Genomic DNA, 57,671 nt, shown 5'->3' with positions numbered 1-57,671 from the left:
CAATGTCAAAATTATCACCTGCAGGGATACCGTCTACTGGTGATGTGTAGGCACTTCCTTTTGAGCTATCTGTGCTACAGACACAGCCGAGACAGCCCGCATCTCCTCCTCCTCCTGACGCTCCGAAAAAATGACCTATATCATAATTAGCTACTCCTAATACTGAGGAGAGTGTAGATGCAAGTTCACTATTCCAATTGTCTTTATTGGCAGCGCTGGAATAGGGGTCTGTGGATGCATTAGTGTAAATAACAGCATCATTATTGGCAATAAGAACCATTCTGATTGCAAAATCTTTTTCAAAAATACCATTTACCCGGGTCATCGTGTTGTTCATACCTGCTAAAGCCTGAGCTTTTGTGCCTCCAAAATAGGCTGTATATTCTCCAGGGCAGGATAATGCTAATTTGAAAGTTCTCAGTTTGGCATCATCAGCATTAGGCCTTGCAGTGACATTCGGAGCAGCTTTTTGTACTTCATCTACAACGGTGCATTCAAATTTACTAAGGCTTTCTTTTTTATCCGATTTTTTGTAAACCACATACGTTGAAAGATCTTTTGTGTAGGGCTCAATGAAAATGGCAGATTTGTCTCCATAAATTTCCATAGAGGATAGTCCTAACGGAGAAAGACTGAAATAGACTGTGGAACCTGAATCTTTTACATTTTGTCCTACATAAGATTTGATATCTGGATATTTTGCGGCAAGCTCAGGCGCAAAATTTGAATTTTCTGTCACTTTGAAATCTTCCATCTTTCCTTCGGAATTGGGAAAAGAAATGATAGTCTCTGTTTTTCCTTCTTCAGCTAATCTTTTTGGAGCTTTGGAAAGTGCATTTTTTAATCCTTCAATGTCAAGGCTCAAGATCTTTGGTGAATCAATCCCTGTTTTGTTTTCAAATACTTCAGCTGATTTTTTAAGAGAAGTAGCAGACCATAATTGATCTGTCTGTCCGAAGGTGATGCCTGTAATCATAAGCATCCCGATCATCAATAATTGTTTTTTCATATGATGTTTTTAAAATTGGTTTACTCCAAATCTAGTGAATAATTGGCCTCAAAAATCGCTCATTATTAATATTTTAGCCGTGCGTTAATGAAGTTTTTATTTTTAACATTAAATAATAATTCAATTTTTATTATGTTATAAAAAAATACAATTGAAAGGGAAATAGAGCGTAAAAAAAATACTGCCTCTTTTGAGGCAGCATTGAATAAATAGGTCTAGGGTTATTAGTTTTTAATAAATCTCTTGGCATGGTCTCCAATCTGGATCATATAAGCTCCTTTGATAAGTCCGCTTACATTCACACTGCCTCTTTCTAGTTTTCCTGAATTGATTAGTTTTCCACCCATATCGAAGATCTTATAATCTTCAGATTCCGTGTTTGAAATGTATAATATATCTTTTACAGGGTTTGGATAAACTCTGAATCCAGCGATTAAATCTTTGGTGTCAGAAAGTTCTCCTCTGCCTGAAGAAACGATATTAAGGGTATAATCTTCAACCTGGCCATAAGTATATGAACCACATGAAGATGTCGGAACGGAGTTGTACTGCATCATTACTCTCATTCTTGTAGAGCCAACGGTTGCAGTAGCAGGGATAGTAATACTTCCCGTTACCGGAGTTGTAGTAGAGCCTGCTTTAGTCCAGGCTAATTCTCCACTGTCTATAAAGTCGCCGTCGCCGTTATAATCGATATATACTGCGTAAGCCTCGCTGTAAACCGTTGAAGTCCAAGTTGGAGTTATTGAGATGGTGTATGCGCTTCCTCTTGTTACGTTGGTAGAAACTGAAGTGAAGTTTTCGTATCCTGCAGTACCCGTTGAAGTATTGTTGATGGTTCCGAATTTCACGTTTCCGATTCTTTCGTCTGCGGTATTGTTTGCAGAAGATGAACAGTACGTTACAGTTCCTCCGGTAAGTGTTGTAACGTTTACCGTATTGCTGGAAGGAGATACATTTCCTGCCGCATCTTTAGATTTAACGGTGAAGCTGTAAGTAGTTGCAGGTGTTAAACTTGTTACCGTATAAGTAGTAGAAGCTGTATTGCCGATCACAGATCCGTTCATATAGACATCATATCCTGTAACGCCTACATTGTCGGTAGCACCACTCCAGGAAAGGTTGGTAGTAGTAGCTGTTGTTCCGGAAGCAGTAAGGGTAGGAGCTGTAGGAGCCACGGTATCTGTACCTGAACCTGCATTAACGGTAATATTGGCATTGTTCACATCAAAGAAGATATGATTGGAGCCTTTTACCATAATTCTTCCTGTTGTAGTGGATGAATTCGGAATGGTTACCGCCTGGGATCCGTCATTAGGAGTTCCGGCAAGAAGGGTAGTCCATGTATTTCCGCTGTCTGTGGACCAAAGGATGTCTACATTGGCAGCATTGACGTTATTAGCTGTTGTTCCTGCTACGTTCCAGGTAACCGTCTGTGAACTTCCCCCCACATAAGCTATTGCTGAGTTTTGAGAAGATACACTGAATGGTCCTGCCGTTGCGTTTACCGTCACCAGTGCATCGTCAGAATTGTTTCCTGAACCTCCGGCTCTGTTGTCACGAACGGTAAATCTGAAGTTTAATGATCTGGCTACGTTGGATAAAGCTTCCACTGTGATCTCAGATCCTGCAGTAGTGGTTCCTCCCGTTAAAATGGAAGCCATTCTAGGAAAATATCTTACAGGGGACGTTGTCGGAGTCCATGATCTGAAAGTAGGACCTGTTGCTTTTGTGGCACTCGCTGCAGAGCTGGCTCCCGTCTGTGACGAGGAAGCATTATCCATCTGTTCCCAGATATAGGTTAATGAATCTCCGTTCGCATCGGTTCCTGTTCCTGTCAGCATAAATGGTGTTCCTTTCGGAATGGTATAATCAAGGCCGGCGCTAGCGGTAGGAATTGCATTTCCTGTAGAAGTGCTTACCGGACATGTTTTAGCTTTAATATTATTGGTAATCTGCTGGATACTTACCGCATGGAAGAAAGCATCTGAATGAGGCTGAACATCCTGGCCGGTAATTCCTGCATATCCCATGATAGTTGATCCTGAACCCGGTTCCATATTGACACCAGTACCTTCATTTCCATGAGAGAAGGTGTGATTTCCACCAAATTGATGTCCCATTTCGTGGGCTACATAATCAATATCGAAATTGTCTCCTGAAGGAATGGCATCTGCCGGAGAGGTGTATCCGCTTCCTTTTGAGCCGTTTGTGCATACACATCCTATACATCCTGCATTTCCGCCACCTCCGGAAGCTCCGAATAAGTGTCCGATGTCATAGTTGGCTTCACCAATTACTGAAGTCAGAGTGCTTTGAAGCTGGGAATTCCAGCTGCTCATTCCTGAAGAGGCAGAATAAGGGTCTGTGGAAGCATTCGTGTAGATTACGGCATCGTTATTAGCGATCAGTACCATTCTTGCGGCAAAGTCTTTTTCGAACACACCGTTTACACGTGTCATGGTGTTGTTGATAGCTGCCAGTGCATTGGCTTTGGTTCCTCCAAAATATACCGTGTATTCCCCGGTAGTGGAAAGCGCCAGTCTGAATGTTCTCAGCTTGGCATCATCTGCGTTAGGTCTTGCCGCGATATTGGTGTTGGATACTCCTTTTTGAGCGACATCAATAACGGTACATTCGAATTTGTTGAGGTTGTCTTTTTTGTCTGATTTTCTATACACTACATAAGAAGAAAGATCTTTAGCGTAGGGTTCAATGAAAACAGCAGATTTGTCACCATAAATCTCCATGGAAGAAAGTCCGAGTGAAGAAATACTGAAATAAACTGTTGAGTTAGGATCGTTGAGGCCTTCGCCTACATAAGATTTGATATCCGGATATTTCGCGGCAAGCTGAGGGTCGAAGTTTGAATTTTCCCTTACTTTAAAATTTTCCATCTTCCCTTCGGAATTGGGAAAAGAAATGATGGTTTCTGATTTTTCTCCCGCAGCCAATCTTTTGGGAGCTTTGGCCAGTGCATTCTTTAATCCGGCGAAATCCAAGCTGTAAATCTTCGGATTAATGATTTGGGTTTTGTTTTCAAAGATGTCTGAAGGTGCTTTTTTTGAACCTTCACTCCAGAGACGGTCAGTCTGCGCGAAAGAAATGCCTGTAATCAGAAGCATTCCAATCATGGATAATTGTTTTTTCATATTAATTATTTGTTTTGGTTGTGGAATATCAAAGCTAATAATTTTTATGTTACGAAAAACAAAATTATTTAAGAAAAATTTAGAGTATTCATTTAAAATATTATGTAATACATTGAATATTGTGAAAAATATATTATCTCATAAAAAGAAAATAGCATACGCAAAATACGTATGCTATTGGTTTATGAATGAAATAATTCTCAATCTGATTTTGAAGTCAGAATTTGAAAAATGGTCACTTATTTTGTAATATCTCTTCCGATTACCATTCTCTGGATTTCTGAAGTTCCTTCACCGATGGTACATAATTTAGAATCTCTGTAGAATTTCTCAGCAGGGAAGTCCTTTGTATATCCGTAACCTCCGAAGATCTGAACGGCATTGTTGGAAATTCTTACACAAGCCTCAGAAGCATACAATTTAGCCATTGCTCCTTCTTTGGTCATTTTTTGCTTGGCATTTTTCAATGTTGATGCTCTTTGGATCAGAAGTTCAGCAGCATCAATTTCTGTGGCCATATCAGCAAGCATAAAGTTGATAGCTTGGAATTCAGCGATAGCTTTTCCAAACTGATGTCTTTCTTTAGCATATTTTAAAGCGGCTTTGTAAGCACCTCTTGCTGTTCCTAAACTTAAAGCAGCGATAGAAATTCTACCACCATCCAGGATTTTCATAGCCTGCTTGAAACCTTCACCTACTTCTCCTAAACGGTGTGAATCCGGTACACGAACGCTGTCAAAAATAAGTTCAGCTGTTTCGGAAGCACGCATTCCCAGTTTATTTTCTTTCTTTCCTGAAGTGAAACCCGGCATTCCTTTTTCCAAAACAAAAGCGGTAGAGTTGTTTTTAGCTCCTATTTCACCTGTTCTTGTCATTACTACGGCAATATCTCCTGAAATGGCGTGAGTGATGAAGTTTTTAGCTCCGTTGATGATCCAGTCATCACCGTCTTTTACAGCAGTTGTAGACATACCTCCTGAATCAGAACCTGTATTGTGCTCTGTAAGTCCCCATGCGCCAATTACTTTTCCTGAAGCAAGCTGTGGAAGCCATCTGTGTCTCTGCTCCTCATTTCCGAATTCATAGATATGATTGGTACAAAGTGAATTGTGTGCCGCTACAGAAAGACCGATAGATGGGTCTACCTGAGAGATTTCATCCAGAATGGTAACATATTCATGATAACCCAGACCGGAACCTCCGTACTGCTCAGGAACTACGATCCCCATAAATCCCATTTCTCCTAACTGGTGAAATAAGTCTTTTGGAAATGTTTGGCTCTCGTCCCACTCCATAATATTCGGTCTGATATTTTTCTCAGCAAATTCTCTTGCTGTTTCCGCTATCATTTTAATGTTGTCAATAGTCTCTGTGTTCATATAGATAAAATAGTTAGTTCCCAAAGATAATTAAATTGACGGAAAGCCAAAAATAATTATTTAGCTCATAGCATTGTATACGCAATATTTTAATAATCAATTTTTTATATTTTCATAATTAATGATTTTTTAATAAATTTTTCAGAACTTTAAGTGTTTTAATTTACTATTTTAGCCACCCAATTTTTAAGGAATGAAAAAACTTCTACTACCTATTATTTTAATCTCCTCATTGGTTTCCGCCCAGATTCCGGCGGGCTATTATGACGGAGCAGTGGGACTTACAGGCTATGCACTGAAGTCTAAGTTGCATGATATTATTGCTGAAAAGAATGTCAACTGGCACTATGGTGACTTGCAGGAATATTATAAACAGACAGATTTAGATGTTTATTACGATCATAATAACACGAATAATCCTTCCAATGGAAACTATATATTATTAGATATTTACTCAGAAATCCCAGGTGGAGCAGATGCATATGAGTACAACTCCACACAATTGCAAGGATCAGGTTCTATTACAGGAGAAGGAATTGCGTGGAACCGTGAGCATATGATTCCGCAAAGTACATTCAGTACGGGGGATATCGGTAATTATCCTATGTATTCCGATTTGTTTTACATTGTACCAGTTGATGCCTGGATCAATCAGAGAAGATCCAATTATCCTTATGGTGTAGTGGGATCGACAATTTATCATAGTTTTACTAATGGTTCAAAAATTGGAAACGATGCAACTCCGGGTTTAGCTTATACAGGACGTGTTTATGAACCAATCAATGAATTTAAAGGAGATGTTGCCAGAGCATTGCTGTATTTTGCCGTAAGATATGAAGGAAAACTGAACGGCTTCAATCATAATGCAGGAACCACTCCGGCCAATGACGAATCCCAGTTGGATGGAACGGAAGAACGTGCTTTTGAGCCTGCTTATATTACGATGTTAAAGCAGTGGAATGCTTTGGACCCTGTTTCACAAAGAGAAATAGACAGAAATAATACGGTATATAGTATTCAGAAAAATAGAAATCCATTTATTGATAATCCGGGTTGGGTTGATTTAATCTGGTCTGAAACTCCTGATACAACGGCACCTTCTGCTCCAACAAATCTGTCAGTAGTTCAACAAAATGCCAATTTTGTCAATTTAAGCTGGACGCCAAGTACAGATACGGATGTTTTAGGATACAAAATTTATATGAATGGTGCTGCAACGCCTATTGCTACTACTAAAAGTACCAGTATCTCCATTGATAGGCTGACTCCATCAACAACGTATACTTTTACGGTAAAATCTTATGATAAAGGATATTTGGAATCTCCAATGAGTAACGTCGCAACCTCGGCCACGATTGCTTCAGATGGTTTTGCTAAAGATTTAATGATTACCAAATATATTGAAGGAAGTGGCAATAATAAAGCGATAGAAATTACCAATAAAACCGGACATGAAGTTAATCTGAATAATTACAATTTAAATATTCAGTTTTACAGTGGAACCAGTTATTATTTCTCAAATAGTTTTCAGCTTGAAGGTAAAATTGCCAATAATGAAACATTTGTAGTTTTAAACCCCAATGCCGCATTCACGTGTTATACCAATTCACAGGCTAAATTTGTTACGGCTTCTACTCCCATGACGTATACAGGGAGTCAATATGTGGAATTGGCCTATAAGGGTTTTGGTACTGTAGATGGAATCGGTGTGAAAAGTACAGCAAATGCGAACGGTAATGTTTCTCTTTACAGAAAAATTACAGTCAACCAACCGACAAGCACATTTACTTTAAGTGAATGGGATTCTTATGCTATCAACTACTGCCAGAATCTTGGAGGAACTTTATCTACGACTGATCTTATCACTTCAAATAAAGAGTTTAAAATATATCCGAACCCGGTTCATGACGATCTTTTTGTAAGCGGAGAAACTCAGGATATTATGATGGCTCAGGTACTGGACGTTTCAGGAAAAGTGATTTATACTGAAAAAGATCCGTTCAGAAACAAGAAGAATATTTCTCTTCAGAATCTTTCTGCAGGTTTTTATTTCTTAAAACTTGATGAAAAAGTGTATCAGTTTATCAAAAAATAAAAAAAACACCCAATAGTCATTGCGAGCGAAGCGAAGCAATATCATCAATATTCGCTAAAAAGCTTATAAACAATACATAATTGATATAAGCAGATTCACTAATAATCAATATCTATAAGTGTTTCTGCTTATATTTTTTATTTATAAGTAATTATGCTTATATTTGCACAATGATAGCGGTCATAACCGGTGATATTATAAATTCACAGCATGCAGACACGGAAGTTTGGATCACCAGACTCAAGAATCTCCTGGAAAACTGGGGAAGTTCACCGCTCGCATGGGAAATCTACAGAGGAGACGAGTTCCAGTTCAAGTGTAGCATTGATGAAGTGTTCTGGCGTTTTCTAGCCATAAAGTCCCTCATAAGAAGTCAGGAAAATTTAGATGTAAGAATTGCTATAGGCATTGGTGAAGAGAATTTTTCCTCTGAAAAGATCACTGAATCCAATGGAACAGCTTATGTACATTCCGGACGGCTGCTCAACGATCTTAAAAGTGACGGACACACCGTTTCTATAAAAACCTCCAATGAAGCCGTAGACAGGGATTTAAATATCCTCCTGAAATGGTCTTCCAAAGATTTCGACAGCTGGACGGTAGCCACGGCAGAGATCATTCACGAAATGATCATGAACAAGGATATCACACAGGAAGATCTCGCTAAGAAATTTGCCATCTCACAGTCCTCCGTAAGCCAGAGGCTGAAACGCGCCAACTACGAACTTATCGTAGAAACGAATCAATATTTTAGAAAGAAAATCTCAGAACTGTAAGCATGATCTTTACTAAACTCATATTGGCACATCTATTCGGAGATTTTATTCTTCAGCCAGATTCGTGGGTTGCAGATAAAGAACGCCGTAAGCTGAAAAGCCCGTATTTGTACCTGCATGTTCTGATCCATACTGTTTTAAGTTTTGTTTTTCTCTGGAACACAGATCTGTGGTGGGTAGCCATTCTGGTTGGAATCACGCATTTTATTATTGATGCCTCAAAACTCATCTTTCAAAACGTAAAGAATAAGAAGAGATGGTTTTTTATTGATCAGATGCTGCATATTTTTGTGATTGCAGGAATCTCATTTTATTTCAAAGAATTCAGTTTCGATTTTCTGGGTCATCAGAATGTTTTAAAAATAGTGATGGCAGCATTGTTTCTATCAACACCAGCTTCCATTTTCATTAAAATATTATTGTCTTCATGGACGCCGGTTCCTGAAACGCAAAGCAGTTTGCAGACCGAATCGCTGTCGAGTGCAGGAAAATATATCGGAATCTTGGAACGTCTTCTGGTTTTCACGTTTATTATGGTGAATCATTGGGAAGGTGTAGGTTTTATGGTAGCGGCCAAATCTGTTTTCAGATTCAGTGATCTGGCACAGGCTAAACAGAGAAAACTCACTGAATATGTACTGATCGGAACGTTGTTGAGTTTCGGATTGGCTGTTTTAACAGGAATTTTAATTAAGTAATATAAAATAAATCTAACTAATAAGAATTTAGAAATGGAAAAGAAAGAAATGTTGTACGAAGGTAAAGCAAAACAGGTATTTGCTACCGATAATCCTAATGAAGTAGTGGTACGTTTTAAAGACGACGCTACAGCATTTAACGCTCAAAAAAGAGGGTCTGTTGATTTGAAAGGCGAAATGAACAACGCGATCACTACTCTTATTTTTGAATACTTAAATGAAAAAGGGATTAAAACTCATTTCATCAAACAATTAGACGAGAGAGAGCAGCTGGTAAAAAAAGTATCCATCATTCCATTGGAAATGGTGGTAAGAAATTACTCTGCGGGAAGCATGGCTCAGAGATTAGGAGTGGAAGAAGGAATTAAATCTCCGGTGACCATCTTCGATATCTGCTATAAAAAAGACGAGTTGGGAGATCCGCTTATCAACGATCACCACGCCGTTTTCTTAGGAGCAGCCACCTATGAAGAGCTTGATGAAATGTACGAGCTTACTTCTGATATCAACGAAATCCTGATCGATCTTTTTGATAAAATGAACATCATCCTGGTTGATTTCAAAATTGAATTAGGAAAAACAGCAGACGGGGAAATCATCCTTGCTGACGAAATTTCTCCTGATACATGCAGACTTTGGGACAAAGATACCATGAAAAAACTGGATAAAGACAGATTCAGAAGAGATCTTGGAGAAGTGACTGAAGCTTACGTAGAGATCTACAACCGACTGAAAAATTTACTTGGTAAGTAGATTTCAGATGTCAGACACCAGATGCTAGACTGTTAAGCGCTGGAAAATGATTTGTTAGTAAACAAAATTAAAATTTGAAGTCGGTTTTTAGTCTGAAATCTGAAATCTGACTTCTTAGATCTAGAATAGAAAAAATAGAAATGAAAAGTTTAGACATTCATAAAAGTGAATATTTAAAACAGTTTAAAGGCCAGACCTACGGAAGGAATCTTTTCAGAACGCAGGAAGAAGAAAGACTGGATGCTCCCAACGAGGAGTGCGGGATCTTCGGACTGTATTCTGACAATGATCTGGATACGTTTTCCCTTTCACAGTTCGGACTTTTTGCCCTGCAGCACAGAGGACAGGAAGCCTGCGGTATTTCCGTTTTAAAAGACGGAAAAATCACGAACATGAAAGATGAAGGACTGGTTTTAGACGTTTATAAAGAAATTCAGGAACCTGAGGCTTTTATGGGAAATTCTGCAATTGGCCATACCCGTTATACCACTGCAGGAGACAAAAAGAAGTATAATTTTCAGCCGTTCTTCGCGAAAAACGAGTACGACCAGATTATTCTTTCTATAGCGCATAACGGTAACCTTACCAATGCGAGAGAATTAAAAAATGAACTGGAAGCTGAAGGCGTTGTCTTCAGAGCAACTTCCGATTCTGAGGTTATTTTAAGATTGATCCAGAAAAATCTTGATTTAGGACTTCGTGGAGCTATCAAAGCTACCATGGAGAAAATTGAAGGTGCTTATTCCGTAGTGGGAATGACGAGAAATAAATTCTTTGCATTCAGAGATTTCAATGGGATCCGACCACTGGTTTTAGGAGCTGTTGACGAAAATACGTACGTGGTAGCTTCCGAATCTGTTGCACTGGATGCTGTAGGCGCTCAGTATGTACGTGATATTCTTCCGGGAGAGATCATTTATACCAACGAAAATGAGCCTGGAAAACTTCAGTCTTATATGGTGAATGAAGGAAGAGGGAAGCAGAGAATCTGTTCTTTCGAATACATCTACTTCGCAAGACCTGACTCCACCCTGGAAAACATCAATGTATATGAAATCAGAGAAAAATCCGGTGAAAAGATCTGGGAACAGGCACCTGTAGAAGCAGATATCGTGATCGGGGTTCCTGATTCAGGAGTTCCCGCTGCCATAGGTTTCTCAAAAGCTTCCGGAATACCTTTCCGTCCGGTTCTGATCAAAAACAGATACATCGGAAGAAGTTTCATTGTTCCTACACAGGAAATGAGAGAAAGAGTAGTGAACCTTAAGCTTAACCCGATTATCTCCGAGATTAAGGATAAAAGAGTAGTGATCATCGACGATTCTATCGTAAGGGGAACTACTTCCAAAAGATTGGTGAAAATATTGAAGGATGCAGGTGTAAAAGAGATCCACTTCAGAAGCGTTTCTCCCCCTATTATTGCTCCATGCTATTTAGGAATCGATACTCCTTCAAAAGATGATTTGATTTCAGCGAACATGACTACCGAAGAGCTTAGAGATTATCTGGGTGTAGACTCTTTAGAGTTCTTAAGCACAGACAACCTGAAAGAAATTTTAGGGTCATCCAACCACTGTTTCGGATGTTTCACAGAAGAATATCCTGTAGAAAAAGGAGAGGAGGTAGAATTATTTAATTAATCATCTACGATTCGAAATAAAAGGAAGAAGCCAGGCATTGAGTCTGGCTTCTTTTTGTTTTTATAAATGTATCAAAAGCTTAATATTCCTTTATTACAAAGCAGAAACACAAATTCTAAATTTGTTCTTTTAAATTTCACGATATGAAGAACGTATTTTTAGCGGGTGCTTTTCTGGTACTGGCCCAATGGTATTCCTCTCAGTCTTTTGATAATCAGGCACATCGCGGAGGGAAGTCCCTATATCCCGAAAATACAATTCCGGCCATGAAGAATGCTTTGGAAATGAATGTGACGACATTGGAAATGGATCTTGCGGTCACGAAGGACAAAAAAGTAATCCTTTCCCATGATGCTTTCCTTTCTCCTGAATTAATAACGAAGCCGGATGGGACCTATATTCCGAAAGACTCCGGGTTTTACTATAAAATATATGATATGTCCTATGCAAAGATTCGGACCTTTGATGTAGGCTCAAAGAAGCTTGACCGCTATCTCGATCAAAAGAAGATGAAGGTTCAAAAACCGCTTTTCTCAGACGTAATAGATGCCTGTGAGGCTTATTCCCGTGAATTGAAAAGACCTTTGCCCTTTTATAATATAGAAACCAAAACACGCCCGTTTTCAGACCATATATTTCATCCTGAACCTAAGGAATTTGTAGATCTGATGATGGAAATTATTGTAAAAAAAGGTATTCAGGACCGGGTCATTATCCAGTCGTTTGACCCAAGAACACTTGAAATTATTCATAAAGAATATCCGAAGATCATGACTGCTTTGCTGGTAGAAAAAGTGGATGATAAAAAGATGGTACAGCAGCAAGCTCATTTCGAAAATATACCGGTCGAAAAATTCATGCAGTACCCGAATCATTTGAATGGTATAGCCGGAGATATGAAATTTCTAAGTTTTACCCCAACCATTTACAGTCCTGATCATACACTCGTTACTTCAACATTGGTACAGGAATGCCATGCATTAGGTATGAAAGTGATCCCATGGACCGTTAACACCAAAGAAAGATTAAAGGAATTAAAAGACATGGGAATAGATGGTGTGATCAGCGATGATCCGCGAATATTTGAATAACCGGTAAAGAGGTTTGAGCGTCGGAGTGTTTTAGGATTTGAGAGTTTTACATTGAGAAACGTTGAATCAATGACAAATATCTGATATTTGAAATCTTGATTAGCCTAAAAACGAAAGTCCGGACTTAAAAATTTTAAATCCGGACTTTACTATAGGTTAAATAATTGATTGTCTCTTATTAGAATTTGTAATTCAGACCTAACTGAAATGCTCTGTGGTTCAATGGTTCTGTACCTTCTGGCTTTTGGTTTCTCATATCCGTAAGACTGTTGATGTATCTTGCGTTTATCCCAAGGTTTTGAGTAATATCATATCCAAGACCTAAACCTAATCCTAAATTAAACTTGTTAACATTATCTTTGTTAATGTCTTCAGAGTTAGATACAGACTGAGTTGTGGTAACACCACCTGTTGTAGTAGAAATCGTGCTGTCTCCGGAATTTTTTCCGTTGATGAAATAGCTGAATTCAGGACCTGCCTCTACATAAAACCTTTCAGTAGGTCTCATTTGTACCATTAAAGGAACTGAAATGTAGTTCATGGTAGTTTTGTATTCGCTCTTCGTTTTAACGTTCGTAGCACCCGTTGTTACATCCGTAGATGAGATCACGCTTCTTGCTCCTAACTGGTTGTATAAAACTTCGGGCTGTAAGCTGAATTTCTGAGAAAGTGGAATATTAACTAAAACCCCAGCATGGAATCCGACTTTTTGGTTGTCCAGGCTTAATTTCTGCTCACTGAAGTAAGAAGAGTTTCCCCCTGCTTTAATACCAAATCTGATCGGTTGTTTTTCTTTTTTAATAGGTTCTTGAGTTACTGTTTTTGTTTCTTGAGCAAATGTCATCATGCCAGCAGTAACTGCCAACCCTAGAAATAACTTCTTCATAATTTTATTTTTTAATTTTACTGTTGTACTTCGTGCCTGGTTTTTCAATCAGACTTGAATTATTTTGCAAAATGCTTGCCAAACTCGTAAAACCCTTATCTGAAGGGCTTTTGTAAAGTTTTTTGCTATTGTCTTATCTCTGCTTTTAACGAATTTTTATGAAAAATTATATTATGGAATTCAATATTTTGATCGGATTTTAGGCTAAAACGTATTTATGTTGATGATTTAATATAATGTTAAACCGGAAAAAATCAGGGAAAAAAGATAAGATAATTGATGAAGATGTTTAAGCTTTTATTTTCCTCAAGAGTGAAATAGAAAAAGCAAGCGATGTACGTGGATGTCATGTTTGCGCCTTACACCGCTCTTTTTTACTATCATTACATGAAAAAAATAACATCAATAAATATAATAGACCTTTAAAATTTTTCTTCATTCGTATAGTTTTATTTCTCGATTGCTGAGAGAACTCGAGCTCAGTGTTAGGTGAGCTCTCAAAGAAACATAACAATCCCAGATACTTAAGACTCTGCAGATCTAATTTTCACTTCTTTTAAATTACTTTTAAAGGTAACAGACACAAATAAAAGAAAAAAAATCTGACACATGAGCATCCAGTTGCCGACAATCCAGTAAGAGAAATTAGAATTCGGAATTATACTTCTAAAACATAATATAAAATTGTGAAAGACATCAATTATAATAATTATGAAAGTCAACCAAATTCCAGTTTTGGGCTTGATGATTAATAAGATGGCAGCAATGGGATCAATAAAAGTCAAACTATCCCAAAAAAATCTAGTAAAAAACGGAGCATTATAATTTTCCGACAAAAATCCATTATTAATTATCCAAATGAGATGTGTAGTCATGCCACTTAGCATTGCTATACTTTGCATAATTAGTATAGTCTTTATTTTTATATGAAGTTTGGCAAAAAGCATCGTACTTATTCTTAATTAACATTGCTTATAATAACATTCTAAAATGGCATAATCACTGTTAAACTAATAATTGTGATCAGTCCCAACGTAATCAATAACGCTTCTATTTCAGGATAAGGACTCTTACCAATTAAATAAGTTAATATACTGATAAAAAAAGACTTTTTTCCATTAGAGGTAAAAACACATTTTCTGTTAACTGTCCTGATAACAAAAATCCAGATAGCATCATACTCCCTAATACCATGTCCTATTTAATGTCTATAAAAAATGCCGGACCCAGAAAGGATCCGACATTAACTTGAAAATAATATATCTCTATTTGAATTTGTAAGCTACACCTACCTGGAAAGCGTTGTTTCTAATGGCATTTCCACTGTTCTGCTTATAAATATCTGTAATCCCTGCTGTAAATCTAGCTGTTACTCCAAAATTCTGAGTAAAATAATATCCAGCTCCAATACCGATTCCGAAATTGAATTTATTGTGTAGATCTTTAACAATCTTATTTGAGAAAGTTGTTGTTTCGGTTGTGGTAGTATTTCCAGAAGTTTTGATAGTAGTAAGATCTCCTTTGTCTTTCCCTCCTAAAAGAAAACCAAATTCCGGTCCTGCTTCTACATAAAGCTGAGGAAGGATATTATACTGTACCATTACCGGAACAGAAAGGTAGTTTAGTGTTTTTTTATAATCGTACTCCCATCTGTAGCTGTTGCTGGAACTGTTTTTTTCTTCAGTTCTTGAACCCAATTGATTAAAAAGAAGTTCCGGCTGAACACTGAATTTTTCTGCTACCGGAATATTAACGAATACTCCTGCATTGAAACCTGCCTTCATTTTCTGATCGTTATCATACCCATCATATGTGGAAAGAGTAGAAGCGTTGAATCCTGCTTTAACTCCAAATGTAATAGGTGAAGTAGATTTCGCATCTGTTTTTTCTTGCGCATTCACCAAAAGGCTTCCTGCAAATGCTAATCCTAAAATTAGTTTTTTCATGATTTTTAAAGTTTAAACTTATGTTCCCACACTGCAGCAAAATTCCCGCCAAAGGGATTAAACTGATAAATATCATGTTCCACGCGAAAAGGTCAGGCTTAAATGAATAAACCTGACCTTTTCTATTGAAATCAATTTGTATATGAAGAAACTTTTTTGCTGTCTCGCATGATTGAAATATCATGTTTTCCAGCTTATCAGGTATATTCAAACTCCTTGCCAAAAATGCTGAATACAGCGACAAAATCATAAAAAAACCGGACTAAATAAATAATCCGGCTTTCTATTGAATATAAAATTTGTTATCTGAATGTTAAAGCTTATTATTTGAATTTATAAGCTAATCCTACCTGGAATGTGTTGTTTCTTACAGCATCAGATCCGTTAGGTCTGTCTTTAGCTACGTCTGTTAAACCAGCAACATATCTAGCTGTGATTCCAAAGTTATCCGTGAAGTAATATCCTGCTCCAAGACCGATACCAAAGTTGAATGTTTTTAAATCATCTTTGTAGTTATCAGAAGTAGAAGAGTTTCCGTTACTTTCGTTTTTGATTTTGTTTTTAGCACTTACCAGGAATCCGAATTCAGGACCTGCTTCTACAAAAAGATTAGGGATCAGATTGTACTGGAACATTACCGGTACTGCGATATAATCTAATTTAGTGGAAGAAGAAAACTTATTTCCTAGTACAGTATAATCTGCTTTTGAACCATACTGAGAGTATAAAACCTCCGGCTGGATGCTGAATGATTCTGCAACAGGAATGTTAGCAAATACACCTGCATTGAAACCGATTTTAGATTTTTGATCATCTAAACCTTCATCTTTAGAAAGAGAAGATACGTTCATTCCACCTTTCACACCAAATGTTACAGGGTTAGAAGAAGTTGTTGGAGTCTGTTGTGCGAATGCCAGTGAACTTGCAGTTACTGCTAATCCTAAAATTAACTTTTTCATAACTTTAATTTTTTTTAATATTTTACTATTCTTAATTTTAAATTTTACTACTGTTCAATTTTTTGGTTGAACGCAGAGTATCTTTCAAATTGCTTGCCAAAAATAAATTACATGACAAAAGTCAGGTGGTAAATGGATGGGGATTTCAAGGTGTTTACATTTAAATAATTGGTTAACAGTTATTTAAAGCTCCTACTAAACGTTTGTTTAGAAATAATCTAAATTATTAGGTTTTGAAAATTGTTCTACGTTGTATTAAAACAAGTTAAAAACAATGGTATTTCATAATAAGCTGTAATATTGTAAATGAAGCTTTTAAGCTTGATAAAGGATCATTTTCAATTTCCTCATAATAGATAAGTATAAAAAGAAAGCTGCAATTATGGAACATAAAAAGATTGTGAAATTTACGGTTGCTATTGCTGTGCTGACGATAGCGGCCATGTTTGTTACCCTTTCAGGCATGGTTGAATATCCCTTCACAATTTATGCAATGGCGGGTGTGGGTATCGTGATCTTATTTTTGACCGTAAAATTCATCTATGCCTTTTTTATAATAGATCCTCCGCCTCCGACGACCGAATATCGGGATACTTCCGGACAGAAATTGTTTTTTATTTCGCCCTATAGAAGCACAACGTTCAGTGCTGTAATGATTGTATTGCCGGCATTTTTTATTTATTTTTTGCTTCCCTCAGTTCCCGGGATTATGGAAGAGATTAAAACCGGAAAGTCTGCTGCGCTTATGATGATGCTTGTTTTACTGATCATTTTATTCCTGGCTTCACTGTACAGCATTTTCATGGGAATCAAATTGTTTATCCGACGGAAAAAAATTGTACAGCTTGTTATCAATGATGACAGTTTTGAATTTTTCCCGATCTATGACTTTGGGACCGGAACACGAAACTTTCACGCAGTCTCAATGTTTTTTCGTACGAAAATGGAGAAAGCTTATTTTACGGATCAGTTGACGGTCGAGATGGTAACCGATAAATGGCTGGGAAACAAGATCAGAGTTAAAGTAGAGGGCGTGGGCTTTTATCTTCCTTACTTATATAATGATACGAATGAGCTGGAAGATGTTTATCAGACAATAAAACAGCGTTTGCAGCGAAAAATATCGGGGAATTAGGAATGGATGGAAGTTGGGAGAGGGAGTATGAGTCCATAATTTTTAATAGTTTCCGTTAATTAGAACCATGTCAAGGTTGCGAACCTTGACATGGTTAGTCTGAGTATCTTAATCATTTCCAGGTTCTAACTTCCGGACACTATTTAAACAGTATCCAGTTTTCTGTAAAATTCTAATGACTTTAAAATATTCTCCTTACTGCACTGGTAATCATACGTACATGATCCTATTCCGGTAAGCAGGGAGAAATTGATTTTGCTGTCCGTATTCTTTTTATCATTAAGCAGAAGCTCTGTAATGCTTTCGTCTGTAAAGTCGCTGATATCAAGGTAAGGGTAGTATCTCTGAATGTTTTCGATGATAAAAGTGGCATCTTCGTCAGTGATAAGTTCTTCAAGATTAGCCAGGTGTGCTTCACAAATCATTCCCATCGCTACAGCCTCACCATGAAGAATAGGATTTCCCTGGCTCAGGCAAAGACTTTCCACGGAATGTCCTATAGTATGTCCGAAATTCAGGGTCTTTCTGATGTTTCTTTCATGGAAATCTTTTTCCACCACATCTTGCTTGATGTCCATTGAAGTCTGAATATGGGGAACTACCGTTTCCACATCCAGCTTGTGAATCTGAATAAGGCTTTCCCAATGGGCTTTATCGGCAATAAGACCGTGTTTCAGCATTTCTGCAAAACCGCTTCGCAGTTCTTTAAAAGGAAGTGTTTCCAAAAATTTAGGATAAATAAAGATTTGTTCCGGGAAGGCAAAAGTACCCACCATATTTTTATAATGCATCAGGTCTATTCCTGTTTTCCCGCCTATAGAAGCATCACACATGGATAAAAGGGTAGTAGGGATATTGATGAATTGAATTCCTCTTTTATAGGTAGATGCAATAAAACCGCCCATATCTGTGATCACACCGCCACCAAGATTGATGACCAGTGCTTTTCTGTCTGCCTGCATTTCGGTAAGGATTTCCCAAAGCTGATTGGCCGTCTGGATATTTTTCATTTCCTCACCGGCTTCAATCTCTAAAATTTCAAAACCTAAATCTGTTTCCATGTTGCCTAAAAGAACCGGAAGACAATATTCATGGGTGTTTTCATCAACTAAAATAAAGATTTTACTGAAAGATTTTCCATGTAGAAAATTGTTTAATTGAGAAAAATCATCGTTTAATATTGTTATCATTATTGGAGTTTCTTTAAAATTAAAATAAAACTATTCTGCAAAGTTATGATTCTTAATTTTTAACTCGTAACTAAATTACTATCTTTGCAGAAATTTTTAGAAATGAGCAGAGATAATAATAATTCAGAAAGACCCAAAAGACCAAGAACTTCAACAAGAAACAATTCTGATGATTCTCGTGCTTCCAGATCTGGAAATTCTTCAGGATCAAAACCTTTTAAGAAACCTTTTCCAAAAGCAGGTGAAAGAAATTTTGACCATAAGGGCAGTAATTCAAAGTTTGGGCAGAAACCTTTCAAAAGAAGTGATGACAGTGCAAAAAGCAATGATGAAGAGGCAGGTGAAAAAACTGTGAGCAGAGCTTTCATCACTAATTCAAGTGAAGGACGTGAGAGAAAGACTTTCGGAAAACCGGCAGCCAAAAGAGGAGGCTCAAAGAGTTTTGATACCAGAGACAAGTATGAAAGAGGTAGCCTGAAATACGGAAGAAGACCTTCCGCCGCTGATGACAAAAATGATGACAAGGCAAGATCTTTTGTACAGAAAAGAAGGTTAAACAAGATTGAAAAAGATGTTCATAAAGACACCATCCGTCTTAATAAGTATATTGCCAACTCCGGGATCTGCAGCAGAAGAGAAGCTGACGAACTGATCACGCAGGGGCTGGTAGAAGTAAACGGAGTAGTGGTGAATGAAATGGGCTATCAGGTTCAGAAGACCGATAAAGTAGTTTTTGACGGACAGGGTATTACTCCTGAAAAACCGGTATATGTGCTTTTAAATAAACCGAAAGGATATATTTCTACCACTAAAGATGACAAAGCCAGAAAAACCGTAATGGATCTGGTAGCGAACGCATCACCATACCGTCTTTTCCCTGTTGGAAGACTTGACCGTTCTACAACCGGAGTTATTCTTTTAACGAATGACGGACACATGACGAAAAAACTGACGCACCCATCTTTTGATGCGAAAAAGATTTATCATGTGACGCTGGATAAAAAACTGACCAATGAAGACATGAGACTTATCGTAGAAGGAATTCGTCTTGATGAAGGAATAGCGGTAGTAGATCAGATTTCATTCATTGAAGGAAAGCCGAAAAATGAGATCGGGATTGAAATTCATATCGGATGGAACCGTGTTATCAGAAGAATTTTCCAAAGACTTGGATACGAGGTGGAAGCTTTAGACAGAGTGATGTTTGCTGGAATGACAAAGAAAAACATCAAACGTGGACACTGGAGAATCCTTACAGAACTGGAAGTTAACAATCTTAAAATGCTTTAATGGTTTGTTGTGGGATTCGTGATACGGGATTTCCAGATTTCGGGTTATGGGTCGCGAAACAGAACTTTTTCAGTTTCATCAGTGATGATTTGTCATTATTGAAAGCTGAATTCTAAGCGTCAGAAGAGAATTATAAGCATAAAAAGCGCGAAAATTTTATTTCCGCGCTTTTTTGTTTTTTATATAATAAAACAGATCACCTACACAACTTGGAGAACAGATAAAATTTTTTAACGCAAAGGTTCATCCTGGTAACGCATAGTTTTGAGGAAGGCAAAGACTGTGACTGTGTCACTGATGAAGCTATCGGCTAAAACATCCGCTTCATCAAATCAATGAAAATTGATTCCTTCTTTGCAGCCTTAAATCATCAGTATTAAAGTAGAACTTTACGTGAAAAAAGCTTTCCCGCTTCTTAAGTTTTTAAATTGATTTAATTTAAACTTCAAGTTAAACTAAATCCCTATCTTCTCAGAACCCGCAACCCGTTATTCCTTTAAAAACTGCGGAACTTTCCTCTGCGGGCTCGCCTGTTCAAAAGTATAAGCCATATTAATCAGTTTTCCTTCGCTCCATTTTTCTGCAGAAAACAGGATTCCGACAGGAAGCCCGTTGATATATCCCATCGTTAGCGTAATGCTTGGATATCCTGCGATGGCTGCTGCATCTGCGCTTCCGAAAGAATAATGGTCTCCGTTTTCTAAATCGGTTTTCCAGGCTTCCGTGGTTGTGGGGGAGATAATCGCATCCAGATTGTATTTTTTCATGGCGAGATCAATCCCTTTTTCGCGGCTGCCTTCCTGTGCTGTTTTTACTGCTTTTGCATAGCCTTCTTCTTGTGTTCCTTTACTCTTGGCTGCCAGTTCCAGGAATTCCTGCCCGAAATATTTGAGTTCCTCTTTATTGTTTTTATTGAAGGCAATCAGTTCATCAATATTTTTTACCGGTGCATTTTTGCCCAGGGAGGCAAGATAATCGTTTATTCCGTCTTTGTACTCATCAATCATCAGCTCCAGAGATTTTTCATGGACTTCTCCGGAAAGTAAATCTTTTTCTATTTCTACGATAACTGCGCCCTGACTTTCTAAAACTTTTAGGGTTTGTAAAAATAATTCATCTACTTTTTTACTGGCTCCCTGAGTAATTCCCTTTACGTATCCTAATCTTTTACCTTTCAATCCTGCTAAAGTCAGGAATCGGGTGTAGTCTTTATGGAGAAACGGAGTATTACCGAAGGTTTTCACATCATTTTTATCTTCACCAACCATAGTTCCTAAACTTATTGCAACGTCTCTCACAGTTCTTGCCATTGGACCAGGGGTGTCCTGTGTGCTTGAGATAGGAATGATTCCCTGTCTTGAAATCAATCCGACTGTTGGTTTTAGTCCTACAATTCCATTGATACTGGAAGGGCAGACGATAGATCCATTGGTTTCCGTACCGATAGCTACAATGCCCAGATTGGCAGAGATGGCAGCTCCGGAACCTGCACTGGATCCGCAGGTATTTCTGTCTAAAATATATGGGTTTTTTGTCAGACCACCGAGTCCGCTCCAGCCACTGGTAGATTTCATTCCCCGGAAGTTGGCCCATTCGCTGAGATTGGTTTTTCCGATGATTACGGCACCGCCTTCTCTTAATTTTTTCACGAGATAGCTGTCCTGCAGTGGAAATGAATTCTTCAGTGCTAGAGATCCCGCTGTATTGGGCATTTTGTCATGAGTGTCTATATTGTCTTTCAACAAAACAGGAATTCCAAACAGGGGTTTATTTTTAAATTTTGAATCAATATGATCCAAAGAATCTGCAATTTTGATAGCATCCGGATTAATGGTAATAATTGAGTTCAATTTTACCCCGTTCTTATCAATATCATTAATACGCTTCAGATAAGCTTCTACAACTTCTTTTACAGAGCTCTTTTTATCTTTGTAAAGATGTTGGATTTTCTGAATATCATATTCCAGATATTTAAATTCGCGATCTGTCGTGTTTTGAGCTTTTCCTATAACTGCAATGAACAATGCAGCTATTAAAGTACTTTTTTTCATTCAACGTATTTCTTTCAAATATAGATAATTATCTTAGAAGTGGGATTGAAATTGTATGGTTAAGTTGGTTGCGAGATTCGGGTTCCGGGTTGCTGCGTGGAAATATCTATATGTATGGGAAATAGTTCTCGGCAACATTTCCCTTATTTGAAGAGGTGGGTTTTTGTAAAGAAAAAAAACGGGGTAGTTAAACAGACTTATATGTATCAAAAAAGACGCAGAAAATATTCCCACGTCTTTATTATTTAAATACAATTATAAGTAGAAAGTTATGTGAATACTGCAAAAATTCATCACTCGCAATTCACCATTGACCACTCATCAAAAAACTATCCCAAAATTGTAACCCCCTTCTGGATCATTTCATAGATGGCATCTCTGCCATTATCCGGTTTTACGTTGACTGCTTTTGTTCCGTTGAAATGCAGACAGGTGATATAGCCGTTGGCCACTGCATCCGTACAGGTGAATTTCACACAGTAATCCATGGCAAGACCTACCACTTCAAGCAGCTGGATCTCATGGTATTTAAGGAAATCATCAAGTCCCGTCTTCATAAAATGGTTGTTGTCCTGAAATCCGCTGTAACTGTCGATCTCAGTGTTTTTTCCTTTTTGAATAATATGGGTGACTTTATCTCTGTTTAAATCTTTATGGAATTCTGCCCCGAAAGTGCCCTGGATACAGTGATCAGGCCACATAAACTGTGGAACACCGTTCAGGATAATACTTTCACCGACTTTCCTGTTGTTGTTGCTGGCAAAACTTTTATGATCGGCAGGGTGCCAGTCCTGGGTAAGAACGATTTGGTCATACTCATTTTCCTCCATCAGTAGATTAATATACGGAATTACTTCATTCGCTTCCGGAACTGCTAATGCGCCGCCTTCACAGAAATCATTCTGTACATCTACGATTATTAACGCTTTTTTCATATTTAGATTTCTCGAATTTTTGCTAAAATTACTCAAAAAACTCTCCAAAACTTAATTATCGGACAAATAGGCAATATAAATTTTTTCGTCAAAAAAGAAAATAATTGCAATCAGTAACCGGTTTCGGGTTATAAACCAAATATCAATAGCTTATCTTTGCAGGAAATAAGTATTTTATGTCATTTGAGTCGTTAGGATTATCACACAATATTATTCGTTCTGTCAACAAATTAGGCTATCTCAAGCCGTTCCCGATTCAGGAGCAGGCCATTCCTGTTATTTTGCAGGGGAAAGATCTAATGGGAATTGCACAGACAGGTTCCGGAAAAACAGCTTGTTTTGTGATGCCTATTTTAGAAAAGTTACAAAACGCAGAAGTTAAAAAAGACCGTAATGTTCAGGTATTAATATTGGTTCCTACCCGTGAACTGGCGATTCAGATTGATGAAGTTTTCAGGGCCTTTACAGAAAACCTGAAGCGAGAGATCCGTACCATGGCGGTTTATGGGGGAGTTTCCATCAATCCGCAGATGAAAGGAATGTTTGGGGTAGAAGTGCTTATCGCAACGCCGGGGCGTTTACTGGATTTGATCGATCATAATGCTTTAAGTATTTCAGGAATTCAGCATTTGGTCATTGATGAAGCGGATAAAATGTTTCAGTTAGGTTTTGGGGAAGAAATGAATAAGATTTTCGCTCTGATACCTGTCGGAAGGCAGACGACATTGTTTTCGGCGACCTTAAACGATAAAGTAGCTGAAATGAAGGAGCGGCTGTCCATTAATCCTACGATGATCGAGATTAAAAAGGAAGAAGTTGAGATCGATAATATTGAACAGCTGGCCTATCATGTGTCTCCTGAAAATAAAGGACCTTTCTTACGTTATTTAATTAAAGAAAAGAAAGTTGAAAAAGCTTTGATTTTTGTTTCATCCACAAGATCTGCAGATAATCTGGTAGAAAAGCTTAAAAAGAATAAAATTAAGGCAGTGGCCATCCACAGTCAGAAATCACAGGGTGCCCGTAGAAATAATCTGGAAGAGTTTAAAGTAAACGGAGCTCAGATTTTAGTAGCTACCGACCTTATTGGCCGTGGGATACACATTGAGTCTTTACCTTGCGTCATCAATTACGAATTGCCACGTTCGCCGCTTGATTATATTCACCGAATTGGTAGAACAGGTCGTGCCCATGAAAAAGGAACGGCTATCAATATTTTGACGGATGATGAACTGCAGCATTTCAGAGTGATTCAAAAGAAAATGGGTAAGAAAATAACGTTACAAAGAACCGAGGGCATCGATTTGCATGGTTACTAGCACAGCGATTTAAATAATAAGCTTCAATTTAATAGAATTGGAGCTTTTTTTATCAGTAAATTATTCCGGATTTCTATAGGATAATGAGCATAATTAACGCTTTTTTCATTTTAGATTCTTGGATTTTTGATACATTTACAAAAACTGCAATTTAAACAACGTCCATAAAATATTGACCGGACAAAAACTGAGACTTTAAAAATTAAAATTAACAAAATGAGCAACTTAGACCAGAAGAGGTTTCCGATAGGTGAGTACCAGCAGCCTGAGAACATCTGCGATATTAAACTTGATGAGTACATTAAAGTCATCAAAAATTTCCCTGAAAAACTGAAAAACTCAATAGAGAACCTTTCTGATGATCAGCTTGACACCCCTTACAGAGAAGGAGGATGGACGGTAAGACAGCTTGTGAACCATATTGCAGACAGTCATATCAACAGTTTTATCCGTCTTAAACTGGCATTAACGGAAGATAATCCAACCATAAGACCTTATGATGAAGCGAAATGGGCAGAACTTCAGGATAGTGTCAGTATGCCTATAAAACCTGCCATGAGAATGATCAAAGGAACGCATCAGAGATGGGCAGCTTTGCTTAAAACCCTTACCAATAAGCAATTTGAGCGGACTTTTCACCATCCGGAACAAAACCAGAATTATGATCTGAGAAATTATCTTGCGCTGTATGTCTGGCACTGCAACCATCATTTTGCTCACATCGAAAACCTGAAGAAGGAAAAAGGGTGGTAAAAAAGAGTCTGCACAATCCGGTTTATTTTGAGGAGATCATCCAAAGGATTTCCCAGCTCACTGAAAACACTCCCCAGAGATGGGGGGAAATGGACGTTTCCCAGATGTTAACACACTGTGATCTTGTTCTTAAGGTACCATTGAGGAAAATTGAACTTCCCAGGATTAATATCCTTTTTGAAACGATAGGAGCGGCAACCAAAATAGAAATGCAGGTCTTTAACAACGGAATTCCCCGAAACATGCCTACTTTTCAAAAACTAATCGTTAATTTTGAATGTGATTTTGATAGATCAAAAACCAATCTGCTGAATACACTGAAAGACTTCCGGACGGCATCTGAACATAAAGAGCTTCCTGACCGTCACAGGTTATTCGGTACAATGACTGAAAAAGACTGGGGATTTTTAGAGTACAAACATCTTGATCATCATTTAAAACAATTTAATGTATGAGTTTTTTTGATAAAATATTCGGAGGAAAAGGAGACAACCCTGAACGTAAATCTTTCTGGAAAAAAATAGAATCTGAGGAAGATTTGGCCAGAGCAATTGAAAGTTCGTATCATCATAGAATAGCTATTTTCAAACATTCTACACGATGCTTCATCAGCAAAACGGTATTGAAGAATTTTGAAAGAGAAATAGATAATTTAGATCATAAACTGGATTTATATTACCTAGATTTGCTGGAACACAGAGCGATTTCAAATAAAATATCTAAGGATCTTGAAATCAGGCACGAGAGCCCGCAGCTGATCATTATTGAAGAAGGGAAAGTGATCAACAGCGCTTCACATGAAGACATATCTATAAGCCAGATTGTACAATGAAGAATATCAACACGTATTTAGCTAAAGTACTCAATGTTCCTATAGAAAAAGTGAACATGTGCAGCTTACACTATGAAGTAAAGAAAATCCCTAAAAATCAGTTTCTTTTACAGTATGGTGAAATATGCAGGCATATATTCTTTGTAGAAAAAGGGCTTTTAAAGATGTATTCCATCGATAAAAACGGAAAAGAGCACATCATACAGTTTGCCCCTGAAAGTTGGCTGATTTCTGACCGAAGCAGTCTTTATTTTAACGAAAAATCCATTTACTATATAGAAGCGGTGGAAGACACAGAAGTTCTGTTTCTTCATCCCGATTTCTTCAATAAATTGGTAGAACAGTTCCCGAACAGTATCGAAAGAAGTGATTTCTTATTGCAGAAACACATCAGAAGCCTTCAGAACAGAATCAATTCCCTGCTGGGCGAAACGGCCGAAGAAAGATACATGAAGTTCATCAAAATGTATCCCGATCTTCTTCTCAGAGTTCCGCAGTGGATGATCGCTTCCTACCTTGGAATCACGCCTGAGAGCTTGAGCCGGGTAAGAAAAGAACTGGCCCGGAAAAACTTTGTTCCGGACAAATAATATCAGATCTTTTTTGCTAGATTACCGACCTGCTGCAGGCATAATTTGGTTTCTTCCGTCCATGGAAGGCCAATACAGAGACGCATGCAGTTTTCAAACTGATCCTGAAGGGTAAACATCCTGCCGGGAGCAATACTGATGTTCTGTTTAATCGCCAGATCATAAAGTTCAGTGGTCCGGATCTTTTTGTCGAATTCTACCCAGAGTGAGAGACCTCCCTGTGGACGGCTGGTTTTTGTGCCTTCCGGAAAATAGTCAGCGATGGTCTGTACGTAATTCTGATAATTATTCTGAAGAGCCCTTCTCATCTGCTGGAGGTGCTTTTCATAGCGTCCTGATTTGAGAAAATTGGCAACTGCTTCATTCACAATCGAAATAGAAGACGTGGAATGCAGCAGCTTAAGCTTCATGATCTTGTCTTTATAACGGCCCGGAGCGATCCAACCTACACGATATCCCGGAGCTAAAGTCTTCGAAATAGAGCTGCAGTACAGAACATTTCCATCCTTGTCAAAAGATTTACAGCATTTCGGTCTGCTGGAACCAAAATAAAGGTCGCCATAGACGTCGTCTTCAATCAGGGGAATATTATTTTCGGACAGAAGTCTTACGATCTCTTTTTTATTTTCATCCGGCATACAGCTTCCTAATGGTGAGTTGAAATTAGGAATCAGCAAACACAGATTAATCTGTGGAATTACTTTTCTTAAAGCATCAATTTCAATACCGGTAGTCGGGTGCGTGGGAAGCTCAAGAACATTTAACCCCAAACCGTTCGCCAGCTGGAGAATTCCCGGGTAACAAGGGCTTTCAATGGCGATCGTATCACCTGGTTTTCCTAAAGCCATAAGACAGAAGGAGAGGGCGTTCAAGCCGCCATTGGTGGTCACCAGATCGTTTTCACTGAAGTTTCCACCCCATTGAAGGGAGCGGAGCGCAATCATCCTGCGGAGTTTTAAATTTCCCTGAAGTTCCTCATATTCCGTTCCTCCGTCTTTTAATTCACGGGTCGCATTGATGATCTCTTTTTTCAATTTAGCCTGTGGCAAAAGGTCTCCGGAGGGAATTCCGATAGAGAAAAATGTGATTCCTTTTTTACCCATATTTTCATACACCTTGCTGATCAGTTCATCCGGTTCATTATTATTGGCCATCAGTGATGGACTGCTCACTTCAGGAAGAGGGAGTTTTACAGACATCAGTCTGCTCACAAAATAACCTGACTGCGGCTTGGATTCAATTAATGACTGTGACTCAAGTTCAAGAAAGACCCGTTTGGCCGTATTCATGCTCACCTGGTGCTCCTGACACATCATTCTTACCGAAGGAAGCTTATCTCCAGCCTTTAACAGACCATTTCTGATCTGGGAAGCTATTCCGTCTGCGATCTCATTATAGATAAATTCTCTGTTCATATTTTTTGCAACTGTGCTCATGCAAATATACAAAACTGAGACTGTGTTTATTCATTTCAGCTTTCTAATTTTGAATCATTAAAAAAAGATAATAAAATGATGACTGATAAAATATCAAAAGACGAAAGTGTAAGCGGATGGATCAATGGCTTTATAGGGGTACTGCTGTTCAGCGGATCAATGCCGGCCACCAAACTAGCTGTCATGGAAATGAGCCCGATCTTTGTAACCATAGCCCGTGCAGCCATTGCAGGAATTCTGGCCCTTTCTGTCCTGATGATCTATAAGGAAAAGCGTCCTGAAAAAAAACAGATATTTCCTCTTCTGCTGGTTTCCATCGGTTGTGTGGTGGGGTTTCCGCTGCTTTCTGCACTGGCACTTCAATATCTGACCTCGGCACATTCTATTGTGTTTTTAGGAATGCTTCCTCTGGCAACCGCTATATTTGGGGTTCTGCGTGGTGGAGAGCGCCCGCATCCTATATTTTGGTTCTTCTCAATTATTGGAAGTCTTTTGGTGATCGGATACGCCGTTTCGCAGGGAATTTCAGCCTCACCCATCGGCGATATTCTGATGTTGCTGGCGGTTATTTTATGTGGAATGGGGTATGCGGAAGGTGCCAAACTTTCAAAAACATTAGGCGGCTGGCAGGTGATTTCCTGGGCTTTGGTATTGGCTTTGCCGGTGATGATTCCTTTGTTTTTTATCTATTTCCCCGAACATATTGAGACCGTAAGTTTTCAGGGATGGTTTGGAATGGCTTATATTTCTCTTTTCAGCATGTTCATCGGATTTATATTCTGGTACAAAGGTCTTGCACAGGGTGGTATTGCTACTGTGGGACAACTGCAGCTGCTGCAGCCTTTTTTCGGACTTGGACTTGCAGCCTATTTCCTTCATGAGCAGGTGAGTATAGGAATGCTTGGCGTTACCATCGGGGTCATTTTATGTGTGGCAGGAACCAAAAAGTTTGCGAAATAATCAAAAATAAAACATTATGATTCTAATCATAAAATGACGTTTTGTAATTAAATTATCTTTGGGTATACCCAATAAAATATAATGATTATGAAATTCTCCGTTTTACTCATGCTTTTAGGCTTAACGGTATTAAGCTGTAAAAAAGAAACTAAAGTAGATACTTCTGTAAAATCAGACAGTGTGGTTATTGATACCATGCCTGCTGACACGCTTGCGGCTCCAATGCCTTCAGATACATTGCACGCGACAGATACTGGTGCCGCTAAGAAAATGGATACTGCGAAAGCCATCAAAAAATAATTTTATCTTCATAGATTTTTTAGAACCCGTTTTTGTATTAAGGCGGGTTTTCATATCCTCCGGTTGGCTGTGAGGATACATTTTGCGTATATTAATTTTACTTTTGATAATACTTAAAATTATAAACGATATTTGTGCTAAAAATTCAAACAATAATTTAATTATATTGAATTTTAGTAATTATTTTAACTTTATTTAACGTTTTGCACAATCGATAAGGTTCGATATTTGCATGCAGTATACAAAACAAGCTTGCCAAATAAATTTTCGCTAAGAAAGATGAGAAGGATTGTAGAAAATTTAAATAAAACTATTATGAGATTATCTTAAAAGCTTTTATGAAGATGAAAGTCCCTATTCCTATATGCTCCTGTTAAATGGCCAGCCTTACAGGATTACGGACAAAGAAAGTCATAAGAATCATCAAGCATATGGAAAGAAATAAAATGGTTCAGATTAAAGCTCGAAAAATTTTATATAAAAACGCGGTTTCAATAATAAAATTCCCTATTTTTTATTGAAAATATTTAAAGACATACGTATGAAAACAATAAGCTGCATGAATATTGATGAAGAGCAGTTATATTCATCGGGAGGAGAGGTAAAACAGTATAAAAAAGGTGAACTTGTATACAGAGAGGGAGACCATGCACTTTACTATTTCCAGATCAAAGAAGGAAAGGTGAAACTCAATAATTATGATGATGAAGGAAAAGAATTTATCCATAATATTTTTGGAGGAAAACAGAGCTTTGGGGATTCAATGCTTTTTTTAGATAAATTCTATCCGACGAATGCAGTCTGTATCGCTCCTGCAGAAATCATTAGAGTACCGAAAGACCGGTTTCTGGAATTGATAAAGAAACATCCTCATCTTTCTTTGGAAATGAATGCCTGTCTATCTCAAAGGCTTTATTTTAAAGCGATTATGCTGCAGAATATTGCATCACTCAACCCGATTTCAAGACTGACCGGGCTTCTGGATTATCTTAAGAGTTATCATGACGACAGTTGCGGAAGCTGTTTTCAGATAGAACTCACCAGGCAGCAGATTGCAAATCTTGTAGGGTTAAGGGTAGAAACCGTGATCAGGGCTTTAAAAAAGATGGAAAAAGAGGGAAATATTACTATTGAAAATAGGAAAATTGTGTATTAAAGGCTTCATTATGATCCAAGTCATAAAAAAGTGAATTATTCCGGCGTATATTTGAGATCTCAAGTTTCAATACAATTCTTAAGACCTCAGTAAGGGCAGCATGAAAGCATACGCTTTCCGGGTGAGATGATCATTCCAAACCGTTGCCGGGTTGCAAACATCATTCCATATTAACGCATAAAAATTCAGTTGAGCATACTGGAGATTTTGGCGACCACTATTCAGAGAATTGATTGAAATGAATAACCGGCTCATAATAAGTTATATAGACTTATTTGGACGCTCAATATAACCGCGATACTCAGATTTATGGATTGTCAGAAAATAGTAAAGACTTTAAAGCACAAAGATTTCATCAAAGTACCCCATAAAGGAAGCTGGTTCGAGGATGGGGCAGCAGTTTATGCTAAAGAGATCAGGGATAATATATTTTTACTGTTTGTCATTTTAAAGGACATTGAAATTGAAAATATTCAGGCGCTGATTGCACATTTTGACAGTTTCAGCAGTATTGGATGGAAAGAACCGGAACAAATCATGTTTTATCTTTCGATCAAAGACAAGGAAGACCTTCATTATTTTGAGAAATATTTAAAAGTTTCCGATAACTAATAACCAATGAGTATATGATATTTGAAAATGACACTTTAAAACATTCCGGACTGAATGATAAAAACAATATGATAGAGAATGAATCTTTATTCCCTAGCGTTATCAATTCGTACGGAGTCACCGCTTTTCTGATCAAATCAGTGGAAAAGATAAAGAACAATGCCAAGTGCGATATTCTGAAAAATGTGATCGATAACTACATCAACGAATACATCCTGAATATCCGCGAATATCACGGCGAGAGAACTGAATCTACAGCGCCTGTGGATACCGAAATAAAAATTGAGAACTCTTCTTTCACTTTATATGCCAAAACAGCGTATTACAAAGTATTAAAAGAAGAAGAATATTTGAATAAACTACTGAGCACTTTGGAAAAAGACAGGATAAGCACAGAATAATCCTATCACCAATATTGTTTGACTTTTTGCCATTCACACCACCAAAAAAATTGATATGAAAAACGACACCCAAAAGAATAAAAAGTTGGACCAGCTGAATACGCACAGTACCTCTAATGAAAACGAGAAACTGACAACGGATCAGGGACTTAAAATCAATAATAACCAGGATTCGCTTAAAGCCGGTGAAAGAGGTCCTACACTTCTGGAGGATTTTATTCTGAGAGAAAAGATTACCCATTTTGATCATGAAAGAATTCCCGAAAGAGTAGTTCATGCAAGAGGTTCAGGAGCACATGGCGTTTTTAAGTTAAACAAAAGTCTCAAAGCGTATACAAAAGCAAAATTTTTGAATAACGTAGGAGATGAAACCCCTGTTTTTGTAAGATTCTCAACCGTTGCAGGAAGTAAGGGAAGTACTGATCTGGCCAGAGATGTCAGAGGTTTTGCCATCAAGTTTTATACAGATGAAGGCAATTATGACCTCGTAGGAAATAATGTACCGGTCTTTTTTATACAGGATGCTATAAAATTCCCTGATCTTATCCATGCTGTAAAACCGGAACCAGACAATGAAATACCGCAGGCGGCTTCCGCACATGATACATTCTGGGACTTCATATCACTGATGCCCGAAAGTATGCATATGATCATGTGGGTGATGAGCGACAGAGCCATTCCAAGAAGTTTAAGAATGATGGAAGGTTTCGGGGTACATTCCTTTAAATTCATCAATGAAGAAGGCAAGGTACATTTCGTTAAATTTCACTTTAAACCGAAACTGGGAGTACACTCTGTAGCCTGGGATGAAGCCCAGAGAATATCCGGTGTAGATCCCGATTTTCACAAAAGAGATTTATGGGAAGCCATTGAAAGCGGGGCTTTTCCGGAATGGGATTTCGGTGTACAGCTGATTCCGGAAGAAGATGAGCACAAATTCGATTTTGATCTTCTGGATCCTACCAAATTAATTCCTGAAGAAGAAGTTCCTGTAGAGATTTTCGGAACATTAACACTTAATAAAAATCCGGACAACTTTTTTGCTGAAACCGAACAGGTCGCATTTCATCCCGGACACCTTGTCCCCGGCATAGATTTTACCAATGACCCTCTGCTTCAGGGAAGACTGTTTTCCTATACAGATACCCAGTTATCCAGATTAGGATCTCCTAATTTCCATGAGATTCCGATCAACAGATCTGTGAATACCGTTCACAACAATCAGCGTGACGGACATATGAGACAGCAGATCGTAAAAGGTAAAGTAAGCTACGAGCCTAATTCCATTGGCGGAGGATGTCCTTATCAGGCGATGATGTCGGAAGGAGGATTTGTTTCTCAGGAAGAAAGAGTTTCCGGCGAAAAGGTCAGAAGAAGAAGCGAGAGTTTTGTAGATCATTATTCACAGGCAAAATTATTTTACAACAGCCAGTCAGCTCCTGAACAAACCCACCTTCAGAATGCCCTTATTTTTGAACTTTCAAAAGTAACGATTCCGGAGATCCGTGAAAGGATGGTAGGACAGCTTGCTTTTATTGATAAGACTTTGGCGCAAAAAGTTGCAGACAAAGTTGGAGTGAAAGTGAAAAAGCTGAAAGAACCCAACCAAAGTATACCGGCAGACGGAAATGCATCTGAACTTCAGAGCGAAGAAAAGGAACCTAAAACTAAGGTTTCTGATGTGCTGAGCATGAAAGATACGGTAAAAGATACCATTAAAAGCAGAAAGATAGGATGTATCATCGCTAATGGTACAGATGGAAAAGCACTCAATGATTTAAAATCAAAACTTGAATCGGAAGGGGCAAAAGTAGAACTTATCGCACCCAGTGTAGCTCCCGTCACCACCAAAGACGGATCAGCACTTACTCCAAAACATTCTCTTACGAGCATTGCAAGTGTATGTTTTGATGCCTTATACATCAGTGCCGGAGAAAAATCAACGAAAGAACTTATGGCTCCGGAGAATAAACACCATACGCTGCAGTTCATCAATGAAGCTTACAAACACTGTAAAGCCGTTTATTTTGGAGCAGAGACAGAAGAACTTTATAACAACAGCAATATTGCTGCGAAAAAACATGAAGATCCGGCAGTAGTGATCTGGAAAGACAGCAGTTCTGATAAGCAATTCATCACAGCAGTTTCCAAACACAGAGTTTGGGATCTTGAACCGGAAAGAAACGCGTAGACCACGAATACCCTTCACACCACACTAAATATTTAAAATCATGGAATTTCAAAAAAATCTTTTAGAATATATCAGCCAGTCTATTATGACTGCAGGCGAAACAATTGCAGTGGCGGAAGGCGTTACTTCCGGATGCCTGCAGCTGGCTTTTTCACAGATGCCTAATGCCTCTCTTTTTTACAAAGGGGGCATGACAGCCTATACACTTCCTCAAAAAGTAAAACTATTGCAGGTAGACAGAGGAGAAGCGGAAGAATGTGACTGCGTATCTGAAAATGTAGTACGAACTATGGCACTGAACGTAGCAAAACTCTTTGAATCAGACTGGTCAATTGCCACCACAGGCTATTTCACTCCGATAAGAAACTCTATGTATAAGATTTTCGCCTATTTTTCATTTTCGTATAAAGGTGAGATTATTCTTACCAAAAAACTGGAACTGCATCCTAAGACACAGGCTTTGAATGCTCAGATGTATTATACGGAGTTTATTTTAGGATGTTTTAAAAGTGAGATCAATCAGTTGTTGATTTTAAAATAATTCAATGAAGCAACTGGAAAAGAAATCGGCGCTTATTACAGGAGCTGACAGTGGAATCGGTAAGGCAACCGCTTTGCTTTTTGCGCAGGAAGGAGCTGATATTGCCATTATTTACCATACGGATGATCAGGATGCCGGAAAAACGAAGCTGGAAATTGAAAAACTGGGAAGACAATGTATCCTGTTTAAAGGAGATATCAATGATTATGATTTCTGTGAGGATGTTGCTAAAAAAGTAGTATCCGCATTTGGGGGAATCGATATTCTGATCAATAATGCCGGCGTACAGTTTCCTGCAAAAAGCATTGAAGAGCTGGAAGAAAAAAACATCAGAACAACTTTTGACTCCAATGTTATAGGAATGATTCTGCTCACCAAAGTAGTTTTTCCCTATCTGAAGCAAGGTAGTTCCGTGATCAATACCACATCAGCAACGGCTTATCAGGGGCATCCTGAACTGCTGGATTATGCAGCAACGAAAGGGGCAATAGTTTCTTTCACGCGATCGCTGGCTTTACAGGCAAAACCAAAAGGAATTCGGATCAATGCTGTGGCACCTGGACCAGTGGCTACACCCCTTACCAAAGAAACCTTTGGAGAAGATGAGGAAGATCCCAACAAACCACCTTTCGAAAGAAATGCTACTCCTGAAGAAATTGCGGCCAGCTTTTTATTTCTTGCTGGAAATGGAGCGGCCCAGATCACCGGACAGGTTCTTCATCCCAATGGAGGGCTGATCCTTAATGGATAAAAAAGTTTCAATCGTCATTTTAACTTGTTACCATGTCTAAAAAAAGTTTCTTTTACCGGAACAGTTTAAGTATTGTAGTGCTTGGCCTCATGGTGGCCTGTCTGTTGGGGCAGTTTTTTACAGGATGGAAAACATTAAATAAAGAACTAGCAGAACAGGGAAGCACAATGCTTACTCTTGGAAATTATATTCACAGCGGACATTTTATACAGGCCACATTTGAGAACTGGGAAAGAGAATTTCTTCAGATGATGCTGTATATTGTCCTCACCGTTTCTTTAAGACAAAAAGGTTCAAGTGAATCCAAATCTCTGGAGGAAAAAGAAGAGGTGGATAAAGAACCGCAACCTCATGCAAAAGCCCCGTGGCCAGTTAAGAAAGGCGGAATATGGCTTGCCTTATACAAACACTCCTTATCCTTAGCTTTTGCCCTTTTATTTCTGACAAGCTTTGGAATGCACTTTTATGGCAGTCTCAAAGACTATAATGAAGAACAGATGGTAAAACATGAACCCACGGTTTTCGCTATGCACTATATATCAGACTCCCGGTTTTGGTTTGAATCTTTTCAGAACTGGCAGAGTGAATTTCTGGCGGTTTTCTCTATTGTTATACTCTCTATTTGGCTTCGTGAAAAAGGATCGCCGGAATCTAAACCGGTGGACATGGCACACGACGAAACACCTTAACTTACCTTTTTTACCTTAGGTTTAGACTTCATTATGGCGTAATAAGAAGATGTAAATGCAGATAAGCTCTGGTAGCCTACTTTGTAGGCGATCTGGCTTAGTGTAAACTGTCCCGTATCTATCAATTCTATACTTTTCAGAATTCTTACGAGCTGATGGTATTTCTGAAGTGTAATTCCGGTTTCACTCTTAAATATTCTCTGTAGGCTACGGACAGACATTTGTGCCTTTTCTGCAAGTTCATCAGCAGTCAGGCTGTATTTAAAATTAGAATTGATGTAAGTACAGACAGGAATAAGTCTCACATCCGACGGAACGGGAATTTCAAGATAACTGCTTTCTTTGCAGAAATTGGGCAGACTTTTTAAAATCGCCCTAAAAAACAGATCCTGCTCCTCATCTTCTTCCGTTAACTGGTTCCATTTGGAAGCATACAAAAGCATTTCCTTTAAAACCGGAGGAACGGTAAAAACGTGAACATCCTTATAAAAATCGTCCTTAAAAACGGTTTTAAATAAAAAGACCATCAGATTGACAGTTTTTGCCTCAGAAGTAATCCGGTGTGCCTTTCCCGAAGGAACCCAGATGACATGGTATTGCGGTACAAGATAGATCTTCTGGTCAATATGAAAATACTGATAGCCCTCTTCCACAAAGGTAAGTTGGGCACGGTGATGGGCATGCTCATGATCGTCATGTTTCCAGTCTTTTTCACACCAGACATAGGCTTCTTTTCCGATGGTGTCTACAAAACGGCTGCCTTTTTGTTCCGTTAAACCACATTTTACGATGTCGTTCTGCATAGAATTTTTGGCAAATTTAATAAAAACGACAATACTAATTTTGTGTGGTAATTATTTATCTATTAAAAATGAAAAAACTAAGTACGGTTTTTGTATTAATTTTATTATTAAAAATCACCACCATCATGGCACAAGAGAACAAAGCTAAAATACTGGTCCTCATTCATTCAGATAATGGCGGAACCTACGAATTGGCTAAAGAAATAGCAACCGGCATCGAAAGCAGCAAAAATGCTACAGCCATCATCAAACAGGTAAAAGAATCTCAAAACGCAAAACTTAAAAATATTCCTGTCGCATCCGTAGAAGAACTGCCTTCCTACGACGGAATCGCTTTTGGATCACCTGTTTATTTTGGAAACATAAGTACGGGAATGAGCGAGTTTTTATCGAAAACCGTTAATTTATGGACCAATCATGCACTGGAAGGAATGCCTGCCACTGTTTTTATGTCTGCAGGAAGCGGCGCAGGAAAAGAACTGGCTCTTAACGCGTTCTGGAATACTTTAGCCGTTCACGGAATGGTATTGGTTTCCAATGGAATCAGAGGAACGGAAAGCATTAATAAAGCCATTCCCCAGGGAAATACAGTCTTAGGCGTTACAACCATGGCCTCACTGAAAGATGTTGAAAGACCTACGAAAGACGAACGCGCACTGGCACAACTTCAGGGAAGTAATTTTGCTAAAACGGCTTTGGCTTTGAAAGGAACATTCAGTAAAAAACTGACAGCAGTTGCCCCTGTGGAAAAATCTGAAGACATCAATGCTCTTTTAAAACAGAAAAATATAACCCTTCCAAAAGTTCCCCAGCCGGCAGGAAATTATAAGCCTTATGTACGTTCAGGAAATCTGGTATTTATCAATCAGGTGGCTTTGAAAGACGGGAAAATTTTAAATCCGGGAAAATTAGGCGTTAGTGTGAATGAAGAACAGGTGAAAGAGGCTACGAAAGCGACGATGCTTAATGTTATTGCGGTTTTAAAAGAAGCGGTAGGCGGTGATCTTAACAAAGTAAAACAATGTGTGCAGCTTACCGGAATTTTCAACACAAAAGATGATTACACAAAGCATGCAGACCTGATGAATACAGCTTCAGATCTGACGGTAGAAATTCTGGGTGAAAAAGGAAAACATGCCAGAGCTACTCTTGGAGCTTCCTCTATCCCCGTGAATTCATCTGTGGAAATCCAGGCTATTTTTGAAGTGGAGTAAATCACTTATAAACCTATACAAATCTGCTTTATTTGCTCAATCTGTGGGAAAAATGAACTCAGAATTCATTTTGATTTCTCGCTGATCTGACTGATAGAGCAGATTTTTTAATTTCCCATTATGCTTCTGAATATCCATTCAATAGGGATGGGCTTTAGCCCATCTAATTAAGGGAAAAAATTCCACGGCTTTAGCCAAAACCTAAAAATATAAATTATTCTATCCGGTTGCTATAAAGCTTCAGAACCTTAGAAATAATTTTTATACTGTCTTCCAACTGTTCCTCAGAAAGAGAACCATAGCTCAGCCTGAATCCGTTGATGATTGGGTCTGAACTATATTGCTTCGGATGAATGATATGAATGCTTTTTTCAAGCAGTGAAGCCGTTACAGCATCCCAATCCAGATTTTCTTTCGGAACAATCCAGAAGGCAAGGCCTCCTTCGGGAAGTGTAAAATCGGCAACTTCTTTCAAATGCTTTTCCAAAAGGCTGTATACAAGATCTCTTTTATTTTTATAATGAACGGTCGCTTTTTTGATATGTTTTTTCACGGTGCCCTCCTTGATTAATTGCAGAACGGCCTGTTCCATAATCACATCACCCTGAACATCAATGATCTTCCGCAGATCTCCTATTTTTTTGATCAGAGTGGGGTCCTTGGATGCCAGATAGCCAATCCGCAGGGCAGGAGCCACCACTTTGCTCAATGTTCCCACATAGACATAGCTGCTGAGTTCAGCAAAACTTGAAACGGGAAGAATAGGGCGATACCCAAAATGGAACTCATTGTCGTAATCATCTTCAATGATGGTTATTTCATTTTTGTTGGATAATTCAATTAATTCCAGTCTTCGTGCTAAACTTAAAGTAACCGTTGTAGGATATTGTCTGTGAGGGGTAATGTAGATCGCTTTTATATTTTTATTTTCTGCTAAAAGCTTTTCAATATCTTTAATGACAATCCCTTCCTCATCTACTGCTGTCGGAAGAAGTTCTGCTCCTGCGTATTCAAAGGCTTTCCAGGCGGGTTTGTATCCGGGATTCTCCACAATCACCTGATCTCCGGATTTTAGCAGGCATTGAGCGGTAAGAAACATCGCCATCTGGCTTCCTCTTGTGATCGAAACTTCATTTTCATTGATATGCATTCCCCGTTGGTGATTCAGCATCTGAGAAATCGTTTTCCGGAATTCAATATCGCCATGTTCATTGCTGTAACCCATCATCTGCCATTTTGCTTTTCTGTTAAAAATCTGGCGGTAGGCACGGGCAAGTTCTGTGACCGGAGCTATTTTGCTGTCCGGATGACCATCATCAAAATTGATTACGGGTCTGCTTAAAACAGATAGATCCTTTTCAGCTTCCGGCCCTCTTGTATTGATCCTTTCCTGTAAAACCGGAAGTTTATCGGAGACAAAAATTCCTTTTCTTTCTTTGGAAATGACCCATTCTTCATTAATAAGTACCTGATAGGCTTCCACCACTGTATTTCTGTTGATCTTCAGCATCAGGGCAAGGTTTCTGCTTCCGGGAAGTGCATCTCCAGCATTGAGCCTTCCGGAACGTATGTCCGCAATGATAGTATCCGCTATCTGCAGATAGACGGCTTTTTCAAGCTTTTTATCGATTTCAAGTTCTAATTTCCAAGGACGGAGCATCTGGACTACCTGTTTATGTAAAAACTGAATCATTTAAACAGTCCAAATATAAGATAATTTTGTCATGCAATAACGCACGAAACAATTAAAATGTAAAACATCATGGACAAAAAAGATTTCAGTTCAAAAGATTTTCACGAAACATTTGCAAGACCAAAGTACGTAAAACCTAGTCATTTAATTCATAAAAATGTAGAAAATGCAGGCGTACATAACCAGTTTTCGACGGAAAGAAAGCATCCGGTTTTCTTTGTAGATCTTCCAAGTAAAAACGTAAGTATGACTATCGGTGGATTAACTCCTGGTCAGCAGACCAACAGACACCGTCACACATATGAAACCGTTTTGTACGTGATTGAAGGAAAAGGATGGACGGAAGTAGAAGATGAGAGAGTACATTGGGAAGCTGGTGATGCCGTTTACATTCCTTCATGGGCCTGGCATAAGCACCAAAACCTTAGTGATACAGAGCCTGCCAAATATTTAGCCTGCGAAAATGCGCCACAGCTTCAGAATTTAGGAGTAGCGTTGAGAGAAGAAGAAGGAAGAGATTTATAGGGTTCAAAGGTTAAGGTTAAGGTTAAGGTTAAGGTTAAGGGATTTAGACAGAAGCTTTAATCATTTAATCCAAAAAAAATCAACCCGAACACTTTTTAAAGTATAAAATAAAGGATTTTTTCCTAACCCCTAATCTCAGTTTATCATTTAATTAAAAAAATAAAACATGAAAAATGTTCCATTCAAAGGCATCATTGCTTATCCCATTACGCCTTTTGACCAGAATGAAAAAGTAGACATTCCTCTTTTCAAAAAGCTGGTAGAAAGACTCATCGTTTCGGGAAGTCATGGAATTGCCCCATTAGGAAGCACAGGTGTGATGCCGTATCTCTCCGATGAAGAAAAGGAGGCGATTACAGAAGCCTCCATACAGCAAACAAACGGAAGGGTTCCAACATTGGTTGGCGTATCAAATCTTACAACAGAAAAAACAGTACATCATGCCCAATTTGCTGAAAAAGCGGGAGCTGATGCCGTAATGATCATTCCTATGAGTTATTGGAAACTGACGGATGATGAAATCGTAGCCCATTATGATGCAGTGGCCAGCAAAATTTCAATTCCTATCATGGCTTATAACAATCCTGCCACCAGTGGAGTAGATATGTCTCCAGCACTTTTGAAAAGGCTTTTAGAGATCCCGAATGTTACGATGATCAAGGAAAGTACGGGAGATATTCAAAGAATGCATTATCTCAGAAAAGAACTGGGCGAGGAAACGGCTTTCTACAACGGATCCAATCCATTGGCGCTGGCTGCATTTACGGCCGGAGCAAGAGGATGGTGTACCGCTGCACCCAATTTAATTCCGGAACTTAATGTGGGTTTGTATAAAGCCATTGAAGAAGGAGATCTGGAGAAAGCAAAAGAAGTTTTCTACAGGCAGTTTGACCTGCTGAAATTCATTGTAAACAAAGGTCTTCCGAGAGCAGTGAAAGCAGGGCTGAATATTCTCGGTGAAGAAGGTGGAAGCCTAAGAAGTCCACTAAAACCTCTGACCGAAAAAGAAACAGAAGAACTTAAAATAATTATTAAAACCCTTATCAATTAATCAAAATTATGAAAAAACCAGTTTTTTATCACGCAGGATGTTCCGTATGTGTAAGTGCAGAACATGACATCATTAACCTTATCGGTGCTGACAATGTAGAGATTGTTCATTTAGGAAATGACAGGAATAAAATTGCAGAAGCTGAAAATGCAGGCGTAAAGTCGGTTCCTGCTTTGGTAACGCCGAACGGAAATGTTCTGCATATCAATTTTGGAGCTTCCATGGAGGATGTGAAGAAATAAAAAAACTGGTGGCTTTGGGAGTCGCAGCTACCAGTTTTTTTTGATATCAGATTAATATTTATGTTGTAGAAAAGTTGGCTGAGGATTTTCCTCAACCAACTTTGTCTTATACGATAGCGTTACCTTCTACGCCGTCGGAGTTATTGGTTTTAATACCGGTCAGAGCCGAAGCTACAAAACTGAACAGGCTCACCAGCTTTCCTGCTTTGGTATCCCAGTAATAGGTTTCTTTGGGCTCTACACGAATGATGGTTACATCCGGATCATCTTTTCCGTCAAACCATGCCTTGGCCATCGGCGACCATTTTTCTTCAATGGTAGCTTTATCCTTGTAGACAGAAGCCTGCCCAAAGACAGAAAGATACTGCGAATCACCATTATTCATAAAGAAAAGCTGTACATTCCGGTCATCTTTGATCTCAAAATTCTTATTGCTGGTCGCGCTGCTGATAAACCATAAATTTCCGCTGTCATCCGTTTCCTGAAGCGTCATAGGCCGGGAATTTAAAGGTGTGGTTCCGAGTTCGGTACAGAACATACAAATTCTTGCCTTTTCAGACAGTTCCTGGATTTTTTTAATGGCTTCGAGGTGGGTTAAATTTTTTGTTGACATAATATTATATTTTAAGTGATTGGAATTTTTAAAAATAGAAATACAATACAGTATACGTTGCTCTGTTTAGTTCAAAAATCTAACCAAAAAGGAAATTATAATAAAAAAATTGCCATTAAATATCCCCGTTTTCTCACTGTTTTAGTCCCTCACAAAATGATTTGAATGAAAAGCTGAATAGATTTAAGACCTAAAAAAGTCCTGTGATCACCAGAAATAATTATTTTTGTGGTAGAACCTTATTTCACAAAAGGAATTCGAAATATTTCAATACGATAAAATCTGATGGAAAACTATGCGGTCATTTTAGTGATCATGGCCTTAATGATCGGCATATCCGGTTTGGCGGGTAAAATAAAGATTCCGGTACCGATGCTGCTTTTAATTGTCGGTATTATGATCGGTTTTGTTCCTGCAATGCCTGAAATTGAGATCAATCCTGAGATCATTATGCTGCTGTTTCTACCGCCGCTTTTGTACGATGCGGCCTTTAATATTTCCTTTCAACAGTTTAAAACCAACATCAATACCATCGGGACATTGGCTATTGGACTGGTGTTTTTAACAACAGCCGGAATAGCTGTTATCGCTTATTATTTAATTCCGGGTATGACCTGGCCGCTGGCCTTCGTATTGGGTTCTATTCTTTCAGCCACGGATGCTGTAGCTGCGGTTGGAGTCACAAAAGGATTAGGACTTTCTCACAGGACTATGACGATCCTGGAAGGAGAGAGCCTGATCAATGATGCTTCAGCTTTGGTTGCTTATCGCTTTGCGGTTGCTGCAGTTACGGGAATCAGCTTTGTTACCTGGAAAGCCTCGCTGGAGTTTTTTGTTGTGTTGGGAGGCGGATTTCTTGTGGGTTGGATTATTTTTAAAGCATTGGCCCTTACCATCGGTTTCTTTCGTAAAGATGCCATGGTGGTAAACAGTTTAATTCTTCTTATGCCCTTCGTTACGTATCTTATTGCAGAGCACTTCGAGGTATCGGGAGTGATTGCGGTGGTTGCACTCGGTTTGGGAATGTCTAAACTGAGCAGAAATAAATTTCCGGATCATGTGAAGGAGCAGTCCAGAAATTTCTGGGATATTATTATTTTCCTTCTGAATGGACTAATATTTTTATTAATCGGTCTTGAGTTTCCGATTATCGTGAGAAAAATGGCTCATATTCAGGTCTGGACTTATGCAGGATATGCCGTAATCATTGTACTGGTCACCTTACTGATCAGAATGGCAAGGGTTTATTTACAGCAGTTCAACCTTCAGAAAGCTTTTCAGGGGAGAAGAAAAATCAGTGAAGAAGCTTTATTTGATTCCAAAACAAGCTTTATCATTACCTGGTCGGGGATGCGAGGAATTGTTTCATTAGCCATTGCGCTGGGGCTTCCTGCGACATTAAGTGATGGTGAACCTTTTCCCTTACGCAGTGAAATCGTTTTCCTGTCCATAGCCGTTGTCTTAATTTCACTTTTAGGACAGGGACTCACGTTGCCATGGATTATAAAAAAGCTTAAATTGTAGCATGCAGATCTCTCCTCCCAGGCAGCTGGCCAATTATATTAAACATTATATCTTCTTAGAAAATCCGGAAGATATCACCAAAAATCTGCGATTGTTTGCTGATGGAAATACCGGTTTAATCATCTCCGCAGATATGAATATGCTTGACGGACAGGATAAAAATCTGCCATTATCCTTTTTTTACGGTCAACCCACTCAATATAAAGATTTGAGTACAAAAGGGAAATTTTCAATATTGGCAGTGGTTTTTCAGCCTTATTTTTTCAATCTGCTGTTTGATGTGGCCGCCAAAGACATTAAAAACGAAATTGTTTCCGCTTCGGATATTTTGAAAGATCAGTTGCTGCCATTTCAGGAAAAGCTGGATAACAAAGAAGATCCGAAATCCATAATAGCGGCCCTGAATGCATATTTCATGAAGCTGATCTCCACAAAAAGCAATCCGGATTCCTGGCTCATGAAAGTTCAGCAACATATGCTTCAAAACAGGGGAACTTTATCGCTGAAAGAGCTGGAGCACTTCACTGGATATTCTGAACGCCATATTGAAAGGAAGTTTGATGAAAATATCGGCATATCCCCCAAGAAATACAGTACCATCATCCGGCTTCATCATTTTTTAAGTCTGATGAAAAACAGTACGGATCAGAACAGTATCGCTAGTCTTTCCTACGAAGCAGGATATTCAGATCAGTCGCATCTGATCAGGGAATTCAAAAACACAATCGGATTGACGCCCGGTCAGTACCTGAAAACAGAAAATAAACTGGCTGTCAATTTTATCGAAATTCCGTTTACTTAGCCGATGTCGGTTTTGTACAATCTTCGGATGAGGGTGTCTGCTAGCTTTGCAGAAAAAAAGAATGGACAATCTTAAAGTTTCAACCGCCCAGTTCGAAAATAAAAGCGGTGATAAAGAATACAATCTATCCGTCATAGAAAAATTAGCTGCAGAAGCCGCTTCGAAAGGCTCACAAGTCATTGTTTTTCATGAATGTTCAATTACAGGCTATACTTTTGCCCGGAATCTGACCAAAGAACAGCTTCTGGAAGTCGCAGAATTCATTCCTGATGGGAAAAGCATTCAAAAACTACAGCAGATTGCTTTGAAGCATGATATTACTATTTTGGCAGGATTATTTGAAAAAGATGAAAATGATTATATTTTCAAGGCTTACGTCTGTGTAGATAAAACCGGACTGAAAGCCAAATACAGAAAACTTCACCCATTTATCAACCCACATCTGACGCCAGGAAACGAATACTGTGTTTTTGAAATTCATGGTTGGAAATGCGGAATTCTGATCTGCTATGACAACAATATCGTTGAAAATGTAAGAGCGACCAGGCTTTTGGGGGCAGATATTATTTTCATGCCTCACGTCACCATGTGTACGCCTTCTACAAGGCCGGGAGCAGGTTTTGTAGATCCTGAATTGTGGAAGAACAGGGAAGCCGATTCTACATCGCTCCGCCTGGAATTTGATGGAATGAAAGGCCGGGACTGGCTGATGAAATGGCTGCCTGCCAGAGCTTATGACAACGGAATTTATGCCGTTTTCTCCAATCCGATCGGAATGGATGATGATCAGCTGAAAAATGGGTGTTCAATGATTATTGATCCTTTCGGAGATATCATTGCGGAATGCCGTTCGTTTAATGACAGTTTTGAAACAGCAGTTTTTACCCCAGAAAAACTCACTCAGGCCGGCGGAAGCAGATATGTAAAAGCAAGAAGGCCGGAACTGTACCGCGATATCATCGGTAAGGAACATCATTCTGAACAGAAAGTGGTTTGGATGAAGGATAGTTCTATTTAGTTTTGAAGCGGGAAGTGGGAAGATGGAAGATAGCTATGTCAAGGTGTTAAACCTTGACATGGCTATTGCTAGAAATTCAATCTCAATAATTAGCAACTTCCTTACTTTAGCAATCCCTGAAGGTCAGTCCACGCACCGCCATTGTGCACATGCTTAAATCCTCTTTCTTTTAGAATATTTTCAGCCTTTACACTGCGAAGTCCGTGGGAACATACCGTGATGTACGTTTTTTCACGATCCAGTCCAACATATCTTTCCCTGATGGTTCCCAAAGAAATATTTACCGAACCTTCCATATGTCCCATTTCATATTCTTTCTCAGTTCTTACATCGAGAATGACAGCCCCTTTTTTAATCAACTGATCTAAGCCGTCATCCAAAGTCTGATATTTATAAACCCGGTAAATGATATACACTGTAAGCGCTATTCCGCAAAATATAAGTATCGTTTTCACAATTTGCTCAGAATTTTATTATCGATATAAAAAGTCCCGAAAGGAATAAAACATGCCAGGATCACTTTCCAGGTCGTTTCCTTAAATTTCCATTGTTGCTCAACCCCTACACTTAAAGTATTAAAGAGGAAAAGAAGAAATAAAGTCCCGTGGATTGGGCCCATCATCTTAACAAGAGCGGGATTTCCAAGCCAGTATTTCATTGGAACGGCGATAAATACCAGGGCCAGTAGAGAGATTCCTTCCAGAATCGCCAGAATTCTCAGGCGTCCGATTTTTGTTTTTAATAAATGTATCATAATTATCTGAAATAAGGTCTGTTAACAAAAGGAGAGAACGGCCAGGGAATTGCTATGAAAATAACGGCAAGCGCCACTGCAAACCAGATGAGCATTGTTTTGAATTTTTCCCGGTCTGTAGGTTTTCTTTTGGCTAAAGCGGAACCAATAGTGATCAGTACAATAGCTGTAATCATCAGGGAAATATGAATCAGTCCGAAGAAAAGCATGTCCAGAGATTCTTTGGCTTCACTGAAATTCTTCCAGAAATACTTAACGATTGGACTTTTAACGTAGAGAACAATCCCGAAGATCAGCTGAATATGGGCAATCGTTGCTGTCCAATGTCTGACTGAGTCATCTGTTTTGGAAAATGTTTTGTGATGAGAATATCCTCTATAGGCTCGCCATAAGGCATATATAATACTTAATAAAACGATCCACCGGAATGTGGAGTGCAAAAAGGTAAGGGTCTGGTACATGGATGACTTTTTTGAACGGACCAAAGATAGAATAAAAACATACTAACTAGTATGTTTTTTAAGAAAAAATTATTCCAGAGATTCAAAATAATTTTTAAGTCCTTTTAAATAAATAAGATACACGGATTTTGAATTTTCCAGTTTTCCTAAATTTCTTACGCCCCAATAGCCCGACATCACGAAAACTGCAACTTCCTTGGCATCCACATGATCTTTTATGGAACCTTCTTTCTTCCCGTTTTCGATACAGGCGATCATTGCATTTTCCCAACGTTCTGCAAGCTCGTTCAGTGCTCTGGTGAAATCCATATGCCAGGGAGCCATTTCCTGGGTTAAGTTGGAAGTAGGGCAGCCGTATTCAACCTTAAGAAGATCGTTTTCCATCAAGATGCCATAGACCAGCTGATAAATACTTTCCAGTGGACGATCCGCGTTTTCAAGAGGGTCAATAAAAGTACTTCTGAAGTTGGTTTTCAGAAGTTCATTGATGATGGCCAGTCCCATTTCATCTTTTGTTTTAAAATGATAATAGAACGCCCCTTTCGTTACCTGTGTAGTGGCAATGATCTCATCAACGCTGGTGGTTTTATACCCTTTTACATAGATCAGTTCAAAGGCTTTCTGAAGAATATTCAGGCGGGTGGCTTCCGATTTTTTCATTGAGATATAGACTGGCTTTCCTGCAAAGGAACGGAATTTTTGTCCAAAAAAACAAACTATCATTATTCTGATACTTTACTAGAATTTAAATTATTTTTATAATAAGATAATTCGTCGGAAATTTGTCCTATCAAAATTCAACAAAATTATAACGCAATGAATTATCAAAAAGAAATACAGATCAAAACGGGACCCGCTGTCAAAAGCAAAGGTCTGCCGGCAGCATTATGGGCATTAACCATCAGTGCATTTGGAATTGGAACCACAGAATTCGTGATTGTAGGACTTCTTCCTACAGTAGCAGGAGACCTGGGGATCAGTATCCCGTCAGCAGGACTTCTGGTGAGTCTCTACGCCATCGGAGTAGCGATAGGAGCACCGATACTAACGGCATTAACGGGGAAAATTCCCAGAAAAGCATTGCTGATTTCAATTATGCTTCTATTTGTGATTGGAAACGGATTGGCTTCCATTGCTCCGGGATTTATCACACTGGTAATGGCGAGGATTCTGACCGGATTTGCTCACGGGGTTTATTTCTCCATCGGCTCCACCATTGCAGCATCGTTGGTTCCTGAGGAGAAGAGAGCGACAGCGATCTCAATCATGTTTGCAGGACTTACCCTTGCGATTGTAACCGGAGTTCCACTGGGGACTTTTATCGGACAGCATTTCGGATGGAGAGCAACTTTTATTGGGGTTTCAATTCTTGGAATCATAGGTTTAATCGCAAGTATGCTGCTGGTTCCGAAAAACCTTAAAAGCGACCAGACGGCCTCTTTAAAAAGTCTTCCCAAAGTATTCGGAAACAGACGTATGATCTTTGCCTTTTTAATGACAGCGATGGGATACGGAGGAACTTTTGTGGTATTTACCTATTTATCCCCGATCTTACAGGAGATCACAGGATTTAAGGAATCTACAGTGACTTTTATTCTTCTGATTTACGGGATTGCGATTGCTTTAGGAAACCTTTTAGGTGGGAAAACTGCGAATAAAAATCCTTTAAAAGCGCTTCTGTGGATGTTTGCAGCACAGGGACTGGTATTGTTAGCTTTTTATTTCACAGCAGGGAATCAGATCTTAAGTATTATCACTCTGTTTCTTTTAGGCGGTTTATCTTTTGCAACCGTACCGGGACTTCAGCTTTTGGTGGTACAGATCGCAGAAAAAGAACTGCCTGGAACTGAAGATGTAGCTTCAGGAATCAATATTGCGGCATTTAACATAGGAATTGCGATCGGGTCTTACACCGGAGGTCTTGTTGTAACTTCTTCACTGGGGCTGGCAAGCACACCATGGATCGGAGCTTTATTTTTAGTGGCGACCGTATTGATCACACTTTACAGTATCCGTTTAAGTAAAAATCAAAAATAATTTCCCCTGTTTTTTATATTTTCAAGGACTGGCCGTCATTGGGCAGTCTTTTTGTTTATAGCTTTACCCTCCATTTTGATCTCAGCCTCAGCCTTAAACTCATATTTCATGAATCTCAGAATCTGTAAATACAAAGAATTTCCCTCCTTTAGGAATGTTTTTCGTATCCAGTCCTGTGAATTCACTGAATGCGGGAAGTAATAATTGTTTTTCAGTCTGAACAAAGCAGGGAAGTCTGATCTTTTTTACGGAAGAATTAAGGACAACGCCCGGGTGAATGTGTCCTGTGATCTGAAATTCCTGCAATGTTTTGTCAAAATCATGAATAAAAGTAAAGCCTTCGATGGTTAAAATTTCGGATTTAAAATTTAAGCATAATTTCTTTTCCAGTGCGGCGGATAGACGGTCATGATTTCCTTTAATCAGATAAAACTGAAGATCCGGATACTGATTCCTCCAGCTGCAGAATTCGTCTACATCTGAATTGTCTCCGGCATGAAGCAGATCTCCGACCACAATGAATTTTTCGGGCTGAAAATATTCAATCAGAAAAGAAAGTCTTTCCAGATCACTTTTCATAATATGATTGGCCAAAGCAATTCCATTTTTCCTGAAATGAGCGGTCTTTCCAATGTGAAGGTCCGACAAAATCAATGCTTTTTCCTTTTTCCAAAATGCAGCACGCTGATTAGTTAAGGTGAAAACCTGACTGTTGACGGTGATATTTTTAACTGCGATGTTCAAGTTCTTGTTTTGTAAAATGTATTAATGACTTTCTAAAGGTTGGAAGATGAGAGAGAAGAAGGAAGTTATTATATTGAGACATAGAACCCGCATCCCGCAACAAACTTATCACTCATCATTTATATCTTTGAACTCTAAAACTAAAAGCCTCTTTTCCTCGCCTGTTCCACCATCCGTTTGATCCTCGCATCCAGACTTTCGCTCGAAAGTGTCTGCCTCAAGCTGTCTACTTTGATAGGGAAGCTCAGCGGAGTAAAGGTATGGGAATATTTTAAAATGATTTTTGATTTTTCAATTCTTTTAAAGGCTTCCACCAGCCGTGGTTCCTGGAGCTGCATATTGAAAACTTCGGTATAGGCTTGTCTGACAAGGAAATGATTCGGGTCGTAATCTTCCAGAACTTTAAAAATAAGGCCGGCCGAGCTTTGCAATGACTTATTGGAACGCTGTTTTCCCGCGTAATTCTGAATCACCATTCCTGAAATGACGGCTATATCCCGGAATTTTCTTCTTGCCATTTCTGCGGAATTGATGCTGGCAATGACATCGTTCATGAGGTTCTCACGGGTGAGAATTCTATCCAGATTGTCTTCGTTCAGAGGAATTTCTTTATCGCTGAAAAGTTCAAAACCATAATCATTCATGGCCATTGAAAAAGAAATTGGAACTAGCTTTGAAATACGGTAAGCGATGAGTGCGGCCATCACTTCATGAACCAAACGTCCTTCGAAAGGATACATGAAAAGATGATAACCTTCACGGTTTTTGATTAATTCAACGAGAAATTCATCCTCTTTGGGAATGTGGGAGTTTTTTTCCTGATTGGCCAACAATGGATGTAAAAATTTAAGTTCCTTTTCTGAAGCTTTCGGATTTAAGGCATGGGAAAGCTTTTCTCTTAAAAAATGCCCTAAATTGGAGCTCAAAGGAAGTCTTCCGCCCAGATAGCTTGGCGCCATCGCTTTTCCCTTTGCAGCGCGAACGTAGACGGTCATATCTTTGATCATGGCGACTTCAAGCGTTCGCCCGGCAAGAATAAATTTTTCTTCTTTTTTTAATTTTGAGATAAAATATTCCTCTACCATTCCGATATAACCGCCCGAAATGAATTTTACTTTCAGCATGGCATCACTTACGATAACCCCCATATTCATTCGGTGAAGCATAGCGATTTTCCGTGAAGTGACTTTGTATAAACCGTCTTCCATGATGACGATCTTATGGAATTCTTCGTAATTTTTTAAAACACTTCCGCCGATTGTCAGAAAATCCAGGATACTTTTCCATTCTTCATCGGTCATTTCCTGAAAAGCAAATACTTTTTTGATTCTTTCAAACGTTTCTTCGGGATAAAATCCGTCACCAACCGCCAAAGTCATCATAAACTGAACCAACACATCGAAACACAAAACCTGAGGTTCGCGAGGCTCTATTACTTTCTGTTTCACGGCTTCTTTTAAAGCAGCCACTTCGATCAGTTCGAGAGAATGGGTGGGAACGCAGTAGATTTTAGAGGTTTCAAAAGGGGAGTGTCCACTTCGTCCGGCACGCTGCAGAAATCTGGCGACACCTTTGGCAGAACCGATTTGAATGACGGTATCAACAGGTTTAAAATCAATTCCCAGATCTAAAGAAGAGGTGGAAACGACGGCTTTCAGTTTTCCGGCACTTAAATTCTCTTCAATCCAGATGCGGAGATGGGCATCAATGGAACTGTGGTGAATGGCGATCTGGCCTGCAAAGTCAGGATAAGCATCGAGCAAAAGCTGGTACCACATTTCACTTTGGCTTCGTGTATTGGTAAAAACGATGGTAGATTTTGAATCCAAAATGATGGGAACGATTTTATCTGCTAATTTAGCGCCCAAATGCCCAGCCCACGGCAGAATATCCAGCTCATCCGGAATAACAGGCAGGATGTCTATTTTTTTATGTTCTTTGGCGGTAATTTTTGTCTTTTTGATGTCATAGGGAATTAAAACATCCATCGCTTCATCCAAATTTCCTATGGTTGCTGTAATTCCCCATATTTTTACTTTCGGGACATATTTTCTTAGCTGTGAAATGGCCAGTTCGACCATGACCCCGCGCTTTGAGCCCAAAAGTTCATGCCATTCATCAACGGCGACACATTTCATTTCCTGAAAGAATCTCGCATGATTTTTCTGGCCTAAAAGCAGATGAAGACTTTCAGGAGTGACAACGAGGATTTCAGGCATATTCCTGATCTGCTGCTGTCTCACTTTCTGTTCCGTATCTCCGTTTCTGACCCCCACGGTCCAATCGAGGCCGATTTCATCCATGGCTTCCTGCATCGCTTTTGCGATATCTTTGGACAGGGAACGCAGGGGAGTGATCCAGATCATCTTCAATCCTTTTTTATACTGTTCAGGATGATTCATGAAATCTGAAACCAGCGCAAGGAAAACAGAAAATGTCTTTCCGAATCCTGTAGGTGCCACCACCATTCCGCTGTATCCGCTTCCGAATTTCTGCCAGGTATCGATCTGAAATTTAAAAGGAGAAATGCCTTTATCAGCCATCCATTGCTGAATGACTTTGAATCCGTCGCTATTTTCAAATGCTTTCAAATTATTGGATCAGTTTTTTTATTTCTTCAAGTTCGTCTATTTCGTCTACAGTTTTGTCTTTCCGCCATCTTACAATTCTAGGAAACCTCAGTGCAACACCGCTTTTATGTCTGCTGCTGAATCCGATCCCTTCAAACGCAATTTCAAACACGAGTTCAGCTTTCACCGTACGTACCGGACCGAATTTTTCAATGGCATTTTTATTGACAAACCGGCTGACCTCCATAATTTCTTTATCCGTCAGTCCCGAATAGGCTTTCGCAATGGTCACCAGAGCATCTCCGTTTTTTACGGCGAATGTGTAATCTGTGTAGTAGGCACTTCGTCGGCCGCTTCCTTTCTGGGCATAAATAAGGACTGCATCAATGGTGAGCGGACTTACTTTCCATTTCCACCAGTCGCCTTTTTTTCTTCCGGAATGGTAGGGGGAATTCTTTTGTTTCAGCATAAGACCTTCACTGTTGATATCCCTTGAGCCTTCCCGTATGGCATTCAGGTCTTCCCATTTTTCAAATTCAATGACTTCAGAAAGTTTAATATTTGGAGGGGATTCATTCAACAATAATTCTTCCAGCATGGCCCGTCTGGCTGCGATGGATTTTTCGCGGAGATCGGTTCCTTCCAGTTCAAGAAGATCGTAAACAAAGACTTCAATCGGAATATCTGCGAGCATTTTTTTAGTTAAAGTTTTCCTGTTTAATCTTTTCTGTAATTCATTAAAATTTAATACATTATAATCCTTTACCGCAAGTATTTCTCCATCTAAAACAAAGTTACCTCTCATAACCTGTACCACATCTCTGATTTCCGGAAACTGATCGGTAACCAGCTCTTCACCTCTGGACCAGATAAAGACTTCATCATTCCTTTTGATGATCTGTCCTCGGATTCCGTCCCACTTATATTCGATCTGCCAGTCTTCAGGATTTCCGAGTTCTACCAGCTCTTTTTCCAGAGGATAAGCCAGACAAAACGGATAGGGTTTTGAATTATCCGGATTGATATTCTCAGCCGAAATGAGTTCCTGAAATGAAACTTCTCCGGGAAGCCATTTACCCATCAGACTATGCATTAAAGTGCTGGATTCCTGAGATGAAAATTTGGTCAAAGCATTGATCAAAGTTTTATCCGAAACTCCGATTCTGAAACTTCCGCCTAGTAATTTATTAAAGATTAAGCGTTCTGTATAATCCAGTCCGTTCCATGATTGCAAGACAAATTCTTTCTTTTCTGTTTCTGATTTGTCCTTTAAACTGACAATATCCAACATCCATTGAGAAAGGGTACGGTCAATTTTTTCTGACGGAGGAGGAAGAATAAGAGAAATGGTCTCACCCAAATCTCCCACCGAAGAATAGCTTTCCTGAAATAACCAAAACGGAAGTTTTGTGATCTCCAGTGCCCATTCTTTCATATAATTGGTGTTGACATTTCTTTTCGGTCTTTTGCCTGTAAACAAGGCAATAAACCATACTTTATCTTCATCGGGAGCACGTTCAAGATAATCGATGATAGCATCTATTTTAGCATTGGTCTTATTGGTCGTTTCCAAGGCATTGATTAAATCTGCAAAATGTTTCATGGCTCGGGATTTTCAATGATTTCTTTTTCAGATTCTTCTTCATCTTCACCAAACAGGGTTTCTACAACATCTGCTTTGATGCCGATTTCATTTAAATATTTTGAGAAGATTTCGGTCTGTCCGTGGGTAACGTGTACGATCTCGGCTTCTGTAGCTTTTACGGCCTGCAAAAGCCCTTTCCAGTCGGCGTGATCGCTCATGGCAAATCCTGCATCTGCACTGCGCCATCTTCTGGCTCCACGTACCTGCATCCATCCTGAACAGATCGCTGTAGCAGCATCCGGTATTTTTCTAATGATATTGCTGTCCAGCAAAGCAGGAGGAACAATAACGATTTCGTGCTGAACTTCTTTTGGGTTTTCCTTAAAATCAGCGATCTTGTAATCCGGAAGAGTAATACCAACGGATTCAAAGGCTTCATTCAGTCTTCCAATGGAATTGTGAACATAGATTTTCCCTAAACCTTCTACAGCTTTCATAATTCGCTGAGCTTTTCCTAAAGAATACCCTATAAATACAGATGTTTTTGAATTTTCCTGGTTTTTAAGCACCCAGGATTGAAGTTTTTTATTGAGATCAGGAACTTCCAGCCAGTTGTAAATCGGCAGTCCGAAAGTACTTTCGGTTACAAATTCATTGCATTTTACCAATTCAAACGGAGTACTCAGACCATCTTCCTGTACTTTGTAATCTCCTGAAATGACGGTGACATACCCTTTGTATTCCAACCTGATCTGGGCTGATCCTATAATGTGTCCGGCAGGATGCACCGAAACTTTCACTCCGTTTAGAATCACCGTTTCACCATATTCAACGCTCTGGCATTCAATATCCATTCCGATCCTTTGATAAAGAATAGGTTTTGTATAGTGATGACAAAGATATTTTTTCATTCCCCATCGGGCATGGTCGGCATGTCCGTGTGTGATGACTGCGAGATCAACGGGTCTCCACGGATCGATATAGAATTTCCCTTGCGGACAGTAAATCCCCTTTTTTGTGAATGTGATTAATTTCAATGGTGTGATTGGTTTATGTTTTACATTCAAAAATCCCACCAAAATAGGATAATCACTTAATTATATAGCAAAGTATGGTATCTGAAAATACATATGGTTATATTTTCTTTTATTCTGAACCTCCTACCAATAAAATATTGAGCTTCACACCAACAATCTTCCCTCCAAAATCCCTGAAATTTGTCTCTGTAACAATAAGAAATACAAAATGAGCAAAACTATTTTAATTACGGGTGCAGCAAGCGGTTTCGGGAAGATAGCCGCATTTGATCTGGCTAAAAAAGGACACAAAGTAATTGCTACCGCACAGGTTTATCCACAGGTGAGTGATTTAATCCGGGAAGCGGGTGAACAGGGAATTGAATTGACCGTTGATAAACTGGATGTAACCAATTCCAGAGAGATCGCATATATTCATCAAAAGTATGATATTGATATTTTAATCAGTAATGCCGGTATTATGGAAGGAGGTCCTATCGCTGAGCAACCGTTGGAATTTATCCGTTCTATGTTTGATGTGAATGTTTTCGGTGCATTGGAGCTTGCACAGGGTTTCGCTAAGAAACTGATTGAGCAGAAAAAGCCGGGTAAAATTGTATTCACTACTTCTATGGGAGGTTTATGGACCGTACCTTATGTTGCAGCATACTGTGCTTCTAAACATGCAATGGAATCTATTGCGGAAGGCTTAAAAACCGAACTGGCACCATTCAACATCAAGATCGCAACGTGTAATCCTGGAGTTTTCGGAACGGGATTTAATGACAGAGGAGTAGATTCTATCTTCCGTTGGTATGATCCTAAAGTGAATTTCACACCGGCATCTTCTTTCGATGGCGTTGCTGAATCTCTTGCGCATCAGTTGGATCCTCAGTCTATGGCCGATGTGATCGTGAATGTAGCACTCGATGAAAATTCCAATTTCAGAAATGTACATCCTAAAGAAACGGAAGATTTTGTAAAACAGCTTCAGGCGGATGCTTGGACGGCAAAAAGTTAAATCATGAGCATTACTTATAAGCAGGCTGCAAAAGCACTTCAGGCAGCCATAGAAAAAGCAGGATCTATCAATATTCCCGTAAGTATTGTGGTGGTGGATAACGGCGGACATCTTATGACCTTAGCACGACTGGACAGCGTTTATGGGGTCATCGATTTTGCTCTTAAAAAAGCAAGAACCGCAGTAATGTTCGGAGTTGACAGCGATGTGATGGGAACAATCATTTCGGGAGCAGATATGCACGGATATGGTATGCTGAATTCCAATGACGGACTTTTGACGATTGCCGGTGGAGTAGTGATCAAAGATGCTGAGGGGAAAATCATCGGAGCCATAGCGTCTTCCGGGGGAACTCCAGAGCAGGATAAAGAGATTGCAGAGGCCGGTGCTTCTGTTGTGGGTTAAATTTCAGATATTTGTATCATGGAGAGAACTTCTGAGATCATATTCGACAAACTGGTGTATTCATGTGCTTTTGAAACGTACAGGGGACATGAAGAATTTATTCCGGATCATTTCCTGGGTTTTCAGCTGTCTGGTGAAACAGATGCTTTTCACGATAAAGGAAAGACGGTCATAAAAGAAAACACAGTCGTTCTGGTACGGAAAAATCAACTGATCCGTACGGTAAAGCATCCATCAAAGAATGAAAAGTATCAGTTTCTTTCCATAGCGCTTGATCAGGAAACACTTCGACAGTATGCTGCTGAAAATAAAATGACTGCAACGGAAAGATTTCCAGATACCGAAAAGTTGTTTTTTGAACCTGATGAATTTTTCAGGGGGTATTTTGTCTCGCTGCTGCCGTATGTTGATAAGACTAAAACAGCAACTTCGAGATTGGTTGTTTTAAAGATCAAAGAAGCGATAGAATTGATTCTCCAGAGCAATCCGGATTTTAAAAACCTTCTTTTTGACTTTTCTGAACCGCATAAGATTGATCTGAAAGAATACATGCATAAAAACTTCATGTTTAATGTATCTGTGGAAACTTTTGCCAGGCTTACAGGCCGCAGTCTGTCGGGATTTAAGCGTGATTTCAACAAAGCATTCAACACAACACCCAAACAGTGGCTTAAAGAAAAAAGACTGGAAGAAGCCTATTATCTGATCCGGCACAGAGATAAAAAACCTTCGGATATTTATCTTGAACTGGGATTTGAAAATCTTTCTCATTTCTATTATTCTTTCAAACAGAAGTTCGGAATGACAACGAGTGAGATTTAAATAAAAAAGCACATTAATCATAAAAAGGAGCAGCGATAAACTGCTCCTTTTGTTTGTAAGGTCGGGAAGAAGGAAGTTATTGGCAACGTGGTCAGAACTGCAGGATAGTTGTATTAGGATATCAAGAGGAACTTCCAGCCTCCCTCTTCCTGTTTCCAAACTCAGATTAAGGAATCAGTCTTTCCGCCCTCAGCTTTTCAAACAGTTCCGTGAAAGAATCTTCCGTATTCTGATAGGCTGTAAAACCAAGTTTCCTGCTTTTAGCCATATCACACATCACTTCCAGAGGTCTTCCAAGGTCCAGATCGGTATGCCATGCAGATGCCAGTCTCTTGATGTTATTCTCTTTTAAACTGTATTTTTCTGCTATTTCTTTCCAGATTTTACCTTTCGTACTCAATGTATTTTCAAGCGGTCTTACTGTTCCGTCAAAATCTTCTCCTTCAATACCAAACCAGTCTGCTAGCCTTTTCCAAAGCCATTTCCATCGGAATACATCTCCATTCGCAATATTGAAAGCCTGATTCTTTGCAGACTCGGTAGTAGAAGCCCAAACGAGCTGTTTGGCTAAAATTCTGGCATCTGTAACATCAGACACGCCATTCCATTGTTCGGCAGATCCCGGCCAGATCATTTTCTGTCCTTTTTCCTTACAGATACTGGCGTACACCGCAAGAGTAGTTCCCATATTCATCAGATTGCCCACTGCATACCCGATTACCGTATGAGGTCTGTGAATACTCCAGGTAAATCCGTCTCTTTCCGAAGCCTGATATACTTCGTCTTCTTGTGCATAGTAAAAATTGGGAAGTGGAAGTCTCGGATGTTCTTCTCTGACCGGAGTTTCTGGAAGTTTTCCTTCTTTAGCATAGGCTTCAAAAGGTCCTAAATAATGTTTCAGACCTGTCACCAAAGCGACATGCTTTACCGATTGTTTGGGAGCCAGCACATCCAATAGATTCCTTACCAAAGCACTGTTCACACGGATGTTTTCTTCTTCTGTATCGTTTCGCATCCAGGTTGTGAAATAAACGTGAGTGGGAGAGATTCCATTCAGCGCTGAATTTAAGCTTTTGATATCCAGTAGATCAGCCTTTACCGGGATCAGTTCCGGGATGTTGTTATTTGTATTTCTGGAAAGTCCGTAAACGGTCCATCCCTGTGAAATTAGTTCTTCTGCAAGATTACTGCCTGTAATTCCTGTCGCACCGACTACCAGTGCTATGTTTTTTCCATTGTCCATATCCGTAAAATT

Annotated in this window: 55 protein-coding genes (1 of these 55 only partly in view); 33 read left to right on the top strand and 22 right to left on the bottom strand. The window is 39.0% G+C overall.

The window, feature by feature from the left end:
- The 3 genes from LC419_RS14025 to LC419_RS14015 form a co-directional block, all read right to left on the bottom strand.
- Positions 1-1,009 carry the 5' end (the start) of a zinc-dependent metalloprotease gene (locus LC419_RS14025; protein ID WP_223607954.1) on the bottom strand. Its footprint begins 1,190 nt before the window's first position, so the window shows 1,009 of its 2,199 coding nt (coding positions 1-1,009); its start codon is at positions 1,007-1,009; the stop codon falls past the left edge of the window.
- Positions 1,010-1,233: 224 nt separating this feature from the next.
- Positions 1,234-4,161 (bottom strand): reprolysin-like metallopeptidase, encoded by a 2,928-nt coding sequence (locus tag LC419_RS14020; RefSeq protein WP_223607953.1) that lies wholly within the window; start codon positions 4,159-4,161, stop codon positions 1,234-1,236.
- Between the two features lie 239 nt (positions 4,162-4,400).
- Entirely contained in the window at positions 4,401-5,540 is a 1,140-nt protein-coding gene (locus tag LC419_RS14015; RefSeq protein WP_223607952.1) for an acyl-CoA dehydrogenase family protein, read from the bottom strand.
- Between the two features lie 193 nt (positions 5,541-5,733).
- On the opposite strand from LC419_RS14015, the gene LC419_RS14010 reads away from it, so the two are divergent.
- From LC419_RS14010 to LC419_RS13985, 6 genes are all read left to right on the top strand, one after another.
- Positions 5,734-7,635, top strand: coding sequence for an endonuclease (locus tag LC419_RS14010; protein ID WP_223607951.1), 1,902 nt, complete (start codon positions 5,734-5,736; stop codon positions 7,633-7,635).
- Between the two features lie 170 nt (positions 7,636-7,805).
- On the top strand, positions 7,806-8,411 hold the full coding sequence (locus tag LC419_RS14005; protein ID WP_223607950.1) for a SatD family protein: 606 nt from the start codon (positions 7,806-7,808) through the stop codon (positions 8,409-8,411).
- Positions 8,412-8,413: 2 nt separating this feature from the next.
- Positions 8,414-9,109: a DUF3307 domain-containing protein gene (locus LC419_RS14000; protein WP_223607949.1), complete on the top strand. Its 696-nt coding sequence runs from the start codon at positions 8,414-8,416 to the stop codon at positions 9,107-9,109.
- 33 nt (positions 9,110-9,142) lie between these two features.
- Positions 9,143-9,862 carry a phosphoribosylaminoimidazolesuccinocarboxamide synthase gene (purC, locus tag LC419_RS13995; protein WP_034730194.1) on the top strand — a complete coding sequence of 240 codons (720 nt, stop codon included), beginning with the start codon at positions 9,143-9,145 and terminating at the stop codon, positions 9,860-9,862.
- Positions 9,863-10,002: 140 nt separating this feature from the next.
- On the top strand, positions 10,003-11,502 hold the full coding sequence (purF, locus tag LC419_RS13990; protein WP_223607948.1) for an amidophosphoribosyltransferase: 1,500 nt from the start codon (positions 10,003-10,005) through the stop codon (positions 11,500-11,502).
- Between the two features lie 143 nt (positions 11,503-11,645).
- Positions 11,646-12,593, top strand: coding sequence for a glycerophosphodiester phosphodiesterase family protein (locus LC419_RS13985; RefSeq protein ID WP_223607947.1), 948 nt, complete (start codon positions 11,646-11,648; stop codon positions 12,591-12,593).
- A gap of 178 nt (positions 12,594-12,771) precedes the next feature.
- On the opposite strand, the gene LC419_RS13980 is transcribed toward LC419_RS13985, so the two are convergent.
- The 3 genes from LC419_RS13980 to LC419_RS13970 all read right to left on the bottom strand — a co-directional run bounded on the left by LC419_RS13980 (position 12,772) and on the right by LC419_RS13970 (position 16,384).
- Positions 12,772-13,479, bottom strand: coding sequence for a porin family protein (locus LC419_RS13980; RefSeq protein ID WP_223607946.1), 708 nt, complete (start codon positions 13,477-13,479; stop codon positions 12,772-12,774).
- A gap of 1,265 nt (positions 13,480-14,744) precedes the next feature.
- Positions 14,745-15,425, bottom strand: coding sequence for a porin family protein (locus LC419_RS13975; RefSeq protein WP_223607945.1), 681 nt, complete (start codon positions 15,423-15,425; stop codon positions 14,745-14,747).
- A gap of 323 nt (positions 15,426-15,748) precedes the next feature.
- Positions 15,749-16,384: a porin family protein gene (locus tag LC419_RS13970; protein WP_223607944.1), complete on the bottom strand. Its 636-nt coding sequence runs from the start codon at positions 16,382-16,384 to the stop codon at positions 15,749-15,751.
- A gap of 382 nt (positions 16,385-16,766) precedes the next feature.
- Here LC419_RS13970 and LC419_RS13965 point away from each other — a divergent pair, with 382 nt between their 5' ends.
- Positions 16,767-17,519 carry a hypothetical protein gene (locus LC419_RS13965; RefSeq protein ID WP_223607943.1) on the top strand — a complete coding sequence of 251 codons (753 nt, stop codon included), beginning with the start codon at positions 16,767-16,769 and terminating at the stop codon, positions 17,517-17,519.
- Positions 17,520-17,662: 143 nt separating this feature from the next.
- Here LC419_RS13965 and aroB read toward each other — a convergent pair whose 3' ends face one another.
- A complete protein-coding gene (gene aroB / locus LC419_RS13960; protein ID WP_223607942.1) occupies positions 17,663-18,709 on the bottom strand; it encodes a 3-dehydroquinate synthase in 1,047 nt (348 codons plus the stop codon).
- 102 nt (positions 18,710-18,811) lie between these two features.
- Here aroB and LC419_RS13955 point away from each other — a divergent pair, with 102 nt between their 5' ends.
- Positions 18,812-19,999: a pseudouridine synthase gene (locus LC419_RS13955; protein ID WP_223607941.1), complete on the top strand. Its 1,188-nt coding sequence runs from the start codon at positions 18,812-18,814 to the stop codon at positions 19,997-19,999.
- 488 nt (positions 20,000-20,487) lie between these two features.
- Here the strand turns inward: LC419_RS13955 and LC419_RS13950 are convergent, their stop codons facing one another.
- Both LC419_RS13950 and pncA read right to left on the bottom strand, forming a co-directional pair.
- Positions 20,488-22,050, bottom strand: a complete 1,563-nt coding sequence (locus tag LC419_RS13950; RefSeq protein ID WP_223607940.1) for an amidase — start codon at positions 22,048-22,050, stop codon at positions 20,488-20,490.
- Between the two features lie 329 nt (positions 22,051-22,379).
- Positions 22,380-22,985, bottom strand: a complete 606-nt coding sequence (gene pncA / locus LC419_RS13945) for a bifunctional nicotinamidase/pyrazinamidase (protein ID WP_223607939.1) — start codon at positions 22,983-22,985, stop codon at positions 22,380-22,382.
- 176 nt (positions 22,986-23,161) lie between these two features.
- Between pncA and LC419_RS13940 the strand changes: the two genes are divergently transcribed.
- From LC419_RS13940 to LC419_RS13920, 5 genes are all read left to right on the top strand, one after another.
- The gene (locus LC419_RS13940) at positions 23,162-24,304 is read left to right on the top strand and encodes a DEAD/DEAH box helicase (RefSeq protein WP_223607938.1); all 1,143 of its coding nucleotides are present in this window, start codon (positions 23,162-23,164) and stop codon (positions 24,302-24,304) included.
- Positions 24,305-24,520: 216 nt separating this feature from the next.
- Positions 24,521-25,057 (top strand): YfiT family bacillithiol transferase, encoded by a 537-nt coding sequence (locus LC419_RS13935; RefSeq protein ID WP_223607937.1) that lies wholly within the window; start codon positions 24,521-24,523, stop codon positions 25,055-25,057.
- Entirely contained in the window at positions 25,051-25,512 is a 462-nt protein-coding gene (locus tag LC419_RS13930; protein ID WP_223607936.1) for a DUF1569 domain-containing protein, read from the top strand. The genes LC419_RS13935 and LC419_RS13930 overlap by 7 nt, the downstream gene beginning before the upstream one ends.
- Positions 25,509-25,889, top strand: a complete 381-nt coding sequence (ytxJ, locus tag LC419_RS13925) for a bacillithiol system redox-active protein YtxJ (RefSeq protein WP_223607935.1) — start codon at positions 25,509-25,511, stop codon at positions 25,887-25,889. The genes LC419_RS13930 and ytxJ overlap by 4 nt, the downstream gene beginning before the upstream one ends.
- Positions 25,886-26,479 (top strand): Crp/Fnr family transcriptional regulator, encoded by a 594-nt coding sequence (locus tag LC419_RS13920; protein ID WP_034730236.1) that lies wholly within the window; start codon positions 25,886-25,888, stop codon positions 26,477-26,479. Before ytxJ ends, LC419_RS13920 begins: the two co-directional genes overlap by 4 nt.
- A 2-nt stretch (positions 26,480-26,481) precedes the next feature.
- On the opposite strand, the gene LC419_RS13915 is transcribed toward LC419_RS13920, so the two are convergent.
- Entirely contained in the window at positions 26,482-27,894 is a 1,413-nt protein-coding gene (locus tag LC419_RS13915) for a PLP-dependent aminotransferase family protein (protein ID WP_223607934.1), read from the bottom strand.
- Between the two features lie 96 nt (positions 27,895-27,990).
- On the opposite strand from LC419_RS13915, the gene LC419_RS13910 reads away from it, so the two are divergent.
- The 9 genes from LC419_RS13910 (at position 27,991) to LC419_RS13870 (ending at position 35,516) form a co-directional block, all read left to right on the top strand.
- Complete coding sequence (locus LC419_RS13910) at positions 27,991-28,875, top strand: DMT family transporter (RefSeq protein ID WP_223607933.1); 885 nt, start codon at positions 27,991-27,993, stop codon at positions 28,873-28,875.
- Positions 28,876-28,962: 87 nt separating this feature from the next.
- Positions 28,963-29,175 (top strand): hypothetical protein, encoded by a 213-nt coding sequence (locus LC419_RS13905; RefSeq protein WP_223607932.1) that lies wholly within the window; start codon positions 28,963-28,965, stop codon positions 29,173-29,175.
- Positions 29,176-29,716: 541 nt separating this feature from the next.
- The gene (locus LC419_RS13900; protein ID WP_223607931.1) at positions 29,717-30,331 is read left to right on the top strand and encodes a Crp/Fnr family transcriptional regulator; all 615 of its coding nucleotides are present in this window, start codon (positions 29,717-29,719) and stop codon (positions 30,329-30,331) included.
- Positions 30,332-30,640: 309 nt separating this feature from the next.
- Positions 30,641-30,943, top strand: a complete 303-nt coding sequence (locus tag LC419_RS13895; protein WP_223607930.1) for a hypothetical protein — start codon at positions 30,641-30,643, stop codon at positions 30,941-30,943.
- Between the two features lie 14 nt (positions 30,944-30,957).
- Complete coding sequence (locus tag LC419_RS13890) at positions 30,958-31,344, top strand: hypothetical protein (RefSeq protein ID WP_223607929.1); 387 nt, start codon at positions 30,958-30,960, stop codon at positions 31,342-31,344.
- 55 nt (positions 31,345-31,399) lie between these two features.
- Positions 31,400-33,535: a catalase gene (locus tag LC419_RS13885; protein ID WP_223607928.1), complete on the top strand. Its 2,136-nt coding sequence runs from the start codon at positions 31,400-31,402 to the stop codon at positions 33,533-33,535.
- A gap of 40 nt (positions 33,536-33,575) precedes the next feature.
- Positions 33,576-34,076 (top strand): CinA family protein, encoded by a 501-nt coding sequence (locus tag LC419_RS13880; RefSeq protein WP_223607927.1) that lies wholly within the window; start codon positions 33,576-33,578, stop codon positions 34,074-34,076.
- Between the two features lie 4 nt (positions 34,077-34,080).
- Positions 34,081-34,827, top strand: a complete 747-nt coding sequence (locus LC419_RS13875) for an SDR family oxidoreductase (protein WP_223607926.1) — start codon at positions 34,081-34,083, stop codon at positions 34,825-34,827.
- 32 nt (positions 34,828-34,859) lie between these two features.
- The gene (locus LC419_RS13870) at positions 34,860-35,516 is read left to right on the top strand and encodes a DUF6766 family protein (protein ID WP_223607925.1); all 657 of its coding nucleotides are present in this window, start codon (positions 34,860-34,862) and stop codon (positions 35,514-35,516) included.
- On the opposite strand, the gene LC419_RS13865 is transcribed toward LC419_RS13870, so the two are convergent.
- Positions 35,513-36,319, bottom strand: coding sequence for an AraC family transcriptional regulator (locus LC419_RS13865; RefSeq protein ID WP_223607924.1), 807 nt, complete (start codon positions 36,317-36,319; stop codon positions 35,513-35,515). The two genes, LC419_RS13870 and LC419_RS13865, sit on opposite strands and share 4 nt — an antisense overlap.
- A 68-nt stretch (positions 36,320-36,387) precedes the next feature.
- Here LC419_RS13865 and LC419_RS13860 point away from each other — a divergent pair, with 68 nt between their 5' ends.
- Positions 36,388-37,533: an Atu1372/SO_1960 family protein gene (locus LC419_RS13860; RefSeq protein ID WP_223607923.1), complete on the top strand. Its 1,146-nt coding sequence runs from the start codon at positions 36,388-36,390 to the stop codon at positions 37,531-37,533.
- A gap of 214 nt (positions 37,534-37,747) precedes the next feature.
- On the opposite strand, the gene LC419_RS13855 is transcribed toward LC419_RS13860, so the two are convergent.
- A complete protein-coding gene (locus tag LC419_RS13855) occupies positions 37,748-39,193 on the bottom strand; it encodes a PLP-dependent aminotransferase family protein (RefSeq protein ID WP_223608242.1) in 1,446 nt (481 codons plus the stop codon).
- 102 nt (positions 39,194-39,295) lie between these two features.
- Between LC419_RS13855 and LC419_RS13850 the strand changes: the two genes are divergently transcribed.
- The 3 genes from LC419_RS13850 to LC419_RS13840 all read left to right on the top strand — a co-directional run bounded on the left by LC419_RS13850 (position 39,296) and on the right by LC419_RS13840 (position 41,044).
- Entirely contained in the window at positions 39,296-39,751 is a 456-nt protein-coding gene (locus tag LC419_RS13850) for a cupin domain-containing protein (RefSeq protein WP_048507048.1), read from the top strand.
- A gap of 166 nt (positions 39,752-39,917) precedes the next feature.
- A complete protein-coding gene (locus tag LC419_RS13845; protein WP_223607922.1) occupies positions 39,918-40,802 on the top strand; it encodes a dihydrodipicolinate synthase family protein in 885 nt (294 codons plus the stop codon).
- Positions 40,803-40,810: 8 nt separating this feature from the next.
- Positions 40,811-41,044 carry a thioredoxin family protein gene (locus LC419_RS13840; RefSeq protein ID WP_223607921.1) on the top strand — a complete coding sequence of 78 codons (234 nt, stop codon included), beginning with the start codon at positions 40,811-40,813 and terminating at the stop codon, positions 41,042-41,044.
- Positions 41,045-41,150: 106 nt separating this feature from the next.
- On the opposite strand, the gene LC419_RS13835 is transcribed toward LC419_RS13840, so the two are convergent.
- Positions 41,151-41,657, bottom strand: a complete 507-nt coding sequence (locus LC419_RS13835; RefSeq protein ID WP_223607920.1) for a pyridoxamine 5'-phosphate oxidase family protein — start codon at positions 41,655-41,657, stop codon at positions 41,151-41,153.
- A 285-nt stretch (positions 41,658-41,942) separates the two neighbouring features.
- Here LC419_RS13835 and LC419_RS13830 point away from each other — a divergent pair, with 285 nt between their 5' ends.
- The 3 genes from LC419_RS13830 to LC419_RS13820 all read left to right on the top strand — a co-directional run bounded on the left by LC419_RS13830 (position 41,943) and on the right by LC419_RS13820 (position 45,001).
- Positions 41,943-43,181, top strand: coding sequence for a Na+/H+ antiporter (locus tag LC419_RS13830; protein WP_223607919.1), 1,239 nt, complete (start codon positions 41,943-41,945; stop codon positions 43,179-43,181).
- A gap of 1 nt (position 43,182) precedes the next feature.
- On the top strand, positions 43,183-43,983 hold the full coding sequence (locus LC419_RS13825; RefSeq protein WP_223607918.1) for an AraC family transcriptional regulator: 801 nt from the start codon (positions 43,183-43,185) through the stop codon (positions 43,981-43,983).
- 61 nt (positions 43,984-44,044) lie between these two features.
- Positions 44,045-45,001 carry a nitrilase family protein gene (locus LC419_RS13820; RefSeq protein WP_223607917.1) on the top strand — a complete coding sequence of 319 codons (957 nt, stop codon included), beginning with the start codon at positions 44,045-44,047 and terminating at the stop codon, positions 44,999-45,001.
- A gap of 101 nt (positions 45,002-45,102) precedes the next feature.
- On the opposite strand, the gene LC419_RS13815 is transcribed toward LC419_RS13820, so the two are convergent.
- The 4 genes from LC419_RS13815 to LC419_RS13800 all read right to left on the bottom strand — a co-directional run bounded on the left by LC419_RS13815 (position 45,103) and on the right by LC419_RS13800 (position 46,876).
- On the bottom strand, positions 45,103-45,456 hold the full coding sequence (locus LC419_RS13815; protein ID WP_223607916.1) for a rhodanese-like domain-containing protein: 354 nt from the start codon (positions 45,454-45,456) through the stop codon (positions 45,103-45,105).
- Complete coding sequence (locus tag LC419_RS13810) at positions 45,453-45,755, bottom strand: DUF3817 domain-containing protein (protein ID WP_223607915.1); 303 nt, start codon at positions 45,753-45,755, stop codon at positions 45,453-45,455. The genes LC419_RS13815 and LC419_RS13810 overlap by 4 nt, the downstream gene beginning before the upstream one ends.
- Before the next feature lie 2 nt (positions 45,756-45,757).
- Positions 45,758-46,216: a hypothetical protein gene (locus tag LC419_RS13805; RefSeq protein WP_223607914.1), complete on the bottom strand. Its 459-nt coding sequence runs from the start codon at positions 46,214-46,216 to the stop codon at positions 45,758-45,760.
- Between the two features lie 69 nt (positions 46,217-46,285).
- The gene (locus tag LC419_RS13800) at positions 46,286-46,876 is read right to left on the bottom strand and encodes a TetR/AcrR family transcriptional regulator (RefSeq protein WP_223607913.1); all 591 of its coding nucleotides are present in this window, start codon (positions 46,874-46,876) and stop codon (positions 46,286-46,288) included.
- A gap of 156 nt (positions 46,877-47,032) precedes the next feature.
- On the opposite strand from LC419_RS13800, the gene LC419_RS13795 reads away from it, so the two are divergent.
- Entirely contained in the window at positions 47,033-48,253 is a 1,221-nt protein-coding gene (locus LC419_RS13795) for an MFS transporter (protein ID WP_223607912.1), read from the top strand.
- A 99-nt stretch (positions 48,254-48,352) separates the two neighbouring features.
- Here the strand turns inward: LC419_RS13795 and pdeM are convergent, their stop codons facing one another.
- The 4 genes from pdeM to LC419_RS13775 all read right to left on the bottom strand — a co-directional run bounded on the left by pdeM (position 48,353) and on the right by LC419_RS13775 (position 54,189).
- A complete protein-coding gene (gene pdeM / locus LC419_RS13790; RefSeq protein WP_223607911.1) occupies positions 48,353-48,997 on the bottom strand; it encodes a ligase-associated DNA damage response endonuclease PdeM in 645 nt (214 codons plus the stop codon).
- Between the two features lie 140 nt (positions 48,998-49,137).
- Positions 49,138-51,588 (bottom strand): ligase-associated DNA damage response DEXH box helicase, encoded by a 2,451-nt coding sequence (locus tag LC419_RS13785; RefSeq protein WP_223607910.1) that lies wholly within the window; start codon positions 51,586-51,588, stop codon positions 49,138-49,140.
- Position 51,589: 1 nt separating this feature from the next.
- A complete protein-coding gene (locus LC419_RS13780) occupies positions 51,590-53,170 on the bottom strand; it encodes an ATP-dependent DNA ligase (protein WP_223607909.1) in 1,581 nt (526 codons plus the stop codon).
- Positions 53,167-54,189 (bottom strand): ligase-associated DNA damage response exonuclease, encoded by a 1,023-nt coding sequence (locus LC419_RS13775; RefSeq protein ID WP_223607908.1) that lies wholly within the window; start codon positions 54,187-54,189, stop codon positions 53,167-53,169. Before LC419_RS13775 ends, LC419_RS13780 begins: the two co-directional genes overlap by 4 nt.
- Before the next feature lie 208 nt (positions 54,190-54,397).
- Here LC419_RS13775 and LC419_RS13770 point away from each other — a divergent pair, with 208 nt between their 5' ends.
- Genes LC419_RS13770 through LC419_RS13760 form a run of 3 tightly spaced genes read left to right on the top strand, consistent with a single transcriptional unit; the run spans position 54,398 to position 56,416 of the window.
- A complete protein-coding gene (locus tag LC419_RS13770; protein ID WP_223607907.1) occupies positions 54,398-55,189 on the top strand; it encodes an SDR family oxidoreductase in 792 nt (263 codons plus the stop codon).
- A 3-nt stretch (positions 55,190-55,192) separates the two neighbouring features.
- Positions 55,193-55,594, top strand: coding sequence for a heme-binding protein (locus LC419_RS13765; protein ID WP_223607906.1), 402 nt, complete (start codon positions 55,193-55,195; stop codon positions 55,592-55,594).
- A gap of 18 nt (positions 55,595-55,612) precedes the next feature.
- A complete protein-coding gene (locus LC419_RS13760; RefSeq protein ID WP_223607905.1) occupies positions 55,613-56,416 on the top strand; it encodes an AraC family transcriptional regulator in 804 nt (267 codons plus the stop codon).
- A gap of 166 nt (positions 56,417-56,582) precedes the next feature.
- Here LC419_RS13760 and LC419_RS13755 read toward each other — a convergent pair whose 3' ends face one another.
- Positions 56,583-57,659, bottom strand: coding sequence for an SDR family oxidoreductase (locus tag LC419_RS13755; RefSeq protein ID WP_223607904.1), 1,077 nt, complete (start codon positions 57,657-57,659; stop codon positions 56,583-56,585).
- Between the last annotated feature and the right edge of the window lie 12 nt (positions 57,660-57,671).

The organism is Chryseobacterium sp. OSA05B, assembly GCF_019970065.1.
Lineage (GTDB): Bacteria > Bacteroidota > Bacteroidia > Flavobacteriales > Weeksellaceae > Chryseobacterium.
The sequence above is the reverse complement of the archived record's forward strand: the minus strand, read 5'-3'. Positions and strand labels throughout refer to the sequence as shown.

Bases quoted from the DNA above. Each gene is read 5' to 3' on its own strand.
- LC419_RS13915 (WP_223607934.1), bottom strand. From the start codon at position 27,894: ATGAACAGAGAATTTATCTATAATGAGATCGCAGACGGAATAGCTTCC.
- LC419_RS13975 (WP_223607945.1), bottom strand. From the start codon at position 15,425: ATGAAAAAACTAATTTTAGGATTAGCATTTGCAGGAAGCCTTTTGGTG.
- LC419_RS13885 (WP_223607928.1), top strand. From the start codon at position 31,400: ATGAAAAACGACACCCAAAAGAATAAAAAGTTGGACCAGCTGAATACG.
- LC419_RS13965 (WP_223607943.1), top strand. From the start codon at position 16,767: ATGGAACATAAAAAGATTGTGAAATTTACGGTTGCTATTGCTGTGCTG.
- LC419_RS13825 (WP_223607918.1), top strand. From the start codon at position 43,183: ATGCAGATCTCTCCTCCCAGGCAGCTGGCCAATTATATTAAACATTAT.
- LC419_RS13845 (WP_223607922.1), top strand. From the start codon at position 39,918: ATGAAAAATGTTCCATTCAAAGGCATCATTGCTTATCCCATTACGCCT.
- LC419_RS13800 (WP_223607913.1), bottom strand. From the start codon at position 46,876: ATGAAAAAATCGGAAGCCACCCGCCTGAATATTCTTCAGAAAGCCTTT.
- aroB (WP_223607942.1), bottom strand. From the start codon at position 18,709: ATGATAACAATATTAAACGATGATTTTTCTCAATTAAACAATTTTCTA.
- LC419_RS14015 (WP_223607952.1), bottom strand. From the start codon at position 5,540: ATGAACACAGAGACTATTGACAACATTAAAATGATAGCGGAAACAGCA.
- LC419_RS13840 (WP_223607921.1), top strand. From the start codon at position 40,811: ATGAAAAAACCAGTTTTTTATCACGCAGGATGTTCCGTATGTGTAAGT.
- purC (WP_034730194.1), top strand. From the start codon at position 9,143: ATGGAAAAGAAAGAAATGTTGTACGAAGGTAAAGCAAAACAGGTATTT.
- LC419_RS13780 (WP_223607909.1), bottom strand. From the start codon at position 53,170: ATGAAACATTTTGCAGATTTAATCAATGCCTTGGAAACGACCAATAAG.
- purF (WP_223607948.1), top strand. From the start codon at position 10,003: ATGAAAAGTTTAGACATTCATAAAAGTGAATATTTAAAACAGTTTAAA.
- LC419_RS13765 (WP_223607906.1), top strand. From the start codon at position 55,193: ATGAGCATTACTTATAAGCAGGCTGCAAAAGCACTTCAGGCAGCCATA.
- LC419_RS13935 (WP_223607937.1), top strand. From the start codon at position 24,521: ATGAGCAACTTAGACCAGAAGAGGTTTCCGATAGGTGAGTACCAGCAG.
- LC419_RS13910 (WP_223607933.1), top strand. From the start codon at position 27,991: ATGATGACTGATAAAATATCAAAAGACGAAAGTGTAAGCGGATGGATC.
- LC419_RS13875 (WP_223607926.1), top strand. From the start codon at position 34,081: ATGAAGCAACTGGAAAAGAAATCGGCGCTTATTACAGGAGCTGACAGT.
- LC419_RS13985 (WP_223607947.1), top strand. From the start codon at position 11,646: ATGAAGAACGTATTTTTAGCGGGTGCTTTTCTGGTACTGGCCCAATGG.
- LC419_RS13920 (WP_034730236.1), top strand. From the start codon at position 25,886: ATGAAGAATATCAACACGTATTTAGCTAAAGTACTCAATGTTCCTATA.
- LC419_RS14010 (WP_223607951.1), top strand. From the start codon at position 5,734: ATGAAAAAACTTCTACTACCTATTATTTTAATCTCCTCATTGGTTTCC.
- LC419_RS13830 (WP_223607919.1), top strand. From the start codon at position 41,943: ATGGAAAACTATGCGGTCATTTTAGTGATCATGGCCTTAATGATCGGC.
- LC419_RS13950 (WP_223607940.1), bottom strand. From the start codon at position 22,050: ATGAAAAAAAGTACTTTAATAGCTGCATTGTTCATTGCAGTTATAGGA.
- ytxJ (WP_223607935.1), top strand. From the start codon at position 25,509: ATGAGTTTTTTTGATAAAATATTCGGAGGAAAAGGAGACAACCCTGAA.
- LC419_RS13760 (WP_223607905.1), top strand. From the start codon at position 55,613: ATGGAGAGAACTTCTGAGATCATATTCGACAAACTGGTGTATTCATGT.
- LC419_RS13820 (WP_223607917.1), top strand. From the start codon at position 44,045: ATGGACAATCTTAAAGTTTCAACCGCCCAGTTCGAAAATAAAAGCGGT.
- LC419_RS13795 (WP_223607912.1), top strand. From the start codon at position 47,033: ATGAATTATCAAAAAGAAATACAGATCAAAACGGGACCCGCTGTCAAA.
- LC419_RS13860 (WP_223607923.1), top strand. From the start codon at position 36,388: ATGAAAAAACTAAGTACGGTTTTTGTATTAATTTTATTATTAAAAATC.
- LC419_RS13980 (WP_223607946.1), bottom strand. From the start codon at position 13,479: ATGAAGAAGTTATTTCTAGGGTTGGCAGTTACTGCTGGCATGATGACA.
- pncA (WP_223607939.1), bottom strand. From the start codon at position 22,985: ATGAAAAAAGCGTTAATAATCGTAGATGTACAGAATGATTTCTGTGAA.
- LC419_RS14000 (WP_223607949.1), top strand. From the start codon at position 8,414: ATGATCTTTACTAAACTCATATTGGCACATCTATTCGGAGATTTTATT.
- LC419_RS13810 (WP_223607915.1), bottom strand. From the start codon at position 45,755: ATGATACATTTATTAAAAACAAAAATCGGACGCCTGAGAATTCTGGCG.
- LC419_RS13900 (WP_223607931.1), top strand. From the start codon at position 29,717: ATGAAAACAATAAGCTGCATGAATATTGATGAAGAGCAGTTATATTCA.
- LC419_RS13755 (WP_223607904.1), bottom strand. From the start codon at position 57,659: ATGGACAATGGAAAAAACATAGCACTGGTAGTCGGTGCGACAGGAATT.
- LC419_RS13870 (WP_223607925.1), top strand. From the start codon at position 34,860: ATGTCTAAAAAAAGTTTCTTTTACCGGAACAGTTTAAGTATTGTAGTG.
- LC419_RS13855 (WP_223608242.1), bottom strand. From the start codon at position 39,193: ATGCTCCGTCCTTGGAAATTAGAACTTGAAATCGATAAAAAGCTTGAA.
- LC419_RS13890 (WP_223607929.1), top strand. From the start codon at position 30,958: ATGATATTTGAAAATGACACTTTAAAACATTCCGGACTGAATGATAAA.
- LC419_RS13835 (WP_223607920.1), bottom strand. From the start codon at position 41,657: ATGTCAACAAAAAATTTAACCCACCTCGAAGCCATTAAAAAAATCCAG.
- LC419_RS13905 (WP_223607932.1), top strand. From the start codon at position 28,963: ATGAAATTCTCCGTTTTACTCATGCTTTTAGGCTTAACGGTATTAAGC.
- LC419_RS13940 (WP_223607938.1), top strand. From the start codon at position 23,162: ATGTCATTTGAGTCGTTAGGATTATCACACAATATTATTCGTTCTGTC.
- LC419_RS13970 (WP_223607944.1), bottom strand. From the start codon at position 16,384: ATGAAAAAGTTAATTTTAGGATTAGCAGTAACTGCAAGTTCACTGGCA.
- LC419_RS13865 (WP_223607924.1), bottom strand. From the start codon at position 36,319: ATGCAGAACGACATCGTAAAATGTGGTTTAACGGAACAAAAAGGCAGC.
- LC419_RS13895 (WP_223607930.1), top strand. From the start codon at position 30,641: ATGGATTGTCAGAAAATAGTAAAGACTTTAAAGCACAAAGATTTCATC.
- LC419_RS14020 (WP_223607953.1), bottom strand. From the start codon at position 4,161: ATGAAAAAACAATTATCCATGATTGGAATGCTTCTGATTACAGGCATT.
- LC419_RS13880 (WP_223607927.1), top strand. From the start codon at position 33,576: ATGGAATTTCAAAAAAATCTTTTAGAATATATCAGCCAGTCTATTATG.
- LC419_RS13850 (WP_048507048.1), top strand. From the start codon at position 39,296: ATGGACAAAAAAGATTTCAGTTCAAAAGATTTTCACGAAACATTTGCA.
- LC419_RS13770 (WP_223607907.1), top strand. From the start codon at position 54,398: ATGAGCAAAACTATTTTAATTACGGGTGCAGCAAGCGGTTTCGGGAAG.
- LC419_RS13805 (WP_223607914.1), bottom strand. From the start codon at position 46,216: ATGTACCAGACCCTTACCTTTTTGCACTCCACATTCCGGTGGATCGTT.
- LC419_RS14005 (WP_223607950.1), top strand. From the start codon at position 7,806: ATGATAGCGGTCATAACCGGTGATATTATAAATTCACAGCATGCAGAC.
- LC419_RS13955 (WP_223607941.1), top strand. From the start codon at position 18,812: ATGAGCAGAGATAATAATAATTCAGAAAGACCCAAAAGACCAAGAACT.